Origin of the sequence: Bradyrhizobium sp. 21 (assembly GCF_023073335.1) — a bacterium.
Classification (GTDB): Bacteria; Pseudomonadota; Alphaproteobacteria; order Rhizobiales; family Xanthobacteraceae; genus Bradyrhizobium.
Genome location: NZ_JADPJG010000012.1, coordinates 53,962 through 111,632, shown reverse-complemented (window position 1 = coordinate 111,632; position 57,671 = coordinate 53,962). Strand labels below are relative to the sequence as shown.

Here is a 57,671-nt window from a genome sequence, read left to right as displayed (position 1 = left end):
TTGAGCGGGACGACGGGAACGTCGCGCATGCAGAGCGCGATGAAATCCTTCACAGCCTTGTCGTACTCGGCTGCATCCGTGGTGAACCGCGCCTTGTCGATCAGCGCGTCCATCTCCTTGTTCTGGTAGGAGGAGATGTTGAAGATCGAGTTGTTGCCGTGGAAATTCCAGTAGAAGTAATATTCGGGGTAATCGAGCCAGCCACTGAAGCGGTTGAGCGCGAGCGGCAGCTCCTTCTTGTTCAGCGTCGTGCGCCAGTTCGCGCCGGGAATCTTTTCGATCGATGCCTTGATGCCGATCTTGGCGAGACTTTCCTGGATCAGGATCGCAGTCGGCTCGCCGACAGTCGCAGTGCCGGTGTCAAGCGACAAGGTCGTCTCAAAGCCGGACTCGAAGCCTGCGTCCTTCATCAACGCCTTGGCTTTGTCGAGATCGGTGACATAGGGAAAGGGCTGCGGCCAGACTGGCTTCGCGACGTCGGCCGCTCCGCCATACATGGGCACGGCGCGTCCGAAGAACGCGCTGCTCTGGATCTGCTCATAGGGCATCGCCCAGGCGATGGCTTGGCGCAGCTTGACATTGTCGAACGGCGGCTTTGCCGTGTTCAGCGCGACGGACCAGAGCGCGTTCGGGATCGGCACGCCCGAGACCTTGACCTTGCCTTCTCTAATGATCTGCTCGAAGTCGCGCGGCGCAAAGCCGCTGGAGATATCCGCATCGCCTCGTTCCAGCATGGCGCGGCGGGTGCCGGCGGAAGGGACGTCGCGCGCGATGATGCGCTTAAGCTTCGGCAGCGGGCCGCTCTTCCAGTCGTCGAACCGCGTGAAGACAGTCTCGCTGCCGGGCTTCCAGCTCTCGATCTTGTAGGCGCCGCCACCGGCCTCGTTGGTCCTGAGCCAAGCGAGCGCCCACGGGTCTTCCGCCGTCGCGTTCTTCTTCGCAAGCTCGGAGTTGATGATGAAGGGCACGACCACCGCGACGTTGAACAGCAGCATCTTGTCCTTGCGCACATAGTCGATGCGGAAGGTGTGGTCGTCGATCGCGACGAACTGCTCGGGCTTTTCCAGAGATCCCGCCGACATCTGGAAGGTCGGGAAGCCGCCGACCTTCACCGCGCGGTCGAACGACCATTTGACGTCCTTGGCGGTGACGGGCGTGCTATCGTGGAATTTTGCGTCCTGCCGCAGCTTGAAAGTGCAGGACATGCCGTCGGCGGCAACCTCCCAGCTCTCCGCCAGTTCGGGCGCGAGCTTCTCGCGATCGTAGGACAGCGTCCCGTCAGGCAGCGTCTTTGAGGCGTAGCTCAGCAGGCGGTCGTAGCAATTCCAGGACAGCCCGTTCACGGTCTGGTTGGAGCCCACGCCCTGCATGTCGAGCGAATTCGGGCCCAACTCCTGCACCACCAGCAGCGTCTCGCCGCGCCCCTGCGCCCAGGCGAAGCGCGAGGTCGCCGTCATTCCGGCGACACCGAGGCCGCCGAGGACGAGGTTGCGGCGGCTGAAATCGAAAGGTGATGCGCTCATCGCGGCCTCCTCAAGAGAAATTTGCGACATAAAGAGGCAAGGCGCATGCCATTGGCTGCGCTTCGTGGCGCCGCGTGCTGTGCGAGCCGCACTCCCTACGGCGTCACCGCTCCGCGTGCCACCGCGCGCGGGGCAGTCAGCTCTTTCCAGGTGGAGTTCGCGACATGTACCGGCGAGAATGCGGGACGCTCGATGTAACGGCCGTCGCCGGCTTCGGCACGCAGATCGCCATCCTTCCAGACGACGCGGCCGCGCGACAGCGTCGCCGCCGGTCCGCCGGTGCAGGCAAAGCCCTCGAACACGTTGTAATCGATCCGGCTCATCTGCTGCTTGGCGCTGATGGTCTTGCTCGCTTTGGGATCCCAGACCACGACATCTGCATCCGAGCCGACGGCGACCGCGCCCTTGCGCGGATAGATGTTGAGGATGCGGGCGATGTTCGCCGAGGTCACCGCGACGAATTCCTCTTTCGTCAGCCGCCCCGTAGCGACACCCGCGGTCCATAGCAGCGCAAGGCGATCTTCGAGGCCGCCGGTGCCGTTCGGGATCTTTCTGAAGTCGCCGAGCCCGAACCGCTTCTGCTCGGTGGTGAAGGCGCAGTGGTCGGTCGCGACCACCTGCAGCGAACCGGATTGCAGGCCGGCCCATAGGCTGTCCTGGTGCGACCTGTCGCGGAACGGCGGCGACATCACGCGTTGCGCGGAATGATTCCAGTCCTTGTTCTGGTATTCACGTTCGTCGAGCAGCAGATGCTGGATCAGCGGCTCGCCATAGACGCGTTTTCCCGCCGCGCGTGCGCGCGCGATCGCCTCATGCGCTTCGCGGCAGCTCGTGTGCACGATGTAAACAGGCGTCCCTGTCATGTCGGCGATCATGATGGCGCGGTTGGTGGCTTCGCCCTCGACCTCCGGTGGCCGCGAATAAGCGTGTCCCTCAGGGCCAGTGACGCCGCGTGCGATCAGCGCCTCCTGCATCAGGGCGACGACGTCGCCGTTTTCCGCGTGCACCACGGGCATGGCGCCGAGATGGGCGCAGCGCGCGAACGAGTTGTAAAGCTCGTCGTCATTCACCATCAACGCGCCCTTGTAGGCCATGAAGTGCTTGAAGGTGTTGATGCCGTAGGTTTTGACCACGGTCTCCATTTCGTCATGGATCTGCTTCGACCATGACGTCACCGCCATGTGAAAGCCGTAGTCGGCTGCCGCCTTCTCGGATTTGTGCCGCCACTCCTGATAGGCCGCGAGCATCGACTGGCCGGGATCGGGCAAGCAGAAATCCACCACCATGGTGGTGCCGCCGGCCAGCGCCGCCTTGGTTCCCGATTCGAAATCGTCGGCGGTGACGGTGCCCATGAACGGCATCTCGAGATGGGTGTGCGGATCGATCCCGCCCGGGATGATGTAAGCGCCGCCGGCGTCGATGATCTCGCTACCAGTCGGACTCTCGAGCGATGCCCCGACCGCGACGATGGTCTCGCCATCGATCAGCACGTCCGCGCGGCGCGAATGATCGTGATTGACGACGGTGCCGCCGCGGATGAGGAGGGGCATGGAAGGCTCCGAAAGAGAGAGGAGGATCTCGCGAAGCTAAGCGCGCTGCATGCGATGTGACAGGCGAAATTTTAGTCAGGCGCCGCCGACAGTTGTGCTCTCCCGGCCTCTACGCCGCCCGCGCGACCAGCCCGTCGATCATCGCGCGCACGAGCGCTGCGATTTCCTTCCGCAGCGCCGGCAGCGGAACGGCGACCAGCTTCTGCTCCAGTCCCAGCGCCACCATGCCATGCACCGCCGAGAACAGGCTGCGCGCGGTGATGCCGAGCTCTTCCGGACTGCGCTTTGGAAACAGCGCGGTCAGCGGCTGGTAGATGTGGCGGAACAGCTGCATCTGGTCGTTGACGGACCAGTCGGGGAGGGCCTTGTCGACCTCCATGCGGTGCTCGAACAACGCGCGCCAGAGCTCGAGATTTTCGGCGGCGAAATCGCAATAGGTGAGGGCGATGCGGACCAGCGTTTCCTGCGGCGAGCGCTCGCCCGCCTGTTCCGCCGCGCTAAGCGCCTCGTCCAGGCGAAGCAAGGTGCGGGAGCCAACGCGCAGGATCAACTCGTCCACATCAGTCACGAGATTATAGACCGCGCCATTGGCGCAGCCGATCTCGCGGGCGAGATCGCGGGTTTTCAGACCCGCCAACCCGCGCTCGGCGATCATCCGCTCGGCCGCCTGAATCAGATCAGACCGAAGTTTCGCCCGTCGTTCCAGGGCCTTAGCCATACTAACTAAATTCCTGAGCGGCGCTCAAATATTTCTTGAACGATGTTCAAGTTCGCTGCTACTAAACGTGTGTGAGCAACGCTCATAACAGGGAGTAGCAGATGTTCAAGACCGTAGTGACACTTTTCCGCGGCAGCGTGGCCGCCGCCGGCGAGGAACTGGAGGACCGGACGGCCCTTCTGATCCTCGACCAGCAGATGCGCGATGCGGCTGCCGCCGTCGAGCGCGGCAAGCGGACGCTGGCGCTGGCGATCGCCCAGGACCAGCAGGAAGGCCGCAAGCTCGAGGCGACCGTCGCCCGCATCGCGGATATCGAGACCCGCGCGGTTGCGGCGCTCGACGGCGGCCGCGAGGATCTCGCCAAGGATGCCGCCGAAGCCATCGCAGACCTGGAGGCCGATCGCGATGCGGCAATGACGGCACGCGCCTTGTTCGCAACCGAGATCGCCCGGCTGAAGCGGCACGTCGCGAGCGCGCAGGCCCGCATCACCGACCTCGACCGCGGTCGCCGTGTCGCCCGCGCCTCGGAAGCGGTGCGCTCGCTTCGCCGCAGCGGCATCGAGGCGGCACGCCCCTACGAATCCACGCTGCCGGAGGCGGAGAGCACCTTGAGGCGGCTTCGCGAGCGGCAAATGGAAGCCCAGGCCGCCGACGACGCGCTGGTCGAGCTCGATGCGGCCACCGGTCCGCTCGCGGTCGCCGAGAAGCTTGCCGAGCAGGGCTTTGGCCCCCGGCTCAAGACGACCGCGGACGACGTGCTGGCGCGGCTGAAGTCCAAGCGCATGCCGACTGCCTGATCTCACCTCAATCTCTCAAACCAATCCTCATTCGAACCAACAGGAGACCATCATGAACCAGAACGGCCAGCCCCACAGCGGCGCCTGGGTGACCTTCACTTACGTGTCCTTCGCAGCCTCCGCCTTCCTCGTCGCCATCGGCATCTTCTTCCTGCCGATCGACCTCTGGATGAAGGGCTATCTCACCATGGGCATCGTCATGCTGATGCAGACCTGCATCACCCTGACCAAGACCGTCCGCGACAATCACGAGAGCAGCCGGATGGTGAACCGCATCGAGGATGCCAAGGCAGAACGTCTGCTGATGGAAGTCTCCAAGGCGGCTTGATGGCATGGACAGGACGCAGGGAAGCAGCGGTGCAACTCGCACCGCTGCTTCGGCGCCGGCGTAGTTCCGCCGAATCTCATATCGCGCTTGCGAAATGCATCCGAGCCATGACGGATCGTGCGGGTGCGCGGTCTTGCGCAGCGGCGGCGGCCGGAGCACTCTGCGCGAGCGGTGCACACGAACGCCGCCAATAAGATCTGCCAACAAGATCTCGGCGAGGAAGCATTCATGGCGGCGACGCGGATCGACTGCGACATCCACCCGGCGGTTGGTGGCACGCGCACGACGTTGCTGCCCTATCTCGGCGATCACTGGAAAGAGCAGGTGGTGAGCCGCGCCATCGACGGGCTCGATCTCACCTCGTATCCGCCGAGCATGCCGCTCACCAGCCGCGCCGACTGGCGGCCGGCGAACGGCGCCAAGCCCGGCTCCGATTTGGCGATGGTGCAGAAGGGCGCATTCGATCAGCTCGGCGCGAGCCACGCGATCCTCAACGTCCTCTATGGCGCGCAGGCCGTGTTCGATGCCTACATGGCTGCCGACTTCTGCAAGGCGATCAACGACTGGATTGCGGCTGAATGGCTGTCGCGCGATCCGCGCCTGCGGGCCTCCATCGTGGTGCCGATGCAGGATCCTGATCTGGCGATCGAGGAGATCGAGCGCCGCGCCGGCGACAACCGCTTCGTCTCGATCCTGGTGCTGGCGCAGGGCGAAACGCTGCTGGGACGGCGTCATTTCTGGCCAGTCTATCGGCTCGCTGAGAAATACAAGCTGCCGCTCGCGATCCACGCCGGCACGCAATATCGGCAGGCGCCGAGCTCGGCCGGCTGGCCGTCGCACCGCTACGAATATTACTTCGTCGAGGCGCAGGCGTTTCAGGCGCAGGTGTTGAGCCTGATCTATGAGGGCGTGTTCGGCAAGTTTCCAAACCTCAAGGTCGTGCTGATGGAGTCCGGCGTCAGCTGGCTGCCGGCCTTCATGTGGCGCGCCAACAAGACCTGGCGCGGTGTCCGCGTCGAGGTGCCTTGGGTCGAGCGCGAGCCCGCCGCGATCGTCCGCGACAATTTTCGCGTCACCATGCAGCCGTTCGACGCGCCGGCCGATGCAAAAAGCGTCGAGGAGATCATCGACCAGATCGGCTCTGACAAGATGTTTTTGTTCGCGTCCGACTATCCGCACTGGCAGTTCGACGGCGACGATCCGATCCCGCCGCATTTGCCGCAGAGCATCATCGACAAGATGTGCGTCGACAATCCGTTGGAGACGTTCCCGCGGCTGTCGCTGAACTGATCGTTGGAGGATCGCATGAGTGAAGTCATCGACCGTCCGCTGCGTGACGACGAGAAGCCCGCCGCCTCGCGGCTGCGCATCGCCGATTGCGACGTGCATCCGAGCCTGCGTTCGACCGACGATCTCAACGAGTTCCTGCCAAAGCGCTGGCAGCAGCATTTGAAGGAATATGGCAGCCATCTGCGCACGCCCTATCTTTTCACAACGCCCTATCCGCGCTCTTCGCCATTGATCGCGCGTCGCGACGCCTGGCCGCCGACCGGCGGGCCGCCCGGCTCCGATCTCGCCTTCATGCAGAAGCAGCATCTCGATCCGCTCGACGTCGAATTCGGCATCCTGCAGGTGCTCGATCTCTTCATCTTCTCGCAGCAGAATTTGGAGTTCGGCGCCGCGATCCAGCGCGCCATCAACGACTGGCAGCTGGCATTCTGGTCGCATAGAGATCCGCGCCTGAAGGCCTCGATCCTGGTCGGTCAGGATGGCGTTGATCTTGCCATCGCGGAGATCGAACGCTGCGCGAAAATCGGCGAATACATCCAGATCAACGTCTCGCCGCGCGCCAACGAGCCGCTCGGCCGCCGCCGCTATTGGCCTATCTACGAGCGTGCGCAGGCGCTGGATTTGCCGCTTGGCATCCATGTCGGCGGCTATGGCGGCCACGCGCCGACCGGCGGCGGCTGGCCGTCTTATTATGTCGAGGAGCACCAGTCCAACGCGCACACCATCGCGGCGCAGCTTGCAAGTCTTGTGATCGAAGGCGTGCCGGAGCGGTTTCCAAAATTGAAGTTCGTTTTCATCGAGGGTGGCTTCGGCTGGATCCCCTCGGCGGTGTGGCGGATGGACCAGCATTTCGAGCGCTTCCGCAGCGAGGTGCCGCATCTCAAGCGAAAGCCGTCGGAGTATGTGCGCGAGCATTTCTGGTTCACGACGCAACCGATCGACGAGCCGGATGACGCGCGGCATTTGCGCTCGCTGATCGAGTGGGTCGGGATCGACCGGCTGCTGTTCTCGTCGGACTATCCGCACTGGGACTTCGACGATCCGCGCTTCGCCTTCAAGACGCCGTTGACGGAGGTTGAGCGGAGGAAGATCTTCAGCGCCAATGCCCGCGCGGTCTACAAGTTCTGAGAGGGGGTCTCAACGGGAATGGCCCGTCACATCATTGCCCGCACCTCGGAGATCCCGCCCGGCGGCAACAAGGTCGTCGATATCGCCGGCCGCGACATCGTCGTGTTCCACGTCAATGGCGAGTTCTTCGCGCTGCTCAACCGCTGCCCGCACGAGGGCGCGCCGCTGGAGAAAGCCGCCTGCGTCGCGCGGCTGACCTCGCCCGAGCCCGGCATCTATCAGCGCTCGCGCGTCGGCGAAATGCTGCGCTGCCCCTGGCACGGCTGGGAGTTTGACATGCGCAACGGCCAGTCCTGGTTCGACCCGAAGCGCGTCAAGATAAGGTCCTATCCGGTCGCGGTGGAGCGCGGCGAGGAACTCCGGAAAGGCCCGTATATTGCCGAGACTTTTCCGGTGCATGTCGAGGATAGTTACGTGATCGTCGAGGTCTGAGCCGGCATTGCCGATTGTGATTTCGACGCAGGTGCGATATGGCTCTCGCGCTTTCCAGAGGCGGAGACGAGCTTTGTCGAAACAATCCCTGCGTGAAGAGGCCGAGCGCCTGATCCGCGAATCGATGGAAAAGAAAACCATCGTTGTGAAGCAGGGCTCGACCCGCATCGAGGCCGTCTGCGGCAAGTGCGGCGCGCCGAACCGGGTTCAGGCGGAAAAGGGCCAGGCCCGGGTCAAGTTCGCCTGCAAGGAGTGCGGGCATCAGCAGGGAACGCTGTAGCTTCTTAACCTCTCCCCGCAAGAACTGGGCGAGGGAATGAGGGAGCGGCGCAAGCCTACTTACCCTCGACAAATCTCTTGAATGCATCCGCATAGTCCGGATGCCAGCGCGACAGCGGCGGGCGGTTCTCGACGATGTCGCCGGCGGCCCACAGCATGCGCTTTTCGTCAAGCGCGCGGGGCACGTCGTTGTCCGGGCACAAGATATAGAAATCGCCGGCCTCCAGCCGCGTCAGCATGAAATCCACGGTCTGCTCAGCCGTCCAGGCGCCGGCCGGCTTCTCCGTGCGTCCCTTTGCCGTCAAGCCGGTGAAGACGAAGCCGGGGATCAGCAGATGCGCGGTGATGCGGCAATCCTTTGTATTGCGCAGCTCGTGCTGGAGCGCTTCCGTAAACGCCTTCACGCCGGCCTTGGAGACATTGTAGGCGGGATCGCCGGGCGGCGTGGTGATGCCCTGCTTCGAGCCGGTGTTGATGATCAGGCCTGGCTTGCCGCGCGCCAGCATGGTGGGCGCGAAGGTGCGCGAGCCGTTGATGATGCCCCACATGTTGACGGCGATGATGCGCTGCCAGTTGTCGGGTTCGCCGAACAGCGTGCTGCCAGGCTGGATGCCGGCATTGTTCATGAGGATGTCGGTGCCGCCGAAGCGCTCGCGCACGGCGCGCTCCAGTTCCTCCACGCTCTCGGCATTGCTGACATCGACCGCGAGGGTCATCACATGTGTGGCAGAAGTAACGGATGACAGTTTTGTTGCGGCTTCCGCCAGCCGTGCCTGATCCACATCGGCGATGCACACCTTCACGCCCGCACGCGCGAAGGCGGTGGCGGCAGCGAATCCGATGCCTGACGCGCCCCCGGTGATCACGGCAACATTGTCTTTGACGATGGCGGGGTGCGGCATGGATCGTCTCCGGGGAGGGGCTCGGTCGAGCTATAACATGGCGCTCGCGCGACCCTGCATAAGTCGGCATGGGAGGTCTTCGTTCCACGCCGCCTTTACGCCCCTCCGGCACCGCTGTATCCTTTTCGACCTAACGATCCCGCCCAGATCGAACAATCAATCACCTGACCAGGGAGTGCAGCCATGGCTGTGTCGCAGGCTATTCCGATCACGCGCCATCCGTTCGCCAACGGGTCCTACAAGCAGATGCTGATCGACGGGAAATGGGTTGATGCTGCCTCCGGCAAGCGCTTCGAGACCCACAATCCCGCCACCGGCGAATTGCTCGCAACCGTCGCCGAGGGCGACAAGGAAGACATCGACCGTGCGGTCGCCGCCGCCCGCCGTGCCTTCGAAGGACCCTGGAGCAAGGTCAAGCCGTTCGAGCGGCAGAACCTGCTGCTCAAGCTCGCCGACCTCGTCGAGAAAAATTTCGACGAACTGTCGCAGCTCGACACGCTCGACATGGGCGCGCCGCTCAGCCGCACCCGCGCCTATCGCCTGCGCGCCGTCGGCATGCTGCGCTACTATGCCGGCCAGACCACCGCAATCCACGGCGAGACCATCGAGAACTCGCTGCCTGGCGAGATCTTCTCCTACACGCTGAAAGAGCCGATCGGTGTCGTCGGCGCCATCATTCCCTGGAACGGCCCGCTGACCGCGACGATCTGGAAGATCGGTCCGGCGATCGCGACCGGCTGCACCGTCGTGCTCAAGCCCGCCGAAGAAGCGCCGCTGACCTCGCTGCGCATCGCCGAGCTCGCGATGGAAGCGGGCGTGCCACCCGGCGTCATCAACGTCGTGCCCGGCTATGGCGAGACCGCGGGTGCCGCGCTTGCCTCGCATCATGACGTCGACAAGGTCGCCTTCACCGGCTCGCATGTCACCGGGCAGTCGATCATCCGTGCCTCGGCCGGCAACCTCAAGCGCGTCTCGCTCGAGCTCGGCGGCAAGTCGCCGGACATCGTGTTCGCGGATGCCGATCTCGATGCCGCCGTGCCGGGCGCGGCGATGGCCGTGTTCGCCAATTCCGGCCAGATCTGCAGCGCTGGCACGCGGCTGTTCGTCGAGCAGTCGATCTACGAGGAGTTCGTCGGCCGCGTCGCCGAGTTCGGCAAGAAGCTGCAAGTGGGCAACGGCCTCGATCCCAACACCCAGATCGGTCCGCTGGTCTCCGAGCAGCAGCTCGAGCGCGTCACCAGCTATCTCGGCATCGGCGAGAAGGAAGGCGCGCGAGCGCTCGCCGGCGGCGGTCGCGTCACGGAAGGCGCGCTTGCAAAAGGCTTCTTCGTCTCGCCGACGGTGTTTGCGGGCGTCCAGGACAACATGCGCATCGCGCAAGAGGAGATCTTCGGTCCCGTCATCTCCGCGATCGCATTCAAGGACATGGACGAATTGGTCAAGCGTGCCAACGCCACCACGTTCGGTCTCGGCTCGGGCCTGTGGACGCGCGACGTCAGCAAGGCGCATGCGGTTGCGAAGCGCCTGCGCGCCGGCTCGGTGTGGGTGAATTGCTACCAGGCAATGGATCCGGCCGTGCCCTTCGGCGGCTACAAGATGAGCGGCTACGGCCGCGAATCCGGCAAGCAGCACGTCGAGGAATATCTCAACGTGAAGGCCGTGTGGATCAAGACGGCTTAGCGCGCCATCGCGTCCGGACTTCAGCGATGGGTCTTGCCTGCGGCGACGCGAGTCCGCTTGCGGCGACCAGAGGTTGTTGCCCGGCCGCTACAAGCGGTTCGAAAGCGTGCTTCGTTCGCGATATTACAAGACTTGCTATCCCATTTCGAATGTCGGCCGGTTAGTTCTGGTCACCGTCAATCTTCGGAATTGGAATATCGACAATGCTTCGCTTTGCTCCGATCGTGTTTGTGGCTTTGGGCGTCGCCTCGGCGCAGCCCGCCCTCGCGGCCGATATGACCGCACGTGCGCCGGCGTACAAGGCATCGCCACTGCCCGTCGCCTACAACTGGTCCGGCTTCTACGCCGGCGTGAATGTCGGGTATGGTTGGGGCGATGGTGCAAACGATCTCGCGCCGCATGATCCGGTCTTCACCGCGGGCGTGCTCGACGTCGCACTGGCGGGCGGCCTTGTCCCGCCCTCGCTGGCAACAAACGCGCGTGGTGTGCTGGGCGGCGTGCAGGCCGGCTACAATGTGCAGACCGGCTCGTTGGTGTGGGGCGTCGAAGCCGATATCGCGGGTGCCGACATCAAGGGTAGCTCGACGGTAACCCGAACCTTGCCGGTCTTCCCGACGATCATGACCACGCAAGATCAGAAAGTCGATTGGTTGGGGACCGTGCGCGGCCGGATCGGAGCCACCGTCGTACCCGACTTGATGCTGTACGCGACCGGCGGTCTTGCCTATGGGCACGTCAAGGCGTCGACGTCGATCGTGGATCCCACGGGTGCGAGCGGCACGCCCTGCCTCAATGTGATATGTAGCGTCGGCGGGGTGGAAAGCTGGCGCGTGGGCTGGACGGTCGGCGGCGGCGGCGAGTATCGCTTCGCGTCGAACTGGAGCGTCAAGCTCGAATACCTCTATTACGATCTCGGCAGCGAGACATACACCATCTTCAATCCGCTGTTCCCGTTCACCCCGGGCCCGGCTCGCGGCTTTGACGCAACCGCGAATTTCGCGGGCCACATCGCAAGGGTCGGCTTGAACTACAAGTTCGGCTCAGGCCAGGTCGTCGCGAAATACTGATCTGCCGTTCTGAACGGACAACAAGCCCTGGGCCCGGCCCGGGGCTTTTTTGATTCCGCCGCATCTTTTGGCTGGCCAGCCATCCACCCAAGCGGCTTCCGGGCTGCTGCTCTTTCTCATATGATCCTCGTCCTCTCATCGACCATTTTGGGGCCAGCATGATATTCGAGGCGTTGTTCAAACCGTTGCAGGTCGGTCCGTACAAGCTCGCGCATCGCGTCGCGATGGCGCCGCTGACGCGCATGCGCGCCGAGCGCGAGAGCTTTTCGCCGCGGCCGCTCAACGCCGAATATTACGGTCAGCGCGCCACCCCAGGCGGCCTGCTCATCGCCGAGGCGTCTCCCGTGCTCTCGCATGGCCGCGGTAATCCGGCGACGCCCGGCATCTATTCGGAGACGCAGATCGCGGGCTGGCGCAAGGTGGTCGATGCCGTGCATGCCAAGGGCGGCATCATCTTTCTCCAGCTCTGGCATGTCGGCCGCGTCTCGCATTCCTCCTTCCACGGCGGCGCGCTGCCGGTCTCGGCCTCGGCGATCGCGATCAAGGCCGAAGGCATGAAGGCGATGACTGCCGACGGCAAGATCTCCGACTACGAGACGCCGCGCGCGCTGGAGACGGACGAGGTCAAGGACATCGTCGAGGCCTTCCGGCAGGGTGCGAAGAACGCGCTGGCCGCCGGCTTCGACGGCGTCGAGATCCACGGCGCCAATGGCTATCTGCTCGAGCAGTTCCTGCAGTCGCGCAGCAACCAGCGCGTCGATCAATATGGCGGTTCGATCGAGAACCGTGCGCGGCTTCTGCTCGAAGTCACGCAGGCGGCGATCGACGTCTGGGGCGCGGGCCGCGTCGGCGTGCGGCTGTCGCCCCACGGCATTGCCAATGATTCCGGCGAGCCCGATCCGATGCCGCTCTACACGGATGTGGTGAGGGCGTTGGACGAGCTCGGTCTCGCCTATCTGCATTTCATCGAACCCCGCTCCAGCGGCTCGGGGCGCGCTGAGGTCAACTGGCAGAACGTGCCCTCGGCGATGCTGCTGTTCCGTCCGCTCTATAGCGGCGTGCTGATGACCGCCGGCGGGTTTACGGGCGAGACGGCGAACGCCGCGATCGCGCAGGGGCATGCGGACATCGTCGCCTTCGGCCGCATCTTCATCTCCAACCCCGATCTGCCGCGCCGCCTGCAGCACGGCTACCCGATCACGCCGTACAACCGCGCGACGTTCTATGGCGGTGAAGAGAAGGGCTATACGGACTATCCGGTGTATGACGAATTGACGCTGGCGTAGTCCCCACAGAGACAGATCATGGCCAAAGCCGCGGTCGCCGCAGGTATCGCCACCGGCCAATGCCTCTGCGGCAAGGTCACCTTCGAGATCGACGTCCCCGCGCGTTGGGCCTGGCACGATCACTCCGCCGCCAGCCGCCGCGCCCACGGCGCGGCCTACGCGACCTATGTCGGCAGTTGGAAGAAGCGCTTTCGCATCACCAAGGGCAAAAGTGCGATCACCCGTTATGAGGATGTCGCGACCAAGACCGCACGCAGCTTCTGCTCGCATTGTGGCACGCCGATCGCCTATGAGCGCCCACGTGGCCCGCACATGGTCAACATCCCCCGTGCGTTGTTCAAGGAGCGCACCGGCCGCCAGCCGCTCTATCACATCGCGATCGACGAGCTGCAGGAATGGGCCTATACCGGCGAGCCGCTGGTGCCGCTGAAGGGTTTTCCCGGCGTGGTCTGGCAGCGCTCGAAAAAGAAGAAACGCGCAGGCGGCGAGGACCCGTTCGAGCTGGGGCGGGAGGAAATGTAGGGCGCTGCGCGCCCGCGCAACGCAGCCATGACCGCGCTCCATTGCGTGCATCCCGCGACTTCGGCCATCATGCTTCCGTCCTTGCGGCAACGCCCGCTTCTGGAGGAAACATGAAGAACAAGATCACCGGCCGCTCGGCTTTTCTCGCGCTGCTCAAGGACGAGGGCATCACGCATCTGTTCGGCAATCCCGGCACCACCGAGCTGCCGATCATGCATGCGCTGAAGGACCATCCCGACCTCACCTATGTGATGGCGATGCAGGAGAGCCTGGTGGTCGCGATCGCCGACGGCTATAGCCGCGCCTCCGGAAAGCTCGTCGCCTGCAACGTCCATGTCGCGCCCGGCCTCGGCAACGCGATGGGCTCGCTCTACAACGCCCAGTTCACGGGCACACCCATGATCCTCACCGCGGGCCAGCAGGAGCAGGGCCACGGCCTGATGGAGCCGGTGCTCTATGGCCCGTTGGTGCGCATGGCCGAGCCGCTGGTGAAATGGGCGGTCGAGGTGACGCGGCTGGAGGATCTGCCGCGTATCGTGCGCCGCGCCGCCAAGGTCGCGATGACGCCGCCGACCGGACCGGTGTTCATCTCGCTGCCCGGCGATATCCTCAACAGCGAGGCCGGGATAGATCTCGGCCGCTCCACCCGCATCGACGCGCGCACAAGGCCATCGGACGAGGCGCTGAAGGCGTTCGCCGCACGCCTTCTCAAGGCCGAACGTCCCGCGATCGTCACCATGGACGAGGTGGTGAAGAGCGACGCGCTGAAGGAGGCCGCCGAGCTCGCCGAGCTGCTGGGCGCAGCCGCCTACCAGTCCTCGACGCCTTATGGATCGCACTTCCTCTCGGAGAGCCCGAGCTTCGTTGGCACGCTGGCACGCGTGCAGAAGGTCGCGCGAGATACGCTCGCGCCATACGATCTCCTGATCGCGCTCGGCGGCGATCCCCTGCGGATGTCGGTCTATAGCGAAGTCGACGCGCTGCCTGATGGACTCGGCATCGTGCAAATCGGCCTCGTCGATTGGGAGATCGCCAAGAACTACGGCGCCGAGATCGCGCTGAAGGCGGATCTCAGGGAGACCCTGCGCGCGCTGATTCCCGTGTTGAAGGAGATGGGCGGTGCGGCGCTGGCGCAACGCGCAAAGCAGCGTCTCGCCGAGCTCGCGCCGAAGAACTGGACCGCGCGGCGCGCCGCGCTGGTCGAGCAGATCGGCAAAGCCGCCGACCGCAGCCCCATCGATCCGGACTGGCTGGTGTTGCAAATGGTCGAGGCGATGCCCGCCAACGCCATCCTCGTCGACGAAGGCCTCACCTCCAGCCGCCAGATCACGGCGCTCCGCGCGCATCGCGACCGCTTCGGCTATCACGGCCTCGCCTCGGGCGGCATCGGCTGGGGCCTGCCGGCCTCCGTCGGCGCCAGCATCGCCAATCCGGATCGCCCTGTGGTGTGCTTCTCCGGTGACGGCAGTGCGATGTATTCGATTCAGTCGCTGTGGACTGCGGCGCATCACAAGCTGCCGCTCAACGTCGTCATCGCCAACAATGGCGGCTATCGCATCATCAAGCAGCGCCTTCTCGCCTTCCATGGTGATGACAATTACGTCGGAATGGATTTCGTGGATCCGCCGGTCGATTTTGCCGGTGTCGCGAAGGCGCTCGGCTGTGAGGCGATCAAGGTCAGCGATCCCCGCGAGCTGACGGCAACGCTGTCGTCGGCGTTCAATCGATCGGGGACGAAGCTGATCGAGGTGATGGTGGACGGAAAGGTGTAGGGCAGGCTTCATCCACCGCGTCGTCCCGGCGAAGGCCGGGACCCATACCGCGTGATCTATCGATTGCGGGTGGTGTTAGTCCCAAACGACCAGTCTTCGCCAAACCACTCCCTGGGAGTATCGGTCCCGGCCTTCGCCGGGACGATACTGTGGGTGTGGCGCGGGCCTACCTCTGCCTCCCCACGCGATATCCCGACGCTGGATGCGGCGCTCCTAGCCGCGCACGCCCCTCGCCAAACAGCTTCTCCCGCAGCGTCCCTTTCGCGTAGTCCGGCTTGTACCGCCCGCGCCGCGTCAACTCCGGCACCAGCATATCGGCGATGTCCTCGAAATCGCCGGGCGAGATCGCAAAGGCAACGTTGAGCCCGTCCACATCTGTCGCCTCGAACCATGCCTCGATCTTGTCGGCAACCATCTCCGGCGTGCCGACCACCACGGGACCGGCGCCGCCGATGCCGACATGCTCGATGACGTCGCGCACGGTCCAGATGCGGTCAGGATCGGCGCGGGTGACGTTGTCCATGGCGCTGCGGCCGGCATCGTTCTGGACGTGGCGGACCTGCTGGTCGAGGTCGTAGCCGGAGAAGTCGACGCCGGTCCAACCCGACATCAGCGCCAGTGCTCCTTCGGGGCTGATGTGGCGGCGATAGTCGGCATATTTTTCGTTTGCCTCCGCTTCGGTGCGTCCGAGGATGATCGTCATCATCGAGAACATCAGGATCTCAGCCGGATTGCGTCCGAACGCGGCAGCCTCCTGCCGGATTGCGGAGACGCGCGGCGCGATCACCTTGGCCGACGGTCCCGACATGAACACGCATTCGGCATGGCGTGCGGCGAACTGCCGTCCGCGCGGTGAGGTGCCGGCCTGGTAGAGCACAGGCGTCCGCTGCGGCGACGGCTCGCTCAGGTGGATGATATTGTTGATGCGGTAATTCGTGCCCTCATGATTGACGCGATGGACCTTTGTGGGATCCGTGAAGATGCCGCGCTCGCGGTCGCGCACCACCGCGTCGTCCTCCCAGCTCCCTTCCCAGAGCTTGTAGACGACCTCCATATATTCGTCGGCAATGTCGTAACGGTCGTCATGCCCGGTCTGCTTCTCCTTGCCGGCGCCGCGTGCAGCGCTGTCGAGATAACCGGTGACGACGTTCCAGCCAATGCGTCCTTCGGTGAGATGATCCAGTGTCGACATCCGCCGCGCGAACGGATAGGGCGGCTCGAAGGAGAGATTGCTGGTGACGCCGAAGCCGAGATTCTGCGTCACCGCCGCCATCGCCGAGAGCAGCAGCAGCGGCTCATTCGACGGCGTCTGAGCTGCATTGCGCAAGGCTGCGTCAGGACTATTGCCATAGACGTCGTAGACGCCGAGCACGTCGGCCAGGAACAGGCCGTCGAAGCGGCCGCGCTCCAATGTTTTGGCGAGATCGATCCAGTAGGGCAGGCGGTTATAGTCGGCGGTGCGGTCGCGTGGATGGGTCCACAGGCCCGGCGACTGGTGCGCGACGCAATTCATCGCAAAAGCGTTGAGCCTGATCTGCTTGGCCATGATGGTCCCCCGGCGCTCTGTACTGAGCGCTCTTCGAATGATAGATGTGCGCCCCAACTTGGCGGAGTTCTTGCATAGCATGCGACCTTGGCAAGGCCAAAATCAGCGGTGCTGCCGCACTTGGCAAGCCAATCTCAAGAGAGCAACAACGAAATCCCAAGCGAACTCGAAGAACTATCCATGTCCCCGCCACTTTCGAAGGGCTGCCTGTCTGGGATAGGCTCCTCCGTCTCGAACCCACGAAAAAGCAAGTAATGACCAGAGCCGACGCCATCGCCCGCGCCTGCGAGGATTTCAAATCCGGCGCGTTCCTCACTGAGCTCGACCGCCGCGTCGCTTTCAAGACCGAAAGCCAGAATCCGTCGCGTGGCGCTGAGCTGCGCGGCTATCTGGAACAGGAGATGGTGCCTGCTTTCGCCGCGCTCGATTTCCAAACTCGCCTGGTCGAATCCCCCAGCGGCAAGGCGCCGTTCCTGTTCGCCGAGCATATCGAGAGCGAGACGGCGCCGACCGTGCTGATCTACGGCCATGGCGACGTCGTCGATGGCATGGAGGGCGAATGGCGCGAGGGCCGCGATCCCTGGCGCACGACGGTCGCGGGCACGCGCCTCTATGGCCGCGGCACCGCCGACAACAAGGGCCAGCATAGCATCAATATGGCCGCGCTCCGTGCGGTGCGCGAGGCACGCGGCGGCAAGCTCGGCTTCAACGCCAAATTCATCGTCGAGATGGGCGAGGAGATCGGCTCCCCCGATCTCGGCAAGGTCTGTGATCTCAATCGCGACGCGCTCAAGGCCGATCTGTTCATGGCCTCCGACGGGCCGCGCCTGTCCGCCGACCGTCCCACACTGTTCCTCGGCTGCCGCGGCGGCATCCGCATCCATCTCGATGTGAACCTTCGTGACGGCGGGCATCATTCCGGCAATTGGGGCGGCGTGCTCGCCAACCCCGCGACCATCCTGGCCAACGCGATCTCGACGCTGGTCGACGGCCGCGGCCGGCTCCAGCTCGATGCGCTGAAGCCGCCGCGCCTCACCAACCAAATCCGCAGCTATCTCGCCGACGTGCAGGTGGTCCCGACCGAGGACGAGCCGGCGTTGGCCGAGAACTGGGGCGAGGAGGGATTGTCGGCAGCCGAACGGCTCTATGCCTGGAATACGCTCGAGGTGCTGGCGATGTCCTCGGGCAATATCGAGAAGCCGGCCAACGCCATTCCCGGCCATGCCAATGCCGTGCTGCAACTGCGTTTTGTCGTCGGCACGAAGATCGAGGGCCTGATCGATGCCATCCGTGCGCATCTGGTCCAGAAGGGCTTTCCGATGATTGAGGTGCGCGCGGCGCAGAGCTTTGCAGCCTCGCGCACCGATTTCGACAGCCCCTGGATCAAATGGGCGGCGGATTCGGTGCAGGAGACCACCGGCAAGACGCCGGCGGTGCTGCCGAATTTCGGCGGCTCGCTGCCGAACGACGTGTTTTCCGAGATTCTTGGCCTGCCGACGATCTGGGTGCCGCACTCCTATCCGGGCTGCTCCCAGCATGCGCCCAATGAGCACATCCTGCTGCCTTTGACCGAAGAGGCCTTGACCGTGATGGCCGGCCTGTTCTGGGATCTCGGGGAATTGCCAAAACCGCTAAGCTGAGCCGCCATCCAGTCGAAAGTCACATTCTAATCCGGGCCGATTTGTGCTTGCATCCCGCCGGCATCATCCTGAAAGGGGACCAAAAAGTGAAACATTTCCGTAGCATCGGCCTCGCGCTCGCCGCGACCTTTGCCGTCAGCCAGGCCGGGGCCCAGGAGCTGACCGGCACGCTGAAGAACATCAAGGACACCGGCGCGATCACGCTCGGCTTCCGCGATTCCTCGATCCCATTCTCCTATCTCGACGACAACCAGAAGCCCATCGGGTTTGCGATGGACATCTGCTACAAGATCGTCGACGCCGTGAAAAAGGAGCTCAAGCTCGACAAGCTCGAGGTCAAGCTCAACCCGGTGACCTCGGCGACCCGCATCCCGCTGATGGCCAACGGCACCATCGACCTCGAATGCGGCTCGACCACCAACAATGCCGAGCGCCAGAAGCAGGTCGCCTTCACCAACACCCACTACCTGACCGCCAGCCGCTACGTCTTCAAGAAGTCGAGCGGCCTCAAGTCGATCGATGATCTCAAGGGCAAGACGGTGGTTTCGACTGCCGGCACCACCAACATCAAGCAGCTCACCGAGGCTAACGTCGCGAAGGGCCTTGGTGCCAACATCATTCCGGCCAAGGACCACGCCGAATCCTTCCTGATGGTCGAGACCGACCGCGCGGTGGCCTTCGTGATGGACGACATCCTGCTCGCGAGCCTCGTTGCCGGCTCGAAGTCGCCGGATGACTACGTCATCTCCAAGGACGCGTTCTCCAAGCCCGAGCCCTACGGCATCATGCTGCGCAAGGACGACGCGCCGTTCAAGAAGGTGGTCGATGCGGCGACCGCCGCGCTCTATACCTCCGGCGAGGGCCAGAAGATCTACGAGAAGTGGTTCACGCAGAAGATCCCCCCGAAGGGCCTGAACCTCAATACCCCGATCTCGGCGGAGCTGAAGAACGAGTTCGCAAAGCCTTCGGACTCGCCGAACCCGGACGACTATAAGTAAGATAACCTCGATCTTTCGATCGGGATCATGTCCGGCCACTCTTGACACCGGAGTGGCCGGACATTTGCATAGAAGGCCGGGACCTTTCTCAAGGCATCCGTGATTGGCGCGTTCGCGCGGGGGACACGTGAACTACCACTGGAACTGGGGAATATTCTTCGAGCCGAACCCGATGGGGACCGGCACCTATCTCGACATGCTGCTGTCGGGACTGGCGCTGACCCTCAAGACGGCCGTGCTCGCCTGGATCATCGCGCTGATTTTCGGCACGATCGTCGGCGTGCTGCGCACGTTGCCGTCGAAGACCGCGTCCTGGATCGGCTTCTGCTGGGTCGAATTCTTCCGCAACATGCCGTTGTTGGTGCAGCTGTTCCTGTGGTTCTTCGTGCTGCCGGAATTGCTGCCGAAATCGGCCGGCACCTGGCTGAAGCAACTGCCGAACGCGCCGTTCTGGACGGCTGCGATCGGTGTCGGTTTCTTCATGTCGGCGCGCGTCGCAGTGCAACTACAGGCCGGCGTCGGCTCGCTGCCGCGCGGGCAGAGGATGGCCGCGACCGCGCTGGGCCTGACAACCCTGCAGGGCTATCGCTACGTGCTGCTGCCGATGGCGTTCCGCATCATCCTGCCGCCGCTGACCTCCGAGTTCCTCAACACCATCAAGAACACGGCGGTCGCGATCACGATCGGCCTGCTCGAGCTGACCGGACAGGCGCGCTCGATGCAGGAGTTTTCGTTCCAGGTGTTCGAGGCCTTCACGGCCGCGACCCTGATCTATCTCCTCGTCAACGCCGTTGTCGTGACCGCGATGCGCTTCCTCGAGCGCTACGTCGCGATCCCCGGCTACATCACGGGGAAATAGCGCAATGTTCGGCAATCTCGATTTCGACGTCATCCGCCGCGCGCTGCCCTATCTGTTCTACGAGGGCATGACGTTCACGGTGACCTTGACGGCGCTCGCCGGCCTCGGCGGCCTGATCTTCGGCACGGCGATCGCGCTGATGCGGCTGTCGGGCTATAAGGTGCTCGGCCGCATCGCCGGCTTCTATGTCGACTTCATGCGCTCGCTGCCGCTGGTGCTGGTGATCTTCTGGTTCTACTTCCTGGTGCCCTATATCGGGCAGTGGGTGACCGGCGCGTCGCGGCCGATCAGCGTCGGCGCGTTCGCCTCCTCGCTCATCACCTTCATCATGTTCGAGGCGGCCTACTTCTCGGAGATCATGCGCGCCGGCATCCAGTCGATCTCGCGCGGCCAGCCGGCGGCGGCCAACGCGCTCGGCCTGACCTACGCCCAGACCATGCGCTACGTCGTGCTGCCGCAGGCGTTTCGCAACATGCTGCCGGTGCTGCTGACGCAGACGATCGTGCTGTTCCAGGACACTTCGCTGGTCTACGTGCTCTCGATCCCGGACTTCCTGGGTGCGGCGAGCAAGGTCGCGCAGCGCGACGGCCGTCTGGTCGAGATGTATCTGTTTGCTGCCGTCGTTTATTTCACCATTTCCTGTGTTGCGTCCTTCGGCGTCCGCCGCCTGCAGTCGCGCATCGCCATCATCCGGTAGAGTTCGTCGAACATGATCGAAATCAGCCACGTCAACAAATGGTACAGCCCGACCTTCCAGGTGCTGACCGACTGCACCACCAGCGTCACCAAGGGCGAGGTGGTCGTGGTCTGCGGTCCCTCGGGCTCGGGCAAGTCGACGCTGATCAAATGCGTCAACGCGCTGGAGCCGTTTCAGGAAGGCGATATCAGCGTCGATGGCACCAAGGTCAACGATCCCAAGACCAATCTGCCGAAGCTGCGTTCGCGGGTCGGCATGGTGTTCCAGCATTTCGAGCTGTTCCCACATCTGAAGATCATCGACAATCTCTGCCTCGCGCAGCAGAAGGTGCTGGGCCGGTCGTCTGACAAGGCGGTGGCAAAAGGCATGCAGCTGCTCGAGCGCGTCGGGCTGAAGGAGCAGGCCGAGAAATTTCCCGCGCAGCTTTCCGGTGGCCAGCAGCAGCGCGTCGCGATTGCGCGCGCGCTCGCCATGGACCCGATCGTCATGCTGTTCGACGAGCCGACCTCGGCGCTCGATCCCGAGATGGTCAGCGAAGTGCTCGACGTCATGGTCGACCTCGCCCATGAGGGGATGACCATGATGGTCGTCACCCACGAGATGGGCTTTGCCCGCAAGGTCGCCAACCGCGTGATCTTCATGGACCGCGGCGAGATCGTCGAGGACGCACCGAAAGAGGACTTCTTCGGCAAGCCCCGCAGCGACCGTGCGCAGAAGTTCTTGTCGAAGATTCTGTCGCATTAACTCTCTCTCGTCATTCCGGGGGACGATGGTCTCCGGGCTCACTCGCTTTGCGAAAGCCCCGGAATGACGGATCGAGGGTTTATCGGGCTCGCCAAATCTCCTATACGGGTGAGTAAATCCACCTCCCTCCCCAGGAGACCTGCCTTGGACTCGATCGCCTACGTCAACGGCTCATTCGTCCCGCTCTCGGAGGCCAAAATCTCGGTGCTCGATCGCGGCTTCCTGTTTGCCGACGGTATCTACGAGGTCTCTGCCGTGCTGGACGGCAAGCTGGTCGACAACGCCTCGCATCTGGCGCGGCTGGAGCGCTCGGTCGGCGAGATCAAGCTGAAGCTGCCGGAGACGGTCGAACGCATCACCGAGATCCAGAAGGAGCTGATCGCGCGCAACAAGGTCGCGAGCGGTCTCGTCTATCTCCAGGTGACGCGCGGCGCCGACAAGGGCCGCGACTTCCCGTTCCCCAAGGGCGAGGTCAAGTCGAGCCTGGTGATGTTCACCTCGGAGAAGGACATCATCGGCTCAGCGGCAGCCAAGACCGGTATCAATGTGATCACGGTGCCCGACATCCGCTGGGAGCGGCGCGACATCAAGAGCGTCGCACTGCTGGCGCAAGTGCTGGCGAAGCAGGCTGCGGCCGAAGCCGGCGCCGGCGAGGCCTGGATGCTGCAAGATGGCTATGTGACCGAAGGCGGCTCGTCCACGGCGTTCATCCTGACCAAGGACGACGTCATCGTCACCAGACAGAATTCCAACGCGATCCTGCCGGGCTGCACGCGCAAGGCCGTGGTGGCGCTCGCCGAAGAGCGCCAGCTCCGAGTCGAAGAGAGGTCCTTCACGGTCGCCGAAGCGCTCGCCGCCAAGGAAGCCTTTGCCACCTCGGCGTCGCTGTTCGTCCAGCCGGTGGTGGCGATCGATGGAAAGAAGGTCGGCGACGGCAAACCCGGCCCGATGGCGACGCGCCTGCGCGAGATCTATGTGGAGTTCGCCAAGGCGACGGCGGTTTAGGCTGTTTTACGAGTCGGATAGGCTTTTCGTTCGGCTACGTATTGCCTTGCCCTTCACCCGGATCGCTACGCGATCCGACCCCTCCCCGCCAAGGAGCGGGGAGAGGTTAAGTGCATCTCGATAGACTGCATTGTTAGGTACGCGTCGCTCTCTCACTCCCTCGCCCCGTTCTTACGGGGAGAGGGTGGGGTGAGGGGCTGCCGCCGCAGAGTTCGAATGACGGGTTAGCCGCTTTGGCTCACGCCACCGACGCCTTCACCTTCACCGGATGCACCGCGCGGAACGCGATCGCCAGCCTGTTCCAGGCATTGATGGCGCCGATCAGCATGGTCAAGTTCACCGTCTCCGCGTCGGAGAACTGCGCGCGGACCTGCGCGTAGACTTCGTCCGGCGCGTGTGTCTCGGTGATCAGCGTCACCGACTCGGTCCAGGCCAGCGCAGCGCGCTCGCGGTCCGTATAGAGCGGGGATTCGCGCCAAGCGTTGAGCAGATAGATGCGCTGCTCGGTCTCGCCGCGCTTGCGGGCGTCCTCGGTGTGCATGTTGATGCAGAAGGCACAGCCGTTGATCTGCGATGCCCGGATTTTGACGAGCTCGCTCAGCGATTTCTCCAGTCCCGTCGACTGGATCTGCTCTTCCAGCGCCATCAGCGCCTTCATCGTGTCGGGGGCGGCCTGGTAGAAATTCATGCGGGGTTTCATGGTCGTTCTCCTTGGTTCAAGTTGGGGTCAGTGGGCTCCGCCGGCCGAGGCCTGGCCGGATTTCTTCAAAAACAGGACGGCGGCGAGCGCCACGATCAGCGCCATGCCGAGTAGATAGAAGGTATCGCTGAAAGCGAGGATATAGGCCTGCTTCTGCACGATATGGCCGATCGCAACGTACGCACGATGCGATGCGTCCGCAGGGTCGAGGACGCCGTGATTGACGAAATATTGAGTGAGCTGTTCGAGCCGCGTCCGCGTCGCCTGTTCGAAGACCGAGACCGACTGCATCAGTACGTTGGAGTGATACTGCTCGCGCTTGGTCAGCAGGGTCTGCAACAGCGCGATGCCGACGGCGCCGCCGAGATTGCGCATCATGTTGAACAGGCCGGAGGCCGAGCCGGCATTCTCGGGCTCGATGCCTGATGTCGCCACGGCTGAGAGCGGCGCCATCACCAGCGCCTGGCCGATCGCACGAACCACGTTGGGCCAAAGCAACTGATCGGCGGCATAGTTGCTGGTCATAGTGATATTCATGAAGTTGGAAGCCGCGAACAGGACGAAGCCGACGCCGATGATGATCCGCGCATCGAAACGCTGCATCAGGCGTGGCACCAGCGGGATCAGCAATAGCTGCGGCAATCCGGTCCATGCCAGCACCATGCCGATCTGCTCGGCATTGTAGCCCTGGATGCGCGCCAGATATTGCGGCAGGATGAACACGGAGCCGTAGAGCGCTACTCCGAGCAGGAAGTTGGCGAGCATGCCGAAGCCGAAATTGCGGCGCACGAGCAGGCGCAGGTTCAGCAGCGGCTTCCTCACCGTGAGCTCGATGATCAGGAAGACGGTCAGCGTCACGGCCGCGATGACCGACAGTTCGACGATGAAGGGTGAGCCGAACCAGTCGTCCTTGTTGCCTTCCTCCAGCACGGTCTGGAGCGCGGACAGGCCGATCGCCATGGTGATGATGCCGGCCCAGTCGCCCTCGCGTAGCAGTGCAAGATTCATGGGCTTGGCGTCGAGCGCGTACCAGAGCATGCCGACCATGATCGCGCCGGGCACGAGATTGACATAGAAGATGTACTGCCAGCCGAAATTTTCGGTGAGATAGCCGCCGATGGTCGGGCCGATCGCGGGTGCGAATGTCGCCGACAGCGCGAACAGCGCAAGGCCGACCGGCTGTTTCGCACGAGGCAAGAGTGTGATGATGAGCGTGAACGCCATCGGAATCAGCACGCCGCCGGTAAAGCCTTGCACCGCCCGCAACACGATCATCTGCGGCAGGTCCTGCGCCAGCGCACAGGCCGCCGACAGGACCAGGAACAGAACCGCGTTGGTGAGGAGATAGATGCGGATCGAAAACACCTGTGCCAGCCAGCCGGACAGTGGGATCACCACGATCTCCGCGATCAGATAGGAGGTCGAGATCCAGCCGCCGTCGTCGATGCCGGCGCCGATCGCGCCCTGGATGTCCGCAAGCGAGGCGTTGACGATCTGGATGTTCAGCACCGCCATGAAGGCGCCGAGCGTCGCGCCGATCACGGCAATCCAGGTTTTTGTGGAGACCGCGGGCGTGGCGGGCGCAGCAGGGGCGGGAATGCTGGCAGTGGAAGCGGCGTTGATGGTCGGGTGGAGCGTGGTCATGGAAGCCTCGTCTCGGTCACGGAGACAGGATGCAGTGGGCGGATCGTTTCGATAATCGAGGAAGCGTGGGAAGGATCGTCCGGCAGGACTTGATAATGCCGCCGGCTTCCTAGACTCAGCCGCCGCTCGGTCGTGCCGCGTTGTCGGCGACGCGCTTGGCGCTCTCGCGCTCGGCCAGCACCGCCTGTTTGGTGTCGACGGTCGGCACCGCGGACATGCCCGGCCGCAACAGCCCGGTCAGGCTGCGGTCGTCGAGCACGATCTTCACCGGCACACGTTGCACGATCTTGGTGAAATTGCCGGTGGCGTTGTCCGGCGGCAGCAGGGCGAATTCGAGCCCGCTCGCCGGCGACAGGCTGTCGACATGGCCGCGCAGCGGCTGGTTCCGAAAACTGTCGACGTGCAGCTTGACCGGTTGGCCGGCGCGAACATGCGTGAGCTGCGTCTCCTTGAAATTGGCGACGACATAGACCGCATCGAGCGGCACCACCGCCATCAATTGCGTGCCGGCTTGCACGAACTGCCCCACGCGCAGCGAGCGGGCGCCGACCGTGCCGTCGACCGGCGCGGTGATCTCGGTGTAGGAGAGATTCAGCGTCGCCTGCTCCGCGACGGCGCGGGCGTGCTCGAGCTGGGCTGTGGCCTGGGCGCGCTGGGTGGTGAGCACGTCGACCTTGCGCTGTGCGGCCACGAGGCCCGACTTCGTGTGTTGCAATTGCGCGTTGCTGGCGCGCAGCGCTGCATCGGTCTGCTGCGCGCGCTGGATCGTGCCGGAGCCCGACTTCATGAGGTCGTCGTAGCGCGCGCGCTCCTCCTGCGCGAATTTCAGATTGGCGTCCGCCGCGGTAATGTCGGCCGTGCTTTGCTCGATGATCGGCTGCTGGAGTTCAAGCTGCGCATCGAGGTTGCGCACCGAGGCTTCTGCGGCGGCGACATCGGCGCGGGCCTGGTCGAGCGCCGCCTTGAGGTCGCGGTCGTCGATCTTCGCCAACACCTGGCCCGCTTTGACCCTTTCGTTGTCGCTGACCAGCACCTTGGCGATGTAGCCCGAGACTTTTGGTGCGATGATCGTGGAGTCGGCCTTCACATAGGCGTCGTCGGTGGTCTCGAGGTAGCGGCCGATGGTCCAATAGTCGTGTCCCCAATAGACAATCGTTGCCGTGCCCGCGAGGAGCGCGAGCACCAAAGCTGCGCGCCGGACCATCTTCCGCCTCGGCACAGGCGGCGACGATTTTTTATAATCTTGAGTTATTTCAGTCGCTTGCTGGAATTTTTCGGTGCGGGGCATCTCGGACATGGCGGTCTCCTATCGGCTGGTCGAGACTATCGGTCTTTCTGGTTCGTGCGATAATCGGCGAAATGCTGAAAGGATTATCCGCTGGCAGTGGATAGTCAGGGGCACCTCGCCTTGGCGTGTAGGACTACCGAACCAGAGGTGTGACCGCCCCAGAGCGATTGCCGCGTCCGTCGAGCGATTGCTGCTAACGCATGCGCCATGCCCGCATGGGAGATGATCTGATGGATAATCCGAGGGAATTTCTTGCGATTATCGATCAAGAGCGGATAATCAGGCGGCATGGACCGATTGACAAGCCTTGAAGTCTTCAGCCGGGTGGTCGAGACCGGCGGCTTCTCCGCAGCAGCCCGCAAGCTCAACATGTCGACCACCATGGTGAGCAATCACGTCCAGGCGCTGGAAGATCGGCTCGGGGTGAGGCTGCTTCAGCGCACCACCCGCAAGGTCAACCTCACCGAAATCGGCAGGGCCTACTACGACCGCTGCATCCAGATACTCGCCGATATCGAACAGGCCGACGATATCGCGAGCGAATTGCAGTCGGTGCCCCGCGGCACGCTACGGATCCACGTCGCCACGCACATGGTGCCGTTCGTCGTGCCCGTGGTGACGAAGCTCCTGTCGACCTATTCGGAGCTCAAGATCGATCTGCGCATGGGCGAAGCCGAAATCGACCTCATCGAAGAAGGCTATGACGTTGCCCTGCGCATGACCGCGCCGCCGGATTCGAGCCTGATCGTCCGCAGCCTCGCCACCTGGCGCCACGTGCTGTGCTGCTCGCACGATTATCTCCAAAGGCATGGTCGCGTGCAGAAGCTCGATGAACTCGCCGCGCACAATTGCGCCCGTCACTTGAATTACCCGTTCGGGGACGATTGGCGCTTCTTCGATCGCAAGGGTACGCCGGCATCGGTGCGAATTTCCGGCAGCTTCATCACCAACAGCGGCGAGGCCTTGCGGAAGGTGGCGCTGGAAGGCGCTGCCGTCTGCCTGATGGCGGGTTTCCTCGTCCAGGACGATCTCGAAGCCGGTCACCTCGTTCGCCTCCTGCCGGAATATCGTCCCGTCGAGATGTCGATGAACGCGGTCTATCCGCACCGGCATCATCTGTCGGCAAAGGTCAGGACCTTCATCGACATGCTCGTGCATCATAGCGCCGAGCAGCAAAAGCTGATCAATCCGTATTCATGATCGGGACGGCGCCGGCAGCCGGCCGAACACGTTTTCAAGCGCCATCCCGATCGCAAGCAAGCGGCGATCGCTGCCTGCGGGACCATCCAGCTCGAGCCCGACCGGCATTTTGCTGGCCGCGCCGAGCGCAATCGGGATCTGGATGCCGGGAATGCCGGCATTGCTGCCGGGATCGGTGTTCTGGATGAATAGGCCGAAATTGACGAGGCTGCTGGAGTCGGGATTGGACGCGATCGCGACGTGCGGCGTGGTCGGAAAGGCAATGGCGTCGAGCCGGTTATCGGCAAAGGTCCTGCCGTAGAGCGCCTGCAGGGCGGGACGCGCGGACCGGATGGCGGCGCTATAGATCGGCTCGGCATCGACCAGCGTATTGTCGGGACCAGGCAGTTTGCGTGGGATCACCAGGCCGTCATAGGTGCCCTTGACGTCGGGGCTCGCGATCTCCTGCGCCAGTGCTTCGATGGTAATGCCGGTGCCGGTGTGTGCGAGATAGGCCACCATGTCGTCATAGGCCTCGTACAGCGCGACGGGAAAGCCGACCTGGCCGTTGAGCTCGGCCAGTTGCGCCATCTCGATCTCGATCAGCGCAACGCCTTGCGCTTTCATCTGCGTGACCGCGGCGTGGAAGGCGGCCTCGGTGTCCGCATCGAGATGAGTCAGCATTGTCTTCACGATGCCGATGCGGACTCGCTTCAGATCGGCTGGCGCAACCGCCTCTCCGCCCGCAATGACGCGGTCGAGCAGTTCGACATCCGCCATGGTCGCGGCCATCGGGCCCGCGGTGTCGCGGGTGTGCGAGATCGGCGCGATACCTTGTTGCGGATAACGGCCGATAGTCGGGCGCAGCGAGGCGCATCCATTCAGCGCGGCAGGTACACGGACCGATCCGCCAGTGTCGGTGCCGAGCCCGCCCGCAACGATTCGTGCGCCGATCGCGGCGCCCGTGCCTGACGAGGAGCCGCCTGCGATCAGGGCGCGGTCGTAGGCATTGCGCACGCCGAAATCTGGGCCGGTCTTGAATGCGGTGTTGTAGCCGGAGATGCCAAAGGCCAGCTCGTGCATGCTGGTCTTGCCGATGATGACCGCGCCTGCGGCGCGCAGTTTTGCGGCAACCGGCGCGTCCGCCTTTGGGACATAATCCTTCAGTGCGGGCGTGCCGGCGCTGCACGGTAGTCCCGCGACTTCGATGTTGTCCTTGATCACGATGGGCACGCCGCCGAGCGGTTTTGTCCTGTCGCCCGCAGCGTCGAATGCGGCCGCGGCCTTCAGGGCGCCGGCCTCGTCCAGGGTGACGAAGGCGTTGAGGTCGGCATTGGCTTTGGCGCGGGCAATCGCTTCCATGGCGAGCGAGTTGCTCGTGACTTTTCCGGCGCGGAGGTCGGCTACGGCCTGGGTCAGGGTCAACTGATCGAAATCCATGATGCGTCACCTGATTGCAGTGGCGCCGACAGGGCGCCATCTCAAGTCCCGAGGCTGAGGCCTCACCGGCGTCGCGTCAACGGTGGGCATGCATCTTTTGCGTGACCGATGTTGTCAAATTCGTAAGTAACCGCTCGACCTCGGGCTTCACCTTGGCGATTGCGGTGTCCTTCACTGGTCCGTAGCCACGGATATCCATCGGCGCTTTTGCGATGGCGACGAGGTTGGGCAAACGCGCTGCGTCGAGTTGGCCGAGTATGCGTTCGATCACGCCTTCGTACCAGGTGATCAGCTCTCGTTCCGCGCGCCGTTCGGCGGAGTAGCCGAACGGATCGAACGGCGTTCCGCGCAATCGCTTCAGCCGCGCCAGCACGGAAAGCGGCATCTGGATCCACTGGCCGAAGGCGCGCTTGCGCGGCCGGCCGCGGGCGTCGTGTTCGGAGGGCAGGAAGGGCGGAGCAAGATGGTACGCGATACTGAAGCCATCATCGAATTCGCGCTTCAGCTCGTCGAGGAAACCACTCTGCATGTGCAGGCGCGCCACCTCGTATTCGTCCTTGTACGCCATGAACTTGAACAGCGCGCGCGCGACCGTCTCGGTCAACCCCTCGCTATTCAGGCTGGCTTCGGCTTTGCGAACCCTTGCAACGAGGGCTCGATAACGCGTCGCATAGGTGCGGTCCTGATAGCCCGTGAGGAAATCGGCGCGGCGGTCGATGAGCTGGTCGAGCGTTTCGGCCTTGACCTCGTCCTTGGGCGCCTCGTCCGTCTTCGGCAGAAAGTCCGGATCGGCGGCCGCAATCCGGCCCCAGGCAAAAGCCTGCTTGTTGCGCTCGACCGCGACGCCGTTGAGCTCGATCGCGCGCAGCAGCGCCGGAAGCGAGACCGGCACCAGCCCGCGCTGCCAGGCGAAGCCGAGCATGATGATGTTGGCATAGACGGCATCGCCGAGCAGGCGCTCGGCCAGCGCGTTGGCGTCGATAGTGTCGAGATTGCGGTCGCCGATCACCCGGCCGATCGCACGCAGCCGGGCGGGCGAGGCGAGATCGGCATCGCGGAAACGGACAACGTCCCCGGTCGGCATCTCCGCGGTGTTGACCGCGGCGCGCGTGCCTTTCCGATAGGTGCCGGATGCCTTTGGCGAGGAGCTGACCACGAGGTCGCAGCCGATCAGTGCGTCGGCCGCGCCCTGGTCGATGCGGGCCTGATGCAGCGCGTCGGGCGACGCAGCAAGCCGGATGTAGCTCAGCACGGGCCCAAACTTCTGCGCAAAGCCGGTGAAATCGAGGACCGAGACGCCGCAGCGCTCTAGATGCGCGGCCATTCCAATCAGCGCGCCGACCGTGATCACGCCGGTGCCGCCGACGCCGGTGACGAGCAGATCGTACGGACGGTCGAGCGTCGCGGGCGTGGGCAGGGGAAGCGCGGCCGCGTGACCGACCACGTCGATCTGGCTCGTGCCCTTCTTTCGGCGCATCGCGCCCTCAACGGTGACGAAGCTCGGGCAAAACCCGTTGAGGCAGGAAAAGTCCTTGTTGCAGGATGAGAGGTTGATCCGACGCTTGCGGCCGAACGGCGTCTCCTTGGGCTCGACGCTGAGACAGTTGGATTCGACCGAGCAGTCGCCGCAGCCTTCGCAGACGAGATCGTTGATATAGGCAAAGCGTTTGGGGTCGGCCATCTCGCCACGCTTGCGCCGACGACGCTTCTCTGTCGCGCAGGTCTGCTGATAGATCAGCACCGATACGCCGGAGATGTCGCGCAGCTCGCGCTGCACGCTGTCCATCTCCTCGCGCGGATGGATGGACACGCCGACCGGCAGGTCCCCTGGCGAGAATTGCGAGGGATCGTCCGACACCAGCGCGATGCGCGCAACGCCCTCGGCGCGGACGCTGTGCGCGATGGCGTGCACGCTGATCGGGCCGTCGACCGGCTGGCCGCCGGTCATCGCGACGGCGTCGTTGAACAGGATCTTGTAGGTGATGTTGGTCTTGGCCGCGATCGCCTGCCGGATCGCCATCGAGCCCGAATGATAATAGGTACCTTCGCCGAGATTCTGGAAGATGTGCTTGTTGCCGGTGAAGCGTGACGAGGCCGCCCAGTTCACGCCTTCGCCGCCCATCTGGATCAGCGATGACGTCTCGCGGTCCATCCAGCTCGCCATGAAATGGCAGCCGATGCCGGCCAGCGCCTTGGAGCCCTCGGGCACTTTGGTCGATGTGTTGTGCGGGCAACCGGAACAGAAATAGGGCGTGCGCGTCGCGCCCGCGACATTGATCGTGCGCTCGGCTTCCGGCAGCAGGGCGGCCGTGCGTGCGGCGAGATTGAGGCCCGGAAACATCGGATCGAGCCGCCGCGCCAACACGGATGCGAGCGCGCGCGGCGACAATTCGCCGATCCAGGAGATCAGCCGTGCCCCTCGCTCGTCGTGCTTGCCGACCATGCGCACGGGCTTGGCGCCGGGATAGTCGTAAAAATATTCCTTGAACTGGCTCTCGATGATGCCGCGCTTCTCCTCGACCACGAGGATCTCGCGCTTGCCCTTCACGAACGCCATCGCGTCATGCAGCGCCAGCGGCCAGACCATGCCGACCTTGTAGATGTCGATGCCGATGCTGCGGCACGCCGCCTCATCGAGGCCGATCAGCCGCAGCGCCTCCATCAAATCGAGATGCGCCTTGCCTGTGGTGACGATGCCGTAAGTGGCACCCGGAATCTCGTAGATGTGGCGATCGATCGGATTGGCCTTTGCGAAGGCGTAGACCGCGTGCTTCTTGGCTTCCAGCCTCTCCTCGATCTGCGGACCCGGCAGATCGGGCCAGCGATAGTGCAGGCCGCCTGGCGGCGGCGTGAAGTCGGGCGCGCGGAAGGCGCGCGGCGGGCGCAGCGCGACGGATGCACCGGATTCCACGATCTCGGAGATCGCCTTGAAGCCGACCCACATGCCGGAGAAGCGGCTCAGCGCGTAGCCATACTCGCCGAATTCGAGATATTCGCTGACGCTCGCCGGATGCAGCGTCGGCATGAACCAGCTCATGAAGGCGACGTCGGACTGGTGTGGCATCGAGGACGAGACGCAGCCATGATCGTCGCCGGCGACCACCAGAACTCCGCCATGCGGCGAGGAACCGTAGGCGTTGCCGTGCTTCAGCGCATCGCCGGAGCGGTCGACGCCGGGGCCTTTGCCGTACCAGAGCCCGAACACGCCATCGACCTCGCGATCGCCTTGCGTCTCGACCTGCTGCGAACCGAGGACCGCGGTGGCTGCGAGGTCCTCGTTCACTGCGGGGAGGAATTCGATGCGGTCCCGCTTGAGCCGCTCTTTGACGCGCCACAGCTCGAGGTCGATGCCGCCAAGTGGCGACCCGCGATAGCCGGAGATGAAGCCTGCCGTGTTGAGTCCGCTGCCGCGGTCACGCCTGGCTTGGTCGAGCGCGATGCGGACGATGGCCTGCGTGCCCGTGAGGAAGACGCGCCCCTCCTCGCGATCGTAGCGGTCGGAGAGCTCGTAGGCGTCGAGTGATGGTATGGCGTCCATGGCGGGCCTCTCGCGGCATCCGTGCCGGATAGGCGAAGGGTAGGCCGGGGCGACTGGTAGGTCTTACCTATTGTACCTCGCAGCATACGAATTCTGGTAGAATTATCCGATATGGGCTAGAATTTGGCAAAGTGATCCAGTTTGGCAGTCATCATGATGGAAGACCACGACGCGCGGATTCTCGCGCATCTCCAGAAGGACGGCCGCGCCACCAATCAGCAACTCGCGGACGAGGTCGGCATGTCCACTTCGGCCTGCTGGCGCCGGGTGCGCGCGCTGGAGGAGAGCGGTGTCATCCAGGGCTATGCAGCCCTCATCGCGCGCGAGCAAGCGGGCTTTGCGATGTCCGCGATCCTCCACGTCTCGTTGGAACGGCACGATGCAAAATTCGTTGACGAGTTCGTCGCCCGAGTGACGACGCGGCGTGAGGTGTTGGAGTGCTTTGCCACGACTGGCGATGCCGATTACCATTTGCGCGTCGTCGTGCAGGACATGGCCGCCTACAACAGATTCCTCGACGAGTTCATGTTCCGCATTCCCGGCATCCGCTATGTGAGAAGCAACGTGGTGCTGAAGGAAATCAAGACGAGCGTGGCTCTGCCGTTTTGAGGCAACTTCATCCGCGAGCCGTGGCTCACACCGCCGTTGCCCGATTCCGCCGGAGCAGTTGCCGCAGCGACAACGCATGCAACAGGATCGAACTTGGCACCACGAAGGCAGGGGTCAGCACGTTTGGAAAGGTGTCTACGGCCATGCTCGGGCCATCCGGAACGATGAGTTGGAACGGGCCCGGCGACATGATCATTCCCAAGGCGATCGCGACGGCGAAATCCGCGAGGCCGAAGATGTTCCAGAGGATCGCCCCCTTCCGCCCCTCGATCGTTCCGGTTGCGAGCGCGATCGCCGCCGGCACGGCGAACAGGCCGGTCAGCACATCGCCGGTTCCTGCCGGCAACGCCCATAGGCCCGGCAGCGCTCCTTGCAGCCAGTAAGCAAGCCATTGGCTGCCAAAGATGCGATAAAGCTGAAGCGCGATGAGCCAAGTCGGCGGCATTGCGTCCAGCAACTGTCCGACCCGCTTCGACCATAGCAACAGCGGACCACCGACGATCACCGGCAGCAGCATCGCCGCCGGAAGCAGCGGCAGGGGGAAGGCACCCGTGCGGAATGCGCCGTTGATGGCTGCCGTCCATGCGACGGCGGCCCAAAGTGTGAAAGCGATCATGACGACCAACCAGGTCGCTCGGCGTTGTCTTGGTGTCAGCTCGGTGTTTTCGAGGCCGAGCCACAAGCCCAGCGCAATGAGCCCATAGGCCATCAGCCGAACGCCAAGAGCCGGAAAGCCGCTTTCCGGAAGTACGGGCAGCGCGTAGATCAACAAGGTCCACAGCATCGTGAATGGAACGGTCCACGTCAGGCTGAGCCAGACGGGATGTGGGGCAGTCACGGCAGCGGAAACAGTATCGGTATTCATCAGCATTCCCCGATGTGGAATCCGGTCCCCTCGCAGCGTCACATTGTTTTTTCCTCAGCTCCGGCCCTCGACAAAATCATGAAGGCAAGGACGTGGCTGACGAGCAGCAGGGGCACATAGAGGGCCGGAATATAAATGCCGGCGCCGAAAAGGCCGGGGTCCGGGATCTTCGTCACGCCCAGGTAGTACGCATTCAGGAGATCCAGCGTACCCCAGACGTTGAATATCCAAGCGATCGGAATGGCGATCGACCATTGCAACGACAGTGCTGCCATCGACAGGAGCGCGAGAACAGCGGCGATGAGATCGCCCCATCCGACCTGGCTGGCGAAATTAGAACTCAACTCCGAAGAGACGAATCCGGCGACCATGAAGTTCATGCCAAAGAACCTGAACGCATGGAAAGCTGCGAGAAGTCTCAGGGCGTCATAACGCGGCATTGTGCGGACCGCCGGCCAAACGTAGACGGCGGCCACCACCGAGCTTGTCAGGAAGGCTCCGATGACGCTCAGGACGAACGGAAGGTTGAAGCTCGGTGGCACGTTCAGATTTCCTTGTGATTGACCATCCGGTCGGGCAAGGTCGAAGCCCTTCGATTTGCGCGACGTCGGCGGCGCTCAGGGTGTGGCCATGAGCAAGCGGAGCGGCATAAGCGGACCGATTGCGGTGTACTCGTGGTCGATGAGATTCTGCCTGGCCAGCGGCAGGCCCTCCATGATCGCCTGTCCGTCGGCGACATCCTTGACATCCAGCAGGAAGACGGCTCCGCGCCCATCGGATCGCGAATACCATTCGCGAATTTTTCCGCCGAGATAGAGCTGCACCGTCTGCCTGATTTCATCGGGCATGACGGCCATGACCTGTTCGCGCGTGACGCCGGCCTTGACGGTCAGGATGACCATAACGCCGGTTGTCGGTGAAGTGGCTTGTGTTTGGGCAAGGGACGGATCGGCCATGGACGTAGCGCCTGTCAGTGTGAGGGTGAGTGCCAAGATGAGGTTACGGATTGCCTTCATCGGTTTCGTCTCTCCGGTGCGGCTTCATTTGCAATTTGGATCTAAGGCCGCTTTCCGTGGGCGACTATTCGCGATAATGTTGATGGGCCATGAAGCAGAACTTCACAGTCAGGCACGGAGCGCTCGACGGCGTCGAGGCGTTTCTGAGTGTCGCCCAGCACCGCAGTTTCCGCCGGGCTGCGGCTGAACTCGGGGTAACGCCGTCGGCGATCAGTCAGGCGATACGAGCCATCGAGGCGCGCGTCGGTGCCGTGCTCTTCCTCCGCACGACCCGCAGCGTCGGTCTGACCGATGCCGGCGAAAGGTTTTTTGCGCGCGCAAGGCCTGCCTTCGAAGAGCTCATCGCGGCCAGTGGTGCCGCGCGTGAACTCGGACAGCGACCGGCCGGGCTCCTGCGTCTCACCGTGCCGCGCTCGGTCGTGCCGATCCTGCTGGAGCCGCTCATCGCGTCGTTCTGCCGGGCATTTCCCGAGATCGAGGTGGAGCTTGCGGCAAGCGAAGAATTGGTCGACCTCGCAGCCGGAGGTTTTGATGCTGGCATCAGGATGGGCCAGTTCATAACCCCTGACATGGTCGCGGTGCGTCTGACGAAGCCATTACCATTCGTCATCGTCGCTAGCCCGGCTTACCTCGCGCGCCGCGGCCGGCCCGAGCGCCTGAACGATTTGCGTGAGCACGCGTGCTTGAGATTGCGACGATCGAACGGTGCGCTCGCCGCGTGGTCGCTCAACGACAACGGTCGTCCGATCGAGATTGCGGTTTCGGGGCCTTTTATCGCCAACGACTTTCCCACGATGCTCGGAGCCGCCGTCGAAGGCGTGGGACTTGCGCAAGTGCCTGGGCCGCTGGCCACAGACGCCGTGAAAACGGGAAAACTCGTCCCCGTGCTGAAGCAATTCGTGCCGATGACCCCGGGTGTGTTTCTCTATTATCCCGGCCATCGACAAATCATGCCGAAGTTGCGAGCCTTCATCGAGCACGTGAAGGGCCGCTCAGGGGGGACGGGCTGATCTGAATACGGACTTCTGCTCCCTGAGTGGGCGCAGAAGATCCTGCGACATCGCGCAATGCGACTACCGCTGCTCCCGCACGAACCGGTTGCGCAGCGTCCCGACGCCGGTGATGTCGATCTCCACGACGTCGCCGTGCCTGATATCGGGCGAGGCGCCGTCCGTGCCCATCCAGATCACGTCGCCCGGCCACAGCGTAAAGTATTTCGTGAGCTCAACCAGGAACACCGCCACGCCAAAGATCATGTCATTGGTGTGGAAACGGTTGGTCTCCTTGCCATTGACCCGAACGACGGTTTCCATTCTCGCGAGATCGGCCTCGGTCTCGATCCATGGGCCCATCGGCTTGAACGTATCGGCATTCTTCGAGCGCCACAGGCTGCGGTCGGCCTTCTGCCAGCTTCGCTCGCTGACGTCGTTGCCGATGGTGTAGCCGAACACGCAATCCATCGCGTTCTGTTTGGTGAGATGCTTCACCTTCTTGCCGATGACGACGACGAGCTCCCCCTCATAGTGGATCTTGTCCGTCGCAAGGGACGGAATCACGACCTCCTCGCCATGGGCGATCAGCGCGTTCTGGGCGCGATAGCCGATCTCGGGCCGATCAGGCACGGCAGGCACCTCGCCGCGCTTGTCGGCGGCTTCCTTCAGGTGCTTGAGGTAGTTCAAGCCGACGCAATAGAAGGTGCGCGGAATCAGCGGCAGCTCGATCTTGACGTCGCTGAGCGGATGCGTGCGCGAGGTGCGCTGCCATTCGCCGAAAGGATCGCCGTCGACCGCAATCACCTGGTCGCCTTCGATGATCCCCCAGGACGTCTTGTCCGAGGCGGTAAATTTCAGCCAGCGCATAGTGTGTCCTCGTTGTTATTCCGCGGCGTCGCGCGGCTGTGACTTCCACGCACCGGCGGCCGGTCGCTGCAGCCCGAGATTCTCCCGCAGCGTCTTGCCGCGATACTCCGTCTGGAACAAGCCGCGGCGCTGCAACTCCGGCACGACATGTTGGACGAAGTCGGCATAGGAGCCGGGCACATAGGTCGCGGCGATGACAAAACCGTCGCAACCGCGCTCGACGAACATTTCTTCGAGCTTGTCCGCGACTTCCTTGGGGCCGCCGACCATCGCATCCTGCACCTGGCCGCGGCCGGAGAAGGTAACGAAGTCGCGCGCGCTCGGATTGCTCTTGCCCGAATTCCTGAGGACACCATCGCGAATGCCCAGAATGCCCTGCATGCTCTTCAACTCGTCCGTCGTCAGCGGCTCGTCGATATCCTTGGAGGCGAAATCGTAATTCAGTGCTTCCGCCAGCAGCGACAGCGCGTCGATCTGCAGCGGCAGCTTGTTGATCAGCGCCATCTTGTCCTCTGCCTCGGCCTTGGTCGCGGCGCAGACCGGCGTCGTCAAATTGCAAAGGCGCATCTGATCGGGATCGCGGCCGGCTTTCGCGGCCTCGTTGCGCACGGCCGCATAGCCTTCCTTGGCGCCGGCGAGGTTGCGCGCGGCGGTGAAGATCACCTCGCCCCATCGTCCTGCAAAGCGCTGGCCGCGGCCGGACGCGCCGGCCTGGATGATCACGGGATGGCCCTGGTCCGAGCGCGGCACGGTGAAGGGACCACGGGACTTGAATGCCGGTCCCTTGTGATCGAGCCGCTTCACCTTGCTGGGATCGGCAAACCGGCCGCTTCTCTTGTCCATGATGAGTGCGCCGTCCTCCCAGGTATCCCAATGGCCGAGCACGACCTCCATGAATTCGTCGGCGCGGTCGTAGCGGGAGTCGTGTTCGGGATGGGAATCCCGGCCCATGTTGAGGGCCTCGCCGTCATTGAGCGACGTCACGACGTTCCAGCCGGCACGACCGCCCGACATCAAATCGAGCGTTGCGAAGCGGCGGGCGACGTCGAAGGGTTCGTAATAGGTAGTCGAGCAGGTTGCCCCGAGGCCGAGCTTCTCGGTGACCAGGCCCATCGTGGTCAGCACGATCAGCGGGTCCATCTTCACACAGCGGATGCCGTATTCGACGGTGTGGGCGTGGTCGTTGCCATAGCGGTCCGGCATCGCCAGCCGGTCGTCGAAGAAGGCCATGTGGAACTTGCCGGCTTCGAGGATCCTGGCGATCTGCTGATAGTAGTCGGCCGACATCGAATCGTCGCGCGAGTCCGGATGCCGCCACGAGCTCGGTAAATTCGTGCAATTCTGCGCCTGGAGGAAGCCGACCAGTACCATCTGCCGCGTCATGCTGCTGTTCTCCAAAATTCCGTCAGGCCAGATTGAGGACCGTATCGAGCCTGTACTCGCGGGCCAGCGCGCGCAGTTTTTCCCAGGTCGCATCCTCGATCTCAATGCCGTCGCGCAGGCGCTGCTGCTCACGCATGCCTTCGATCTCGCCGGGATAGAACACGCCCTTGCTGCCCTCGGACAACGGCGTCGATTTCAGATAGCGCGCGAATTCCGCGACCTCGTGCTTGAAATCTTTCAGCGGGCGGAACGCGGCGACGTTGAACACCGCCATGAAGCAGCCGTCATTGTGCCGCCCCGTGGGCTCGACGCCGAAGCCGAGGCCGGTGAGCAGGCCGCACAGCACCTCGACCATGGCGGCGAGCCCGCTGCCCTTGTAGCCCTCGGTGCCACCGAGCGGCAGCAGCGCGCCGCCTTTCCGGTATTGGGTCGGGTCGGTGGTGTGCCGTCCTTCGGCATCGATGATCCAGCCCGTCGGAATCTCCTCGCTGCGGGCGACGGCAAGCTGGATCTTGCCGGCCGCCACCGCCGAGGTCGCCATGTCCAGGTAGAAGGGCGCATCGAGATCGGACGGCACCGCGATCGAGATCGGATTGGTGCCGAGGCGGGCTTCCTTGCCGCCGAACGGTGCCACGTGTTTCGGTGAACGGCCGGAGTCCGCGGTTGCAATCCCGATCATGCCTTCGCGCATCGCCATCAGCGGATAGGCTGCGAGGCGGCCGACATGGCTCTGGCGGAACACGGTGCAGGCGGCGACGTTCGCCGTCTTCGCCTTCTCGATCGTCAGCGCCATCGCCTTGGCGTTGACGTGGAAGCCGAAACCCCAATGGCCGTCGATCACGGTCGTTGTCGGCGATTCCTGGACGATGCTCCATTTGGCGCCGGGCACGATGTGGCCAGCCTTGATCCGGTCGATGTAAGTGGGAACAGCGATCACGCCGTGGGAATCGTGGCCGGCGAGATTGGCGTTGACGCAGCCGGTTGCGACCGCGTCAGCCTCTTCCTCCGAGGTGCCCGCGGCGCGGAGCAGTGCGGCGCTGATGCGCGTGAGGCGGTCGGCCCTAACGATCGGCATGGCGTTCCCTCGGCTTGGTGCCCTTAACGGGCTGCTTGTTCGGTGCCATCGTCTCAAAGCGCGGCTGCGATATCAATCTCCCGTAAACCAATACAGGGCTGCAAATTCGGAGAGAGAACGCGCCTTTGGTCGAAGGTGCCATCCCGCCGAGCGGGATTCCGGACAGTTTCGCGCCGGTTGTTCGCAGCTCGTTCACTTTGATTGACGGTTTGCGGGGCGCAATAACGACCACTTAGGTGATCGCCATTCATAACGTCATCCGGGAGAAATAGGCAGAAATGCCCGGGAGTTAAGATCGTGCCGACGACACTCGCGCGCACCTTTGCGGCGTTGAGCGCCATCAACGAAGCGATTCTCTACGCGAAATCGCCGGACGAACTGTATCAGAAGGTTTGCGACGCCGGGTTTTCGAGCGGGGACTTTTTGGCCGTTGCCGTGTTCCTGACGGGACCGGATGGCGGCCGGCTTCGGTTCGCGGCCGGCTGCGGCGACGACATCGTGCGGCTGCGCGCGATCGAGATCACCACGGACGCGGGCACACCCGAAGGATCGGGCGTCGGCGGCGAAGCGTTTCGCGATCAGAAGCTCTGCGTCAGCAACGATTTCCTGAATGATCCCCGCTCGCTGGCTTGGCGCGAGGGCGCAGTCAGGGCGGGCGTCGGCGCGGCTGCGGCGCTGCCGCTGATCTGCAGCGGGCGCAGTATCGGCGTATTGTACATCACGCGGTCAGAGGCTGGCTCCCTCACCAAGGAGATGGTCTCGCTGTTCGAGCGGATGTCGGCCAATATCTCCCATGCGCTGGAGAATTTCGCGAGGGAGAGAGCGCGCCTGGATGGCGAGCGGGCAGTGCGGCGGCTCAACCGCATGTTCGGCGCGCTGAGCGCGACGAATGAAGCAATCCTGCACGCTAGCACTGAGTTGGATTTGTATCAGCGGGTCTGCGACGCATCCGTCTATAGCGGCAAGTCGCTCGCCACTTTCGTTCTGCTGCGCGAGGCGAATTCCCATTGGCTGACGCCTGTGGCCGCGACGGGACAAAACCTCGATCTGATCAGGCAGTCGCGATATTCGATCGATCCGGAGAGCGCTTATGGCAAGGGCATCTCCGGCCAGGTGTTCCGGACGCAGAAAGCGATCGTCGAGGAAGACCTCCTCAGTCGTACCAAGGGGACAACCTGGGAGCAGACCAACGTCAATGCCGGCGCCGTCGCCTGCGTGGCCGCTCCGTTGATCAAGCGAGGAAGCAGCGTCGGCGTGCTGTTCTTCTTCGTCAGCAAATCCTGGGCCAGGGACGAGGGCGTTGTCGCCCTCTTGCTGCGCATGACCGAAAACGTGTGCTTCGCGCTCGAGAATTTTGATCGTGACCAGGAAAGGTCGCAGATCGCCCTGGAGGAGGATCGGCTGGCGCGGATGTACGCTGCGCTAAGCGCAACGAACGAAGCCATCCTGCGGGCCAAGTCGCGCAGCGAACTGCTCGATCTGGTTTGCGAAGCCACCGTGCAGGGCGCGAAGTTTGCCTCGACCTCGATTGCGCTGCTCGACAAGGGCGCCGGGGTGCTCCGCGTCGTCGCATCCTTTGGGCCGAACGCGGACGAGGTACGAACCTTCAGGTTCGCAGTCAGCGACAAGGTGCCGGAGGGACGGGGGCTGACCGGGACCGCATTCCGGACCCTGCAGCCATGCATCAGCAACGATGTCCTGACAGACGACCGCATCAAGCCCTGGCAAGCCAGCGCGCGCCGCAACGGCATCGCGTCGTCCGCCGCACTGCCTCTCTTCAATGGCGACCGGGTGGAAGGCGTTTTCCTGTTCAATTCGCCGGAGCGCGGCACCTTCACGCCGGAATTCGTAGAACTGCTGCGCAAGCTCCAGGCCAATGTCGCCTTCGCGCTGGAGAATTTCGACCGCGCCGACGAGAAGGCCCGGGCCGACAAGCAGCGCAATCGCCTGAGCGGCATGTTCGAGGCGCTGAGCGCCACCAACGAAGCCATCATGCGTGCCAAGACGCGCGAGGAGCTGTTCGAGGTGGCGTGCCAGGCGGCCGTGCTCGGCGGCCTGTTCGCCTCGGCGACGATTGCGATCGTGGATCCGAAACGGGAATTCGTTCACGTCGTCGCGGCGAAAGGGCGCAAGCACGGAGAGATGTGCGGCCGGATCAGCGCGATTTCAGCCGACCACCCCGAGGGTCAGGGAATCATCGGGACATCGCTGCGGTCGCTGCGGCCCTGCGTGATCAACGACTATCTGAACGACCCGCGGTCCGAGCATTGGCGCACCAAGGCGATCGAGGATGGCACGAATGCGGCCGCGAGCTTCCCGCTGCTGCGCGCCGGTCGCGAGCCCGCAGGCGTCCTGCTTTTTCTGGCCCCGGAGCAAGACACGTTCACGCCCGACCTCGTCGAGCTGCTCGAACGCCTGGCCGAGAACGTGTCGTTCGCGCTCGACAATTTCGAGCGCGCCGAGGAAAAGGCCCGCACCGAGGCGCAGAAGGAGCGCCTGACGCGCATGTTCGCGGCGCTGAGCGCGACCAACGAGGCGATCATGCGGGCGAAGTCCCGCGCAGAGTTGTTCGATCTCGTCTGCCTCGCGGCGTCGAACGGCGCCAAGTTCACCTCGACAACTGTCGCGCTCGCCAAAGCCGGCAGCGATCAGCTCGAGATCGTGGCCTCGGCAGGACCGTCCGCCGAAACCACGCGTAACGTCCGTCTTTCCGTCGACCCCGATCGTCCCGAGGGCCGCGGGATGAGCGGCACGGCGTTCCGCACCCGCCAACCCTGCATCAGCAACGACTATCTCAACGACGATCGCGTCCGCGCTTTCCACGCCGTCGTCCGCGGCGATGGCGCACGGTCGGGAGCGGCGTTCCCGCTGGTTACGCACGACCATGCTGTCGGCGTCATGATCTATATGTCGACCGAGCCGGATACCTTTACGGGCGAGTTCGCGGAATTGTTGCAGCGTCTCGCCGACAACGTCTCCTTCGCGATGGAGAATTTCGATCGGGCCGACGAGAAGAACAAGGCGGACGAGCGGATCGAGTACCTCGCCTCGCATGACAGCCTGACCAACCTGCCGAACCGCGAGACCTTCAACGCCCTGCTGCGCGAGGCGATCGACGCGGCACAGCGCCACGACCACCGTTTTGCGGTGCTGTTCATCGATCTCGACCGCTTCAAGGTCATTAACGATTCGCTCGGCCATGAGGCCGGCGACCTGCTCTTGCTGGAGGTCGCAAGCCGGCTGCGCAACGCATTGCGGGCGAGCGACGTGGTGGCGCGGCTCGGCGGCGACGAGTTCGTGGTGATCCTCGACCAGTGCGGCGAGATCGACGACGTCCAGCGCATCGCGACCGGGCTGCTGACGGCGCTTGGCCAGCCCATGGAGCTGGCCGGACACGAGTGCCACTCCACGGCCTCGATCGGCATCGCGATGTATCCGGCCAACGGCGCCGACGCACAGACGCTGACGAAGAACGCCGACATGGCGATGTATCTCGCCAAGGAAGACGGCAAGAACGGCTATCGCTTCTTCTCCAAGGAAGTGAAGACGCAGTCGATCGAACGGCTGTCGCTGGAGAGCGCGCTGCGCCGGGCGCTGGAGCGCGAACAGTTTTCGCTGAATTACCAGCCCAAGGTGGACATGGAGACCGGCCAGATCACCGGCGTGGAAGCGCTGCTGCGCTGGAACCACCCCGATCTCGGCAGCATCTCGCCGGCGCAGTTCATTCCGCTCGCGGAAGAGACCGGGCTGATCGTGCCGATCGGCCGTTGGGTGGTCAGGGAGGCCTGCGCGCAGGCCATGGCCTGGCAGCGCCGCGGCCTGTTGCCGGTGTCGATGGCGGTCAATTTGTCGCCGCGTCAGTTCGTCGACGAGCATCTGTTGCAGGACGTCGACGAGGCGCTGGCGGCCTCCGGCATGTCGCCGGTGCTGCTCCAGTTGGAGGTTACCGAGAGCATGATGATGCGCAATGTCGGGCGCGCGCTGAAGGTGCTCGACGCCATCCAGAGTCGCGGCATTCGCCTCGCCATCGACGATTTCGGCACCGGCTATTCGTCGATGTCGCTGATGAAGCATTTCCCGATCGACACCATCAAGATCGACCGCTCTTTCGTGCGGGACCTGCCACAGGATTCGGAAGACCAGGCGATCGCACAGGCGATCATCAGCATGGGCAAGGCGCTGGGCATGACCGTCGTCGCGGAAGGCGTTGAGAACGCCGAACAGGAGGCTTTCCTGCGCGCCCATGGCTGCGACGAGATGCAGGGCTTCCTGATCGCCAGGCCGCTGCCGGCGCGCCAGATGGCCGAGTTGCTGCGACCGATGGAGCTGCCTGTCGCGCCACCGCTCCAGCCGGAGCCGGACCATGCCGCCACCGAGGCCGCGGCGCTACGGTTGAAACGCGCTGTCGTCTGACGGCTACGGGTGCAGCTCGCGGACGTCGTCGTCCTTGACTTCCGCCTTGCGCGGAAAATCATCCGGCCAGGTCAGCGAGGTTTGGTCGACGAACAGCTCGAGAAGGGCATGCGCGCCTTCGGCAAAGCTCGAATCGTCGTGGAGGCCGAGTTCATAACACCAGGCGTGCCGCATCGGCTCGTGGGCGTCGCACACGGCCATCGCCGGTCCCCACCACCAGGCCGGTGCCGGCGAGCGTTCGTCCCCGGGCACGGCGTGCCACAGGACGAGCTCGTCCATCACGCGCTCGAATTGCAGGCTCGCGGCCTGATGCATTCGCTTTCGACTCCTTGCCGTACTCCCTCGCCGGCACCTGGAGGCAGGGCCGACGGGCAGACTCTGTTGTCGCTGAGAAATAGGCTCGCTCAATTCGAGGAGCCACGCGCCGCGCTACCAGCGTCGGCCATAGGGGAAATGCGCGGGCGGCCTGGAAACTTGCCGGCGCCGTCGACCATAACCTCTTTAGCCCCTCAAGTCCCCGGCAGCAAGGCGCCGGCGACCGCAGCGTCCAGATTAGCGCGGCTTGAGCGGATGCGCCGTCTGGTGCCAGGCCCAGGCGGTGCGGATGACCGTAGGCAAGTCGGAATGGCGCGGCACGAAGTTCAGCACCTTTCGCGCAGCAGAAGGATCCGCGACGAGATAGGTGGGATCGCCGGCGCGGCGCGGCTTGACGGTATGCGGCACCTCGCGCCCGGTCTCCCGCCGGATCGCGGTGAGGATCTCGCGCACTGAAAAGCCGGAGCCGCTTCCGAGATTGAAGCTGCCGCCGGAGTGTCCTTCCTCCAGAAGCCTCAGCGCCGCGAGATGCGCCGCCGCGAGATCGGTAACATGGATGTAGTCGCGGATCGCGGTGCCGTCGGGCGTGTCGTAGTCTTCGCCGAATACGGCAAAGTCGACATGGCCCTGCAGCGCCATCATGGCGCGCGGAATGAGATGGGTTTCGTTGTCACGCAACTCGCCGATACCGCCGGCCGCATCGGCGCCGCTGGCGTTGAAATAGCGCAGGCAGAACGCGCCGAAGCCATAGGCCGCGCGATAGTCGGCGAGCATGCGCTCGATCATCCATTTCGACGCCCCGTAGGGATTGATCGGCGCGCAGGGGAAGTCTTCCGGCAACTCCTTGGAATCGGCGTTGCCGTAGACGGCGCCGGTCGAGGAAAACACGATGCGCCGGCAGCCGGCGTTCCGCATCGCCTGCAACAGCGATAGCGTGCCCTGGACGTTGTTGATGTAGTACTTCTGCGGGTCGGTCATGGACTCGCCGACGAGACTGGCCGCCGCGAAATGCATCACCGCGGTGACCTTGTGATCGGCGAAGGCGCGTGCCAGCGCCGCGCCGTCGAGCAGATCACCCGTCACCAGAGGACCGGTAACGAAGCTGCGATGACCCGTCGAGAGATTGTCATAAACGACGGGCTGATAGCCGGCCGCGGTCAGTGCGCGGCAGGCGTGCGAGCCAATATAGCCCGCGCCTCCGGTGACGAGGACAGTCGGTCGGTCGGTCATGTCGTATTCTACGCTTCTCTCAGCGATTGAAGGGCCGTTTGCGGCTGAAGAGAAGATAGAGCGCGCGGGGGTTGGTGGTCAAATAGCGCCAGAACAGGCGGCGTGGCTCGAGCAAGGTCCGCCAAGCCCATTCGAGCCCGATCTTCTGCATCCATTGCGGCGCGCGGGACCGGCTGCCCGACAAGAAGTTGAACAGGCCGCCGGATGTCTTGATGACGCCGACATTGGTCAGATGCGGGGTGAATTCCTCAACGAATGCCTGCTCGTTGGGCACGCCGAACGCGACCCACAGATAATCCGGCGCAAGCGCGTTGATCTCCTGGACTTTCGCGCGCAGCGCCTCGCCACGGAGATAGCCGTGGCTGTGTCCGACGATCTTGAGGTCCGGATACAGGCGGCGAACGTTCTCGACCGCCGCGGCGTTCTCGGCCTCGCTGGCGCCGAACATGTAGAAGGTGCGGCCCAGCGCTTCCGCCTTGCGCGCGACGACGTGGAACAAGTCCGTGGTCGCGACGCGCTCCGGCAGCGGGAACCAGGATTGCAGTTTGGAGGCCGCCACCAGCGGCTGGCCGTCGGCGTTGATCAGGTCGGCGGCACGGAACAGGCGCTCGGTCTGCGGCTCTGTCGAGCAGCGTGCCAGAACCTCGCCATTGGCCGAAGTCAGGAACAGCGGGCGGCCGATGCGATGGCGCGGATCAGTCGCCTCGATCATGAAATCGGCGGTCGCTTCCAGGTCGAGCGCGGCCATGCGAAGGCCACCGACGGTGATCCGGGGGACGTCGACGGTTGCGGCCCGGCCGTCCAGATTGACGCGGCGCTCAAGCATATTGTCTGCCTCGCTGGCGCGCTTGGGTTGCAGGGGTGAGCTCGTCGAGGACGACACCGACGAGCTTGCGCTCGGCGCGGCCGAGCGTGCTCAGGATCTCTTCGAGGCCGTCGTTGATGTCGAGGCTGGTCGGCAGCACGGCCACCAGAGCGTCGGCGTCATCGAGCAGCTTGCGGCCGCCGGCCGCGAGCGGCGTCACGGGGCCATCGAGGACCACCAGGTCGTAACCGCCGGCGGAGCGCGCCTGTTCAATGGCCTTGCGAATGGCGTCTGCGGCCTTGCCGGCATCGCCCCCGGCGGCCGGCAATACCGAGATGCCGTTGACCGTCTTGATTTCGCGCGCGGCGTTGCTGCCGATCGAAAGCCAGCCGAGCTTGCTCGCCTCGCTCTTGCCGGGACGGTTGACCTTGTTCGAGAGCGAATGTGCCTGATGGTCGGCATCGATCATCAGCACCCGGGCGCCGTCGCGCGCGGCCGCGAGCGCGAAATTCAGGGCAGTTACGCTGCGCCCGGTGGTCTCGCCGGCACCGACCAGCGCGATGACCGGCATCACCTTGCCGCCGGTACGGCGTGCCACCGCGGCGCGCGTGTCGCGCCAGGCGTTGAGCAGCGTCGTCAGCGGAAAGCCGGGGCGCAGTGTCGGCCAGCCCAGCCGGGTGAGATCGACGCCGCTGCCGGTGGCGAGAATAGCGCCGAGCGTGTGGATGACGTCGGCTTCCTGAAGGCGCGCGATCAGCGGCTTTTCGATCAACGGCTTTTCGACCATGGCGGGCTGCAGCGATGGCGCGGCAACTTCCGGCAGAGACCGTGCAACTTCGGGGGCTCGCGAAACCGGTTGGGGCTGAGCAATCTCCGGAGCCCGCGGAGGCTCTGGCGCTCGGGGAGTCTGCGGCGCCAGCGTGCGCTCACGGCGGGCCGGTGCGGGCGCCGGCGTGATCACACCGGTCGACAGCAGCTCGGCGGCAACGAACCAGCCTGCGGCGGCGAGCGCGCCGACGATGAAGCCGATCATGGCGAACATGCTCATCGCCGGCGGGAAGGAGCGCCGCTGCGGCACGGTGGCTTCGCCGATGATTCGGGCTGCCGAGGTATTGAGCGTTTCCTGCTCCTCGGTCTCGCGCGAGCGCTTGAGGAAGGATTGATAGACGTCGCGGCTGGCATCGGCCTCACGCTCGAGCTCGCGCAGGCGAACGGCGGCCTGGCTGAGCTGGACGCTCTGCCGTTTCTGCGCTTCGAGCGCCCGGTTGAGCGAGGCTTCAAAGTCGCGGGCGCGCGTCAAATCGTTCTTGGCGGACTGGGCGAAGCGGTCGATCTCTTCATTGATGGTGCGCTTGAGATCCTCGACCTGCTTCTCGGTCTGGCGCAGCGCCGGATGGCGCGGGCCGAGCTCGCCGGCCTGCTCCGCATATTTCTTGCGTGCGTCGGCATATTGCGCGCGCAAATTCGCGATGGTCGGCGATTGCAGCGCCTCGGTGTTGGCGCCCGCATCCGCCGTTGTGCGCCGGCTGGCCTCGATCTGGTCGAGCCGCGCCTGCGCATCCATCGTCGCCGCGCGGGCGGCGGAAAGCCGCTGGTTGCTGGCGGAGAGCTGCTGGTCGCTGATCAGGGCGTCCTGGGTGCCGACGAAATTGTTCTGGGCCTTGTAGGTGGCGAGCGCGGTCTCGGCGTTGCGCAGCCGCTCGCGCAGCTCCTTCAGGCGACCGGAGAGATCGTTGGTGGCGCGCCGTGCGGCCGAAGCCTGCGAGTTGCGGGACTCCGCGAGGTAAGCGGTGGTCAGCGTGTTGGCGAGCATCGCCGCTTTCGCCGGATCGGTCGACCAGACCTCGATGTCGACGATGAAGCTCTTTTCAGTCTTGCGGATGGTGATGTGCCGGTTCAGCGCCTCGAGGGCCGCGAGCTGCACTTCCTTCTTCTCAGCAGTGGAGGGCGCGGGAGGCTGAAGGCCGATCAGGCCGAGCAGCGAGGACATCAGGCTCTTGGCGTCGCCGCCGCCGCCGAATTCCGGATCCTTGTCGAGGTTGGCCTGCTGGATCACCTGGAGCAGCACGCTGTTCGACGTGATCAGGCGCGCCTGGCTCTCCACCACCATGGACATGCCGGAGACGTCCTGCGCGCGGGGCGTGAGCTCGCGATCGACGAGCTGAAGCTCGCGCGGATCGACATAGAGCTGGGCGGTGGCGGTGTAGCGGGGCGCCAGGCTCTTGCCCGCGGTGACGGCAAGCGTGGCACCGAGCAGCGCGGCAGCGGCAATCGCGATCTTCCGCCGCCACAGTAAATTGACGAGCTCCAGCACGTTGAAGCCGGCCTGAGGCCGTTGTTGAGGGGCCTCCGGTCTGGCCCGATCTATCGGCTGGTTGTAGTCAAGCATAATCCCCAGCTTTCATTCCAACTGTCGCGTGCTGAGGGGTTACTCTTCGCTCTACGCCACGCACCTCAGATATAGGTGCCCAATCAACGCAACAGGGAAAATTAACCATACTCATTGAGGGACTATTCACCGAAATGGCAAACAAAGCGTTTAAGCGCATGCCACTCTTCGACGCGTCGCAGTGAGGCTGAGGTCCCTCAGAAATTAACGGTTCGTTACCGCGCGCAGCGCGGCCGCGAGGCTTCGCTCGACTTGCGATCGGCCGCACGTGCACCATGGCGGTCAGCTTTTTCGCAGGATGACGTGATAGTCGCCGCGGCGGACGTCGGTCCCGCGCGGAAATACGGCGTTCAGCGCGGCGGCGCCGGCGTCGACCAGGGCTGCGACCAGCGGCTTGCGCCGGCGCATCTCGGGATAACGCGGGCTCTCGACCTCACGGCAGTAGATCATATCGAGGCCGTTGGCCGCGGCGAACGCTTCGAGCCTCGGCAGCGTCACCAGGGGATGGAAGAAGGTCGGGAACGGCGGCTCGCCCGGCTGGCCCGCATCCTTGATTCCGCGGATGTGCCGGTAGAACCAGACGTGGAACCAGTGCGGCGAATATTTGGTGACGACGCCGGACAGCGAGCGCGGATTGGGCGCGCCGATCAGGATCATCCCGCCGCGCTTGAGCGCATCGCGAAAATTCAGGAGCGCGGCGTCGACATGGGGCAGATGCTCGATCACGTTGTAGCAGATCACCAGATCGAAGGTTTCGTGCCCGAAGCGGTAGGTCTGGACGTCGCCGAGGATTGCTTCGTCCGCGTAGGTATTGTTGCGGACCTGGTCCTCGTCGATGTCGACGACGGTGACCTTGCTGCGGCCCGGCAATTCCGGCGGCAAAACGCTGCATGAGCCGCCGCCGGCTTCATAGATGGCGAGCGGACCCTGCGGCAGTTCGCGGCGCAGTACGTCATGGACGGCGAGCAGGCTGTCGCGGGCTTCGCCGGGGACCAGATCGTGCAGCGCCTGGGTGGGGGCAGTCGCCGCGGGGACTAGAATCGCCGCGGCTGTCGCGAAATCGATCGTGGCTGGCTTGTTCATTTTTCTCTGACCGCGCTTGTTCGACTCAAATTTACAGGAAAAATCGCGCATGCTCGAAGAGCAAATCTGATGCCGCGGCTCGTCACCGGTCGCGGTGCTTACGCTTGGGTTAATGCGCACAGGCGTTAACTACGGCATCGTTCATGTCGGGCCGTGGCTGGCGCAATGGACTGCGAATTGCACTATCACATGCGGAAGGTTTCGCAGGAGAAACGCGGGAAAGCGGTTAAGCGCGTGTGTGCGGGGAGATCGGCTTCTTGGCGCCGCTTTGGGCCCCGGGCCTGCCGTTCATCTTGGGACGCATCTGTCCCGCCGTAATGTGCCGACGCAGGACAGTGCCGATTCCTGCATGATCGTAGCAGGGCTTTTTCAATCTATCTCGGACATCTAGAGCGTCATGACATTGATCCCGACAGACCTGTCCGCCGCGCGCATCTCGGATGCCGTGCGCGATCCCAACCGGGAGATCGCGGCGAGCTCCCGCATTATCGACCTGTCGGTCGGCATCGTCGTCTGCATCCCCTGCTTCCGCCGCCCCCAGCATCTGCGGCTGACGCTGGACTCGCTCGCCGGCCAGCGTACCTCGCGCTCCTTCGCCGTCGTCATGGTCGAGAACGACGCGGCAGGGCGCGAAAGCGCACCGGTTGCTGCGGAGTATCTCGCCGACGGCAGGCTGCAGGGCGTTTGTCTGGTCGAGAAACGACAGGGCAATTGCCAGGCGATCAACGCTGCGTTCGAGACGGCGCTGGCGCTGTTTCCCGCCGCGACCCGCTTCCTGATGATCGACGACGACGAGATCGCGTCGCCCGATTGGCTGGAGCTGATGGTTCGCACCGCGGAGGCGACCGGCGCCGATGTGGTCGGCGGGCCGGTGCTGCCGGTCTTCGAGGACGACAGCAAGCCCTGGCTTGCTGATCATCCCGCCTTCCGTCCTGCCTATGATTACAGCGGCGCGGTGCCGCTGATCTATGGCTGCGGCAATTGCCTGATTACGCGCGCGGCGTTCGAGCTGTTCGACCGTCCGGCTTTCGACCTCCGCTTCAACTTTCTCGGCGGTGGCGACTGCGATTTCTTCGTGCGATGCCGCGATGCCGGCATGACGTTCCACTGGACGGCGGGGGCAGTCATCACCGAGACGGTGCCGCAAAGCCGCACCAAGTTCAGCTGGATCGCCAAGCGCGGCTTGCGCATCGGTGCGATCAACTATCGTGTGCAGTCCAAGGCCGCACAGAGCGTTGGCGCGCGGGCGCGGGTGTTTGCGCAGATGCTCGGACGATTGCCGCTGTCACTGGTTCGCTCGGCTCGCCTGCTTCCGACAACGAGGGCCGTCGTTGCCATGCACCCCGCGCTGGTGGCGCTAGGCTCCATGCTTGCGGCGTTCGGCATCGAGCCAAAGCCTTATGAGGCCTCGAAGATCGTGTCCTAGATGCCAAAGCAGGCGAGAGCGATCCTGACGGCGGCGCGCGGCAGCGATTTGAGGGAGCGGCGGCCGACCATCCCGAGATAGGCGAAGGCTTGGCGATATCTGCCGAAGCGGACCGCTTGCATCGCCGAATAAGTGACGAGATGGACCTCGGCGGCCCGGCGCAGCCCGGCTGCCATCCCCGCGGGTAGTCTCGCCATGATCAGACCGTCGTCGAACACCCGCGCGATCGCCGGGAAGAAATCCTGCGGCGTGCGCACTGCTGCGTTCATGGTGTTGGCGGTGTGCAGGCGGTAGTCGAGCAGAAGGTTTGGCGCAAATTCGAACTCGCCGATCGCGGCAAGACGGCACCAGCAGTGCCAGTCCTCGCAATATCTGAGCGAGACGTCGAAGCCGCCGATGGCGCGGAAAGCCTCTGCACGTGCGAGCGCAATGCCGCCATTGACGATGAAATTGCCGGCCGCGAGCCGCGTCAGCACGTCGCCGGACGGTTTGCGGCGTCCTTTCAAGAGGGCGCGGCGGCCGATCTGCCGTCCCTCGCTGTCGATGGTGTTGTAGTCACCGTAGACGAGAACCGCGCGCGGAGCACCACGCGCGGCCGCCAGCAGCGCTGCGACCGCGCCGGGCCGCAGGCGATCGTCGGCATCGAGGAAGAGCAGCCATTGGCCGCCCGCATGCTGCGCCCCGAGATTGCGCGCAGCCGATACGCCGGCGGAATCATTGGTCATCAGGCGCAGCCGCGGGTCACGAATGGCGCGGACGATGGCTGTGGTGTCGTCGGTCGAGCCGTCGTCCACGACGATCACTTCGGTGACTTCGGCTTGCGCCAGTGCGCTGGCGAGGGTTTCGCCGACATAGGCCGCGACGTTCTTGGCCGGAATGACGACGGACACCGATGTGGTCGAGCCGACCCGCAGCGGGACGCGCGCCGCCGGAGCGACGCGTGACGTGGCCGGCAAATCGAGAATTTCTTCGGCGGTAATCAAGCTACGGCTCGCCTTTAAGGGTCTGTTAACCAGCGCGCATCTGCGAATTGGCAATGCGACCGATCGCAACCTTGGCCGCCGCGCATGATACTCGCATCACGCTCAAATCGTTGCCGCGAAGGCCGGGGCGGCGGCGGTTTCGTAGAATAGCGTTAAGCCGGCGGCATTAAGCCTGTGGCAAATTTGGAAGAGTGCGACTGCCGGTCCCGTGCGAGAATGCGGACCGGATTGCCGCGGATGGATCCAGTGCCCGCAAAGAGACTCGACTACGACCCCGACGACATCGTCCTCAACCTGTTCTACGAGGACAAGGACGATCGCTGGTTTCCCGGCGACCGGCATCTGCGGCGCATGGCGCGCCGCATGCTGCTCGGCGAGCCGCGCATGAGCGGGCAGCTCCGCGTGTTCCTCAATCTCTGTGCGGGGCTCGACCGGCTCGGCATCCGCTACCGCGTCAACGATTATGGCTACATCGCGCAGCATCCGCGCGAACTCGCCTGCATCATCGGCCGCACCTTCCTGCTCGACAAGTTTGCGTGGAAGAATCCCATCCTGCTCGGCGTCGCCGCGCATAATCATCCGCTCGACGACCCTGATCTGTTCAAGCGCCTGCCGGTGAAGAAGGTCGTGGTGCCCGGCCCGTGGTATGTCGACATGTACCGGCCGTACTGGCCCGACACGGAGGCCTGGCCGGTCGGCATCGACACGGATCTGTGGGCGCCGTCGCCGACGCCGCAAAAGAGCGTTGACGTCCTCATCTACGACAAGGTCCACTGGGATCGCGAGCGCTATGCGTCGGAGCTGATCGAGCCCGTCCGCGCCCGGCTCACCAGGGAGGGCCACTCGTTCACGGAACTGCGTTACGGCAGCTACAAGGAAGAAGACTATCAGGCCGCGCTCGCGCGTTCGCGCGCGATGATCTTCCTGTGCCAGAACGAGAGCCAGGGCATCGCCTATCAGCAAGCTTTGTCCTGCGGCGTACCGGTGCTCGCCTGGGATCCCGGCGGCCCCTGGCGGGACCCTGATTATTATCCGCACCGCGTCCAGTTCGCGCCGGTGTCGTCGGTGCCGTATTGGGACGAGCGCTGCGGCGCGAAGTTCGTCGACATCAAGGGCTTCGAGGCCGGGTGGGACGATTTCTGGGCAGGGTGCGCCGCTGATAGGTTCGATCCCCGCGGCTTCGTCCTGGACAATCTGACGCTGGAACAGCGGGCGCTGCAATATTACGAGATCGCGCGGAGCATCGTGCGGCAGCAGGCGGTGCCGCGGACCTCCGGTGTAAGGATTGACGGATACTTGACAGGGATCGGCTAAGACCAGTGGCTTCCCCGGCTTCACCATCTGCCTTGAGCCATGGATCGCAGCGCGCCGACATGAGTGACGTCGACGCCCGATCGTTCAGCCGCGCCCTGCACGATGGACTGGCGGGGCTGAATGCCGTGCGGGTGGCGCGTTGCCTCGTCGCGATTGCGGCGTTGCTGCTGGTGCTGATCACGCTCGATCCATTTCAGGACCTGCGCAGCGCGGATGTCACCACCGTCGTCGGCGGGCGAATGGCGCTCACCTATGTCGCCTGGGGCCTGCTGGCTGCGGTCGCTGTGCTGTTTGTCGCCACGACCGATGCGCCCGCGCTGAAGAGCCTGGTGACGCCGCTGCATCTCTGTTTGGTCGGCTGGCTGTTGTTCAACATCGTCTTCTCCGAGAACCGCGGCGTTTCGATCCAGCGCTTCGTGCTTACGGCCAGCGTGATGTCGCTCGCCGTCCTGTTGCCATTGCTGCCGCCGACCCAGCGGAGCTTCAATCTGTGCCTCGGTTGTGCGGCGCTCGTACTGCTCGCGCTCTGTTATCTCGGCGTCTTCCTCGCGCCGCAATATGCGATGCACACCGCACTCGACGTCACCGAGCCGCAACTGGCCGGCGACTGGCGCGGCAGCTTTGGCCACAAGAACATCGCCTCGCCCGTGATGACCATCCTGGTCTATGTCGGCATTTACCTGTCCGCCGTCGGCTCGTTCGTGATGGGCCCGGCGATCGCAGCACTTGCCGGCATTTTCCTGATCTTCACCGGCGGCAAGACGTCGTCGGTGCTGTGCCTTGCGATCTACGCGCTCGCCTCGCTGGTCTGCGTCACGCCAAGCCTGTGGCTGAAGCGGATCATCTGCTTCGTGCCGCTGATCGTGATGAATCTGCTGACGGTCGGCAGCGTCTTGAGCCCGGCGCTCGGGGCGATGACGCGGCTGCTCCCGCTCGACCCCACCTTCACCGGCCGCTCCGCCATCTGGGAGTTCGCGCTCGCAGCCGTCGCCGAAAAGCCGATCATCGGCCACGGCTATGCGGCCTTCTGGGACGACGTGACCGCGCGGCAGACCACCCAGGGCGCCGAATGGGCGACGACCGCCGCGCACAGTCACAACAGCTACCTTGACCTCGCCGTCACTATCGGCCTGCCGGGACTGTTGCTGGTCATCCTTGTCTTCGTGCTCGCGCCGCTTGGAAATTTCCAGTCGGCCCGGACTCACAACCGCAGTGGTGCGCTGGCAAAGTTGTTCCTGACCGTGTGGCTGTTCGGCCTGTATTACGGGGCCACCGAGACCTTCCTGCTCGAACGGCAGAATCCGATCTGGTTCATGTTCGCTCTCGCCGTGGCCGGCCTGCACTTCCTGGCAAGGTTCCAATGCGTCGAGCAGATGCAACCGGGGCGTCCTCGCGGATGACGTTCCTCAGCGTCCAGCAACCAGATGGCCTTGTCTCCAGGACGTCAGGAATCGCGGTCGAGTTCGTGCGTGACTGGCGACAGGCCGCATCGCGCTTGAACGCAGGCCATCGCACCGCGTTCCAGCATGGTTACTGGCTCAGCGCCTGGTACGAGGCGTTCCACCATCTCGCGCCGCTGATTGCATTGATCTCCGATGCCGCGACCGGCAAGGACATCGCGGTGGTGCCGATGATCAGCCACCTCAGGCGCGGCGTCCGCATCGTCGAATTCGCCGATTTAGGCGTCTCCGACAACAACGCGCCGATCCTGGCCCTCGATGGCGCGCTGGACGCGGCGGCGACCGATACGATCGGCAAGGCGTTGATCGACGCCTTGCGCGCCTTGCCCGACCGCTTCGATCTGCTGCGTCTGAAGAAGATGCCGGCCCATGTCGGCGGCAATCCGAACCCGCTGGTGTCGCTCGGCCGGATCGGATCCTGCTCGCTCAACGGCAATCTCGTGCTGACGGGCGACGATTATGAAGGCTACCAGGCCTCGATCAAACGTATGCAGATGCCGCGCTGCTGGCGTGTGTTCAGCCGTCATGCCGGCGCGCGGTTCGAGATCGCCACCGGTGTCGCGCGTGCGCGCGAGCTGCTGGATGTCATGGATGTCCAGCAGCAGGCGCGCATGCGGAAGCTCGGCTCGCGCTTCGTCCTCAATGACGAATCCCATGCGCAGTTCTATCGCGAGGTCGCCCGCCAGGGTGTCACGGACGGTTACGCCGTCATCTCGGCGCTGGTGTGCGACGAGGGCGTCGTTGCCACCACGCTCGGCGTCAGGCATGGCGCGACCTATTTCCTCCTGCGCATCAGCCACGCCGGGGATTCATGGTCCAGCTGCTCGCCGGGGCTGCTCGTGACCGAGCGCACCATGGCGGCACTGCATGCAAAGGGCGTTCGCCGTTTCGACCTCAGCATCGGCAACCAGGACTACAAGCGCCGTTTTGGCGCCGAGCCCGTGCCGCTGACCGATGCCAGCGTCGCGCTGTCCTGGCGCGGCATGCCATTCGCATGGCGCGACCACGCCGCGCAGGGCCTGCGCCGCCACCCCAGGCTTGCCGCTCTCGCGGCGCAGGCGTTGGGCAAAGGGGCGCGCTGAAAAATAGCCCCCTCGCGTCAGCCATGTGGCTCAGCCATGCAGCTTCCTGGCCGTCTCTGCGATCTGGCGGCCCTGATAGCGCGCGCCTTCAAGCTCGTTGACGCTGGGCTGGCGGCTGCCGTCGCCGCCGGTGATCGTGGTCGCGCCGTAGGGCGCGCCGCCGGTGACCTCGTCGAGCTTCATCTGGCCGGCGAAGCCGTAGTTCAACCCGACGATGGTCATGCCGAAATGCAGCAGGTTGGTGATGATCGAGAACAACGTCGTCTCCTGGCCGCCATGCTGGGTCGCGGTCGCGGTGAAGGCGCCGCCGACCTTGCCGTGCAGCGCGCCCTTGGCCCAGAGCCCGCCGGCCTGGTCGAGGAAGTTCGCCATCTGCGAGGCCATGCGGCCGAAGCGGGTGCCGGTACCGACGATGATCGCGTCGTAGTTGGCGAGATCCTCGATCTTGGCGATGGGTGCGGCCTGATCGACCTTGTAATAGGACGCCTTGGCGACCTCGGCCGGCACCAGTTCGGGCACGCGCTTGATGTCGACGGTGGCGCCGGCGGCGCGCGCGCCTTCGGCGACGGCATTGGCCATCGCTTCGATGTGGCCATACGCGGAATAATAGAGGACGAGAACTTTGGTCATGATGGTCTCCGTTGAATGATGAGTTGAGTTATTCCGTGTGAGCGTCGTTACGCCGCGTCGACGAGCACGAGCTCTGTGTCTTCCAGAGCCGTGATCTTCAGCCTGTCCTCGTCGCGGATCGCGGCGCCGTCACGGGCATTGACGCGCACGCCGTTGATCTCCACTGAGCCCGCCGCGGGCACGAGGTAGAGGTGCCGCGATTTCTGCGGCTCGTACTCTGCGCTCTCCCCGGCCTTCAGCGTGGTGGCGAGCACCCGCGCATCGGCGCGGATCGGCAGCGCGTCCGTGTCGCTGGCGTCGCCGCTGGCGATGATGACGAGCTTGCCCGAGCGATCCGCCTTGGGGAACGGCTTCGAGCCCCAGGTAGGTTGACCGCCGCGCGCGGTCGGCTCGATCCAGATCTGGAAGATCCGGGTCTTGTTTGGCTCCAGATTGTACTCGGAGTGGCGAATGCCGCTGCCGGCGCTCATCACCTGCACGTCGCCCGCCTCGGTGCGGCCCTCGTTGCCGAGGCTGTCCTGATGGGTGATCGCGCCCTCGCGCACATAGGTGATGATTTCCATGTTGGCGTGGGGATGAGCGGGGAAGCCGGTGTTCGGCGCGATCTCGTCGTCGTTCCACACCCGTAGGGCGCCGTGACCCATGTTGTCGGGGTCATAGTGGCTTCCGAAGGAGAAATGATGCTTGGCGTTGAGCCAGCCGTGATCGGCGCCGCCGAGCTTTGCGAAAGGTCTGAGTTCGATCATCTGCGTAATTCCTTGTTGGAACGGTCGGCGTCTTGATCAGGCGCCGAAACCGCCATCGACGTTGAGCACGGTGCCCGTGACGAAGGAGGCTTCCGGGCTTGCGAGGAAGACGACGCCGGCTGCGACTTCCTCGGGGCGGCCGAAGCGCTGCAGCGCGTGCTGCTTGCGCTGGGTCTCGGCGAACTCGCCGCCGTCCTTCGGATTCATGTCGGTGTCGATCGAGCCGGGCTGCACCACGTTCACGGTGATGCCGCGCGGGCCGAGGTCGCGCGCCGCGCCCTTGGTGTAACCGACGACGGCCGCCTTGGTGGCGACGTAGTCGGCAAGGCCCGGGAACGAGGCGCGGTCGGCCAGCATGGAGCCGACGGTGACGATGCGACCGCCTTCGCCCATCAATTGCGAGGCGGCGCGGATCGCCGCGATCACGCCATGCACG

At 64.2% G+C, this 57,671-nt stretch carries 50 protein-coding genes (2 of these 50 only partly in view); 25 read left to right on the top strand and 25 right to left on the bottom strand.

The window, feature by feature from the left end; genetic code table 11:
* The 3 genes from IVB31_RS14375 to IVB31_RS14365 form a co-directional block, all read right to left on the bottom strand.
* Positions 1-1,523, bottom strand: the 5' portion of a protein-coding gene (locus IVB31_RS14375) for an ABC transporter substrate-binding protein (RefSeq protein WP_247323193.1). Its footprint begins 97 nt before the window's first position; 1,523 of the gene's 1,620 nt are visible here — the first part of the coding sequence; the start codon lies at positions 1,521-1,523; its stop codon lies beyond the left edge, outside the window.
* 95 nt (positions 1,524-1,618) lie between these two features.
* Positions 1,619-3,073 (bottom strand): dihydropyrimidinase, encoded by a 1,455-nt coding sequence (gene hydA / locus IVB31_RS14370; RefSeq protein ID WP_247323192.1) that lies wholly within the window; start codon positions 3,071-3,073, stop codon positions 1,619-1,621.
* A gap of 109 nt (positions 3,074-3,182) precedes the next feature.
* Positions 3,183-3,791: a TetR/AcrR family transcriptional regulator gene (locus tag IVB31_RS14365; protein WP_247323189.1), complete on the bottom strand. Its 609-nt coding sequence runs from the start codon at positions 3,789-3,791 to the stop codon at positions 3,183-3,185.
* Positions 3,792-3,892: 101 nt separating this feature from the next.
* Here IVB31_RS14365 and IVB31_RS14360 point away from each other — a divergent pair, with 101 nt between their 5' ends.
* From IVB31_RS14360 to IVB31_RS14335, 6 genes are all read left to right on the top strand, one after another.
* A complete protein-coding gene (locus tag IVB31_RS14360; protein ID WP_247323188.1) occupies positions 3,893-4,588 on the top strand; it encodes a PspA/IM30 family protein in 696 nt (231 codons plus the stop codon).
* A 52-nt stretch (positions 4,589-4,640) separates the two neighbouring features.
* The gene (locus tag IVB31_RS14355; RefSeq protein ID WP_247323186.1) at positions 4,641-4,916 is read left to right on the top strand and encodes a YiaA/YiaB family inner membrane protein; all 276 of its coding nucleotides are present in this window, start codon (positions 4,641-4,643) and stop codon (positions 4,914-4,916) included.
* Positions 4,917-5,144: 228 nt separating this feature from the next.
* Positions 5,145-6,206, top strand: a complete 1,062-nt coding sequence (locus IVB31_RS14350) for an amidohydrolase family protein (RefSeq protein ID WP_247323184.1) — start codon at positions 5,145-5,147, stop codon at positions 6,204-6,206.
* A 15-nt stretch (positions 6,207-6,221) separates the two neighbouring features.
* Positions 6,222-7,334 (top strand): amidohydrolase family protein, encoded by a 1,113-nt coding sequence (locus IVB31_RS14345; protein WP_247323182.1) that lies wholly within the window; start codon positions 6,222-6,224, stop codon positions 7,332-7,334.
* Positions 7,335-7,352: 18 nt separating this feature from the next.
* Positions 7,353-7,766: a Rieske (2Fe-2S) protein gene (locus tag IVB31_RS14340; protein ID WP_247323179.1), complete on the top strand. Its 414-nt coding sequence runs from the start codon at positions 7,353-7,355 to the stop codon at positions 7,764-7,766.
* Between the two features lie 73 nt (positions 7,767-7,839).
* Positions 7,840-8,046: a hypothetical protein gene (locus IVB31_RS14335; RefSeq protein WP_247323177.1), complete on the top strand. Its 207-nt coding sequence runs from the start codon at positions 7,840-7,842 to the stop codon at positions 8,044-8,046.
* Positions 8,047-8,101: 55 nt separating this feature from the next.
* Here IVB31_RS14335 and IVB31_RS14330 read toward each other — a convergent pair whose 3' ends face one another.
* The gene (locus tag IVB31_RS14330; protein WP_247323175.1) at positions 8,102-8,947 is read right to left on the bottom strand and encodes an SDR family NAD(P)-dependent oxidoreductase; all 846 of its coding nucleotides are present in this window, start codon (positions 8,945-8,947) and stop codon (positions 8,102-8,104) included.
* Between the two features lie 183 nt (positions 8,948-9,130).
* Here IVB31_RS14330 and IVB31_RS14325 point away from each other — a divergent pair, with 183 nt between their 5' ends.
* The 5 genes from IVB31_RS14325 (at position 9,131) to IVB31_RS14305 (ending at position 15,274) form a co-directional block, all read left to right on the top strand.
* Positions 9,131-10,627 (top strand): aldehyde dehydrogenase family protein, encoded by a 1,497-nt coding sequence (locus tag IVB31_RS14325; protein WP_247323172.1) that lies wholly within the window; start codon positions 9,131-9,133, stop codon positions 10,625-10,627.
* A 230-nt stretch (positions 10,628-10,857) separates the two neighbouring features.
* Positions 10,858-11,694 (top strand): outer membrane beta-barrel protein, encoded by an 837-nt coding sequence (locus IVB31_RS14320; protein WP_247323169.1) that lies wholly within the window; start codon positions 10,858-10,860, stop codon positions 11,692-11,694.
* 158 nt (positions 11,695-11,852) lie between these two features.
* On the top strand, positions 11,853-12,980 hold the full coding sequence (locus tag IVB31_RS14315; protein ID WP_247323167.1) for an alkene reductase: 1,128 nt from the start codon (positions 11,853-11,855) through the stop codon (positions 12,978-12,980).
* Positions 12,981-12,998: 18 nt separating this feature from the next.
* On the top strand, positions 12,999-13,502 hold the full coding sequence (locus tag IVB31_RS14310) for a GFA family protein (RefSeq protein WP_247323165.1): 504 nt from the start codon (positions 12,999-13,001) through the stop codon (positions 13,500-13,502).
* Between the two features lie 110 nt (positions 13,503-13,612).
* Positions 13,613-15,274: a thiamine pyrophosphate-binding protein gene (locus IVB31_RS14305; RefSeq protein WP_247323163.1), complete on the top strand. Its 1,662-nt coding sequence runs from the start codon at positions 13,613-13,615 to the stop codon at positions 15,272-15,274.
* A 166-nt stretch (positions 15,275-15,440) separates the two neighbouring features.
* Here IVB31_RS14305 and IVB31_RS14300 read toward each other — a convergent pair whose 3' ends face one another.
* Positions 15,441-16,820, bottom strand: a complete 1,380-nt coding sequence (locus tag IVB31_RS14300) for an LLM class flavin-dependent oxidoreductase (protein ID WP_247323161.1) — start codon at positions 16,818-16,820, stop codon at positions 15,441-15,443.
* A 254-nt stretch (positions 16,821-17,074) separates the two neighbouring features.
* On the opposite strand from IVB31_RS14300, the gene IVB31_RS14295 reads away from it, so the two are divergent.
* From IVB31_RS14295 to IVB31_RS14270, 6 genes are all read left to right on the top strand, one after another.
* Positions 17,075-18,460 (top strand): M20 family metallopeptidase, encoded by a 1,386-nt coding sequence (locus IVB31_RS14295; RefSeq protein WP_247323159.1) that lies wholly within the window; start codon positions 17,075-17,077, stop codon positions 18,458-18,460.
* 86 nt (positions 18,461-18,546) lie between these two features.
* The gene (locus IVB31_RS14290) at positions 18,547-19,458 is read left to right on the top strand and encodes an amino acid ABC transporter substrate-binding protein (RefSeq protein WP_247323157.1); all 912 of its coding nucleotides are present in this window, start codon (positions 18,547-18,549) and stop codon (positions 19,456-19,458) included.
* A gap of 127 nt (positions 19,459-19,585) precedes the next feature.
* The gene (locus IVB31_RS14285) at positions 19,586-20,317 is read left to right on the top strand and encodes an amino acid ABC transporter permease (protein WP_247323155.1); all 732 of its coding nucleotides are present in this window, start codon (positions 19,586-19,588) and stop codon (positions 20,315-20,317) included.
* A gap of 4 nt (positions 20,318-20,321) precedes the next feature.
* On the top strand, positions 20,322-21,014 hold the full coding sequence (locus tag IVB31_RS14280; protein WP_247323154.1) for an ABC transporter permease subunit: 693 nt from the start codon (positions 20,322-20,324) through the stop codon (positions 21,012-21,014).
* 12 nt (positions 21,015-21,026) lie between these two features.
* Complete coding sequence (locus tag IVB31_RS14275) at positions 21,027-21,758, top strand: amino acid ABC transporter ATP-binding protein (RefSeq protein WP_129275891.1); 732 nt, start codon at positions 21,027-21,029, stop codon at positions 21,756-21,758.
* A gap of 144 nt (positions 21,759-21,902) precedes the next feature.
* Positions 21,903-22,763 (top strand): D-amino-acid transaminase, encoded by an 861-nt coding sequence (locus IVB31_RS14270; protein ID WP_247323152.1) that lies wholly within the window; start codon positions 21,903-21,905, stop codon positions 22,761-22,763.
* Between the two features lie 238 nt (positions 22,764-23,001).
* On the opposite strand, the gene IVB31_RS14265 is transcribed toward IVB31_RS14270, so the two are convergent.
* The 3 genes from IVB31_RS14265 to IVB31_RS14255 form a co-directional block, all read right to left on the bottom strand.
* Positions 23,002-23,463 (bottom strand): carboxymuconolactone decarboxylase family protein, encoded by a 462-nt coding sequence (locus IVB31_RS14265; protein WP_247323150.1) that lies wholly within the window; start codon positions 23,461-23,463, stop codon positions 23,002-23,004.
* Between the two features lie 27 nt (positions 23,464-23,490).
* Positions 23,491-25,107 carry an MDR family MFS transporter gene (locus IVB31_RS14260; protein ID WP_247323147.1) on the bottom strand — a complete coding sequence of 539 codons (1,617 nt, stop codon included), beginning with the start codon at positions 25,105-25,107 and terminating at the stop codon, positions 23,491-23,493.
* A gap of 115 nt (positions 25,108-25,222) precedes the next feature.
* Positions 25,223-26,404 (bottom strand): HlyD family secretion protein, encoded by a 1,182-nt coding sequence (locus IVB31_RS14255; protein ID WP_247323144.1) that lies wholly within the window; start codon positions 26,402-26,404, stop codon positions 25,223-25,225.
* A gap of 279 nt (positions 26,405-26,683) precedes the next feature.
* On the opposite strand from IVB31_RS14255, the gene IVB31_RS14250 reads away from it, so the two are divergent.
* Complete coding sequence (locus IVB31_RS14250) at positions 26,684-27,595, top strand: LysR family transcriptional regulator (RefSeq protein WP_247323141.1); 912 nt, start codon at positions 26,684-26,686, stop codon at positions 27,593-27,595.
* On the opposite strand, the gene iaaH is transcribed toward IVB31_RS14250, so the two are convergent.
* On the bottom strand, positions 27,590-29,014 hold the full coding sequence (iaaH, locus tag IVB31_RS14245) for an indoleacetamide hydrolase (RefSeq protein WP_247323131.1): 1,425 nt from the start codon (positions 29,012-29,014) through the stop codon (positions 27,590-27,592). The genes IVB31_RS14250 and iaaH overlap by 6 nt on opposite strands.
* Positions 29,015-29,090: 76 nt before the next feature.
* Positions 29,091-32,552 (bottom strand): indolepyruvate ferredoxin oxidoreductase family protein, encoded by a 3,462-nt coding sequence (locus tag IVB31_RS14240; RefSeq protein WP_247323129.1) that lies wholly within the window; start codon positions 32,550-32,552, stop codon positions 29,091-29,093.
* A 153-nt stretch (positions 32,553-32,705) separates the two neighbouring features.
* On the opposite strand from IVB31_RS14240, the gene IVB31_RS14235 reads away from it, so the two are divergent.
* The gene (locus IVB31_RS14235; protein ID WP_247323127.1) at positions 32,706-33,161 is read left to right on the top strand and encodes an Lrp/AsnC family transcriptional regulator; all 456 of its coding nucleotides are present in this window, start codon (positions 32,706-32,708) and stop codon (positions 33,159-33,161) included.
* A gap of 25 nt (positions 33,162-33,186) precedes the next feature.
* On the opposite strand, the gene IVB31_RS14230 is transcribed toward IVB31_RS14235, so the two are convergent.
* The 3 genes from IVB31_RS14230 to IVB31_RS14220 form a co-directional block, all read right to left on the bottom strand.
* A complete protein-coding gene (locus tag IVB31_RS14230; RefSeq protein ID WP_247323126.1) occupies positions 33,187-34,032 on the bottom strand; it encodes an MFS transporter in 846 nt (281 codons plus the stop codon).
* A 32-nt stretch (positions 34,033-34,064) separates the two neighbouring features.
* Positions 34,065-34,568 (bottom strand): hypothetical protein, encoded by a 504-nt coding sequence (locus tag IVB31_RS14225; RefSeq protein WP_247323124.1) that lies wholly within the window; start codon positions 34,566-34,568, stop codon positions 34,065-34,067.
* Positions 34,569-34,643: 75 nt separating this feature from the next.
* Positions 34,644-34,982, bottom strand: coding sequence for a hypothetical protein (locus IVB31_RS14220; protein ID WP_247323121.1), 339 nt, complete (start codon positions 34,980-34,982; stop codon positions 34,644-34,646).
* A gap of 149 nt (positions 34,983-35,131) precedes the next feature.
* On the opposite strand from IVB31_RS14220, the gene IVB31_RS14215 reads away from it, so the two are divergent.
* A complete protein-coding gene (locus IVB31_RS14215; RefSeq protein WP_247323120.1) occupies positions 35,132-36,052 on the top strand; it encodes a LysR family transcriptional regulator in 921 nt (306 codons plus the stop codon).
* A gap of 63 nt (positions 36,053-36,115) precedes the next feature.
* On the opposite strand, the gene IVB31_RS14210 is transcribed toward IVB31_RS14215, so the two are convergent.
* Genes IVB31_RS14210 through IVB31_RS14200 form a run of 3 tightly spaced genes read right to left on the bottom strand, consistent with a single transcriptional unit; the run spans position 36,116 to position 39,359 of the window.
* Positions 36,116-36,901, bottom strand: coding sequence for a fumarylacetoacetate hydrolase family protein (locus IVB31_RS14210; protein WP_247323119.1), 786 nt, complete (start codon positions 36,899-36,901; stop codon positions 36,116-36,118).
* Positions 36,902-36,916: 15 nt separating this feature from the next.
* Positions 36,917-38,284, bottom strand: a complete 1,368-nt coding sequence (locus tag IVB31_RS14205; protein WP_247323118.1) for an LLM class flavin-dependent oxidoreductase — start codon at positions 38,282-38,284, stop codon at positions 36,917-36,919.
* A 22-nt stretch (positions 38,285-38,306) separates the two neighbouring features.
* A complete protein-coding gene (locus IVB31_RS14200) occupies positions 38,307-39,359 on the bottom strand; it encodes an Ldh family oxidoreductase (RefSeq protein ID WP_247323117.1) in 1,053 nt (350 codons plus the stop codon).
* 297 nt (positions 39,360-39,656) lie between these two features.
* Between IVB31_RS14200 and IVB31_RS14195 the strand changes: the two genes are divergently transcribed.
* The gene (locus IVB31_RS14195) at positions 39,657-43,772 is read left to right on the top strand and encodes an EAL domain-containing protein (RefSeq protein WP_247323116.1); all 4,116 of its coding nucleotides are present in this window, start codon (positions 39,657-39,659) and stop codon (positions 43,770-43,772) included.
* 3 nt (positions 43,773-43,775) lie between these two features.
* Here the strand turns inward: IVB31_RS14195 and IVB31_RS14190 are convergent, their stop codons facing one another.
* The 5 genes from IVB31_RS14190 to IVB31_RS14170 form a co-directional block, all read right to left on the bottom strand.
* Complete coding sequence (locus IVB31_RS14190) at positions 43,776-44,087, bottom strand: hypothetical protein (protein ID WP_247323114.1); 312 nt, start codon at positions 44,085-44,087, stop codon at positions 43,776-43,778.
* Between the two features lie 237 nt (positions 44,088-44,324).
* Entirely contained in the window at positions 44,325-45,317 is a 993-nt protein-coding gene (gene galE / locus IVB31_RS14185) for a UDP-glucose 4-epimerase GalE (RefSeq protein ID WP_247323112.1), read from the bottom strand.
* A 19-nt stretch (positions 45,318-45,336) separates the two neighbouring features.
* The gene (locus tag IVB31_RS14180; protein WP_247323111.1) at positions 45,337-46,143 is read right to left on the bottom strand and encodes a WecB/TagA/CpsF family glycosyltransferase; all 807 of its coding nucleotides are present in this window, start codon (positions 46,141-46,143) and stop codon (positions 45,337-45,339) included.
* Positions 46,136-48,511 carry a Wzz/FepE/Etk N-terminal domain-containing protein gene (locus tag IVB31_RS14175; protein WP_247323109.1) on the bottom strand — a complete coding sequence of 792 codons (2,376 nt, stop codon included), beginning with the start codon at positions 48,509-48,511 and terminating at the stop codon, positions 46,136-46,138. The genes IVB31_RS14180 and IVB31_RS14175 overlap by 8 nt, the downstream gene beginning before the upstream one ends.
* A gap of 282 nt (positions 48,512-48,793) precedes the next feature.
* The gene (locus IVB31_RS14170) at positions 48,794-49,594 is read right to left on the bottom strand and encodes a class I SAM-dependent methyltransferase (RefSeq protein WP_247323108.1); all 801 of its coding nucleotides are present in this window, start codon (positions 49,592-49,594) and stop codon (positions 48,794-48,796) included.
* A 397-nt stretch (positions 49,595-49,991) separates the two neighbouring features.
* Between IVB31_RS14170 and IVB31_RS14165 the strand changes: the two genes are divergently transcribed.
* Complete coding sequence (locus IVB31_RS14165; RefSeq protein ID WP_247323105.1) at positions 49,992-51,020, top strand: glycosyltransferase; 1,029 nt, start codon at positions 49,992-49,994, stop codon at positions 51,018-51,020.
* Here IVB31_RS14165 and IVB31_RS14160 read toward each other — a convergent pair.
* Positions 51,017-52,003, bottom strand: a complete 987-nt coding sequence (locus IVB31_RS14160; RefSeq protein WP_247323104.1) for a glycosyltransferase — start codon at positions 52,001-52,003, stop codon at positions 51,017-51,019. The genes IVB31_RS14165 and IVB31_RS14160 overlap by 4 nt on opposite strands.
* Positions 52,004-52,249: 246 nt before the next feature.
* On the opposite strand from IVB31_RS14160, the gene IVB31_RS14155 reads away from it, so the two are divergent.
* The 3 genes from IVB31_RS14155 to IVB31_RS14145 are packed head-to-tail and all read left to right on the top strand — an operon-like array spanning position 52,250 to position 55,859.
* Positions 52,250-53,317, top strand: a complete 1,068-nt coding sequence (locus IVB31_RS14155; RefSeq protein WP_247323103.1) for a glycosyltransferase family 1 protein — start codon at positions 52,250-52,252, stop codon at positions 53,315-53,317.
* Between the two features lie 59 nt (positions 53,318-53,376).
* The gene (locus tag IVB31_RS14150; protein WP_247323101.1) at positions 53,377-54,717 is read left to right on the top strand and encodes an O-antigen ligase; all 1,341 of its coding nucleotides are present in this window, start codon (positions 53,377-53,379) and stop codon (positions 54,715-54,717) included.
* Complete coding sequence (locus IVB31_RS14145) at positions 54,714-55,859, top strand: GNAT family N-acetyltransferase (protein WP_247323100.1); 1,146 nt, start codon at positions 54,714-54,716, stop codon at positions 55,857-55,859. The genes IVB31_RS14150 and IVB31_RS14145 overlap by 4 nt, the downstream gene beginning before the upstream one ends.
* 30 nt (positions 55,860-55,889) lie before the next feature.
* Here IVB31_RS14145 and wrbA read toward each other — a convergent pair whose 3' ends face one another.
* The 3 genes in view from wrbA to IVB31_RS14130 are tightly spaced (at most 47 nt apart) and all read right to left on the bottom strand, a layout consistent with a single transcriptional unit that may run on beyond the window.
* Positions 55,890-56,489 carry an NAD(P)H:quinone oxidoreductase gene (wrbA, locus tag IVB31_RS14140; protein ID WP_247323097.1) on the bottom strand — a complete coding sequence of 200 codons (600 nt, stop codon included), beginning with the start codon at positions 56,487-56,489 and terminating at the stop codon, positions 55,890-55,892.
* Positions 56,490-56,536: 47 nt separating this feature from the next.
* The gene (locus IVB31_RS14135; protein WP_247323096.1) at positions 56,537-57,235 is read right to left on the bottom strand and encodes a pirin family protein; all 699 of its coding nucleotides are present in this window, start codon (positions 57,233-57,235) and stop codon (positions 56,537-56,539) included.
* Between the two features lie 36 nt (positions 57,236-57,271).
* Positions 57,272-57,671, bottom strand: the 3' portion of a protein-coding gene (locus IVB31_RS14130; RefSeq protein ID WP_247323095.1) for an SDR family oxidoreductase. It continues 353 nt past the right edge of the window; only the last 400 of its 753 coding nucleotides appear in the window; its start codon lies off the right edge, out of view — the gene reads right to left on this strand; it ends in the stop codon at positions 57,272-57,274.

Coding starts and splice junctions, on each gene's coding strand:
- hydA (WP_247323192.1), bottom strand. CDS start 3,073: ATGCCCCTCCTCATCCGCGGCGGCACCGTCGTCAATCACGATCATTCG.
- IVB31_RS14365 (WP_247323189.1), bottom strand. CDS start 3,791: ATGGCTAAGGCCCTGGAACGACGGGCGAAACTTCGGTCTGATCTGATT.
- IVB31_RS14360 (WP_247323188.1), top strand. CDS start 3,893: ATGTTCAAGACCGTAGTGACACTTTTCCGCGGCAGCGTGGCCGCCGCC.
- IVB31_RS14355 (WP_247323186.1), top strand. CDS start 4,641: ATGAACCAGAACGGCCAGCCCCACAGCGGCGCCTGGGTGACCTTCACT.
- IVB31_RS14350 (WP_247323184.1), top strand. CDS start 5,145: ATGGCGGCGACGCGGATCGACTGCGACATCCACCCGGCGGTTGGTGGC.
- IVB31_RS14345 (WP_247323182.1), top strand. CDS start 6,222: ATGAGTGAAGTCATCGACCGTCCGCTGCGTGACGACGAGAAGCCCGCC.
- IVB31_RS14340 (WP_247323179.1), top strand. CDS start 7,353: ATGGCCCGTCACATCATTGCCCGCACCTCGGAGATCCCGCCCGGCGGC.
- IVB31_RS14330 (WP_247323175.1), bottom strand. CDS start 8,947: ATGCCGCACCCCGCCATCGTCAAAGACAATGTTGCCGTGATCACCGGG.
- IVB31_RS14325 (WP_247323172.1), top strand. CDS start 9,131: ATGGCTGTGTCGCAGGCTATTCCGATCACGCGCCATCCGTTCGCCAAC.
- IVB31_RS14315 (WP_247323167.1), top strand. CDS start 11,853: ATGATATTCGAGGCGTTGTTCAAACCGTTGCAGGTCGGTCCGTACAAG.
- IVB31_RS14310 (WP_247323165.1), top strand. CDS start 12,999: ATGGCCAAAGCCGCGGTCGCCGCAGGTATCGCCACCGGCCAATGCCTC.
- IVB31_RS14305 (WP_247323163.1), top strand. CDS start 13,613: ATGAAGAACAAGATCACCGGCCGCTCGGCTTTTCTCGCGCTGCTCAAG.
- IVB31_RS14300 (WP_247323161.1), bottom strand. CDS start 16,820: ATGGCCAAGCAGATCAGGCTCAACGCTTTTGCGATGAATTGCGTCGCG.
- IVB31_RS14295 (WP_247323159.1), top strand. CDS start 17,075: ATGACCAGAGCCGACGCCATCGCCCGCGCCTGCGAGGATTTCAAATCC.
- IVB31_RS14280 (WP_247323154.1), top strand. CDS start 20,322: ATGTTCGGCAATCTCGATTTCGACGTCATCCGCCGCGCGCTGCCCTAT.
- IVB31_RS14275 (WP_129275891.1), top strand. CDS start 21,027: ATGATCGAAATCAGCCACGTCAACAAATGGTACAGCCCGACCTTCCAG.
- IVB31_RS14265 (WP_247323150.1), bottom strand. CDS start 23,463: ATGAAACCCCGCATGAATTTCTACCAGGCCGCCCCCGACACGATGAAG.
- IVB31_RS14260 (WP_247323147.1), bottom strand. CDS start 25,107: ATGACCACGCTCCACCCGACCATCAACGCCGCTTCCACTGCCAGCATT.
- IVB31_RS14255 (WP_247323144.1), bottom strand. CDS start 26,404: ATGTCCGAGATGCCCCGCACCGAAAAATTCCAGCAAGCGACTGAAATA.
- IVB31_RS14250 (WP_247323141.1), top strand. CDS start 26,684: ATGGACCGATTGACAAGCCTTGAAGTCTTCAGCCGGGTGGTCGAGACC.
- iaaH (WP_247323131.1), bottom strand. CDS start 29,014: ATGGATTTCGATCAGTTGACCCTGACCCAGGCCGTAGCCGACCTCCGC.
- IVB31_RS14240 (WP_247323129.1), bottom strand. CDS start 32,552: ATGGACGCCATACCATCACTCGACGCCTACGAGCTCTCCGACCGCTAC.
- IVB31_RS14235 (WP_247323127.1), top strand. CDS start 32,706: ATGATGGAAGACCACGACGCGCGGATTCTCGCGCATCTCCAGAAGGAC.
- IVB31_RS14230 (WP_247323126.1), bottom strand. CDS start 34,032: ATGCTGATGAATACCGATACTGTTTCCGCTGCCGTGACTGCCCCACAT.
- IVB31_RS14220 (WP_247323121.1), bottom strand. CDS start 34,982: ATGGCCGATCCGTCCCTTGCCCAAACACAAGCCACTTCACCGACAACC.
- IVB31_RS14215 (WP_247323120.1), top strand. CDS start 35,132: ATGAAGCAGAACTTCACAGTCAGGCACGGAGCGCTCGACGGCGTCGAG.
- IVB31_RS14210 (WP_247323119.1), bottom strand. CDS start 36,901: ATGCGCTGGCTGAAATTTACCGCCTCGGACAAGACGTCCTGGGGGATC.
- IVB31_RS14205 (WP_247323118.1), bottom strand. CDS start 38,284: ATGACGCGGCAGATGGTACTGGTCGGCTTCCTCCAGGCGCAGAATTGC.
- IVB31_RS14200 (WP_247323117.1), bottom strand. CDS start 39,359: ATGCCGATCGTTAGGGCCGACCGCCTCACGCGCATCAGCGCCGCACTG.
- IVB31_RS14190 (WP_247323114.1), bottom strand. CDS start 44,087: ATGCATCAGGCCGCGAGCCTGCAATTCGAGCGCGTGATGGACGAGCTC.
- galE (WP_247323112.1), bottom strand. CDS start 45,317: ATGACCGACCGACCGACTGTCCTCGTCACCGGAGGCGCGGGCTATATT.
- IVB31_RS14180 (WP_247323111.1), bottom strand. CDS start 46,143: ATGCTTGAGCGCCGCGTCAATCTGGACGGCCGGGCCGCAACCGTCGAC.
- IVB31_RS14175 (WP_247323109.1), bottom strand. CDS start 48,511: ATGCTTGACTACAACCAGCCGATAGATCGGGCCAGACCGGAGGCCCCT.
- IVB31_RS14170 (WP_247323108.1), bottom strand. CDS start 49,594: ATGAACAAGCCAGCCACGATCGATTTCGCGACAGCCGCGGCGATTCTA.
- IVB31_RS14165 (WP_247323105.1), top strand. CDS start 49,992: ATGACATTGATCCCGACAGACCTGTCCGCCGCGCGCATCTCGGATGCC.
- IVB31_RS14150 (WP_247323101.1), top strand. CDS start 53,377: ATGAGTGACGTCGACGCCCGATCGTTCAGCCGCGCCCTGCACGATGGA.
- IVB31_RS14145 (WP_247323100.1), top strand. CDS start 54,714: ATGACGTTCCTCAGCGTCCAGCAACCAGATGGCCTTGTCTCCAGGACG.
- wrbA (WP_247323097.1), bottom strand. CDS start 56,489: ATGACCAAAGTTCTCGTCCTCTATTATTCCGCGTATGGCCACATCGAA.
- IVB31_RS14135 (WP_247323096.1), bottom strand. CDS start 57,235: ATGATCGAACTCAGACCTTTCGCAAAGCTCGGCGGCGCCGATCACGGC.